Annotated in this window: 45 protein-coding genes and 1 pseudogene (2 of these 46 cut by a window edge); 23 read left to right on the top strand and 23 right to left on the bottom strand. The window is 66.6% G+C overall.

Going from position 1 to position 57,671, the window contains the following annotated elements; translation table 11 throughout:
• Nucleotides 1-318, top strand: the 3' end of a protein-coding gene (locus tag CKY51_RS10820; RefSeq protein ID WP_022972192.1) for a class I SAM-dependent methyltransferase. Its footprint begins 354 nt before the window's first position; 318 of the gene's 672 nt are visible here — the last part of the coding sequence; its start codon lies beyond the left edge, outside the window; it ends in the stop codon at nt 316-318.
• A 152-nt stretch (nt 319-470) separates the two neighbouring features.
• On the opposite strand, the gene CKY51_RS10815 is transcribed toward CKY51_RS10820, so the two are convergent.
• Nucleotides 471-1,262: a polysaccharide deacetylase family protein gene (locus CKY51_RS10815; RefSeq protein WP_031339664.1), complete on the bottom strand. Its 792-nt coding sequence runs from the start codon at nt 1,260-1,262 to the stop codon at nt 471-473.
• Nucleotides 1,263-1,305: 43 nt separating this feature from the next.
• Between CKY51_RS10815 and grxD the strand changes: the two genes are divergently transcribed.
• Nucleotides 1,306-2,232: a Grx4 family monothiol glutaredoxin gene (gene grxD / locus CKY51_RS10810; protein ID WP_031339666.1), complete on the top strand. Its 927-nt coding sequence runs from the start codon at nt 1,306-1,308 to the stop codon at nt 2,230-2,232.
• Between the two features lie 192 nt (nt 2,233-2,424).
• Here grxD and CKY51_RS10805 read toward each other — a convergent pair whose 3' ends face one another.
• Entirely contained in the window at nt 2,425-2,985 is a 561-nt protein-coding gene (locus CKY51_RS10805; RefSeq protein ID WP_031339667.1) for a DUF924 family protein, read from the bottom strand.
• A 158-nt stretch (nt 2,986-3,143) separates the two neighbouring features.
• On the opposite strand from CKY51_RS10805, the gene CKY51_RS10800 reads away from it, so the two are divergent.
• The 3 genes and pseudogenes from CKY51_RS10800 to CKY51_RS10790 all read left to right on the top strand — a co-directional run.
• Complete coding sequence (locus tag CKY51_RS10800; RefSeq protein ID WP_022972195.1) at nt 3,144-4,547, top strand: amidohydrolase; 1,404 nt, start codon at nt 3,144-3,146, stop codon at nt 4,545-4,547.
• Entirely contained in the window at nt 4,544-5,836 is a 1,293-nt protein-coding gene (locus tag CKY51_RS10795; protein WP_022972196.1) for an amidohydrolase family protein, read from the top strand. The genes CKY51_RS10800 and CKY51_RS10795 overlap by 4 nt, the downstream gene beginning before the upstream one ends.
• Before the next feature lie 171 nt (nt 5,837-6,007).
• A pseudogene (locus CKY51_RS10790) lies at nt 6,008-7,606 on the top strand (rhamnogalacturonan lyase B N-terminal domain-containing protein); the annotation flags it as partial.
• Between the two features lie 166 nt (nt 7,607-7,772).
• Here the strand turns inward: CKY51_RS10790 and CKY51_RS10785 are convergent.
• Nucleotides 7,773-8,567, bottom strand: a complete 795-nt coding sequence (locus CKY51_RS10785; protein WP_425479867.1) for a GH12 family glycosyl hydrolase domain-containing protein — start codon at nt 8,565-8,567, stop codon at nt 7,773-7,775.
• A 405-nt stretch (nt 8,568-8,972) separates the two neighbouring features.
• Between CKY51_RS10785 and CKY51_RS10780 the strand changes: the two genes are divergently transcribed.
• Together CKY51_RS10780 and CKY51_RS10775 are read left to right on the top strand one after the other, a co-directional pair.
• Nucleotides 8,973-9,917, top strand: a complete 945-nt coding sequence (locus tag CKY51_RS10780) for a DegV family protein (RefSeq protein ID WP_022972199.1) — start codon at nt 8,973-8,975, stop codon at nt 9,915-9,917.
• Between the two features lie 68 nt (nt 9,918-9,985).
• The gene (locus CKY51_RS10775) at nt 9,986-10,324 is read left to right on the top strand and encodes a hypothetical protein (RefSeq protein WP_022972200.1); all 339 of its coding nucleotides are present in this window, start codon (nt 9,986-9,988) and stop codon (nt 10,322-10,324) included.
• A 45-nt stretch (nt 10,325-10,369) separates the two neighbouring features.
• Here CKY51_RS10775 and fghA read toward each other — a convergent pair whose 3' ends face one another.
• From fghA to CKY51_RS10750, 5 genes are all read right to left on the bottom strand, one after another.
• Nucleotides 10,370-11,200 (bottom strand): S-formylglutathione hydrolase, encoded by an 831-nt coding sequence (gene fghA / locus CKY51_RS10770; RefSeq protein ID WP_022972201.1) that lies wholly within the window; start codon nt 11,198-11,200, stop codon nt 10,370-10,372.
• 50 nt (nt 11,201-11,250) lie between these two features.
• A complete protein-coding gene (gene gfa / locus CKY51_RS10765; protein WP_031339671.1) occupies nt 11,251-11,826 on the bottom strand; it encodes an S-(hydroxymethyl)glutathione synthase in 576 nt (191 codons plus the stop codon).
• A 64-nt stretch (nt 11,827-11,890) separates the two neighbouring features.
• The gene (locus CKY51_RS10760; RefSeq protein WP_152249207.1) at nt 11,891-13,000 is read right to left on the bottom strand and encodes an S-(hydroxymethyl)glutathione dehydrogenase/class III alcohol dehydrogenase; all 1,110 of its coding nucleotides are present in this window, start codon (nt 12,998-13,000) and stop codon (nt 11,891-11,893) included.
• Between the two features lie 61 nt (nt 13,001-13,061).
• Nucleotides 13,062-13,337, bottom strand: coding sequence for a formaldehyde-responsive transcriptional repressor FrmR (frmR, locus tag CKY51_RS10755; protein ID WP_022972204.1), 276 nt, complete (start codon nt 13,335-13,337; stop codon nt 13,062-13,064).
• A 207-nt stretch (nt 13,338-13,544) separates the two neighbouring features.
• Nucleotides 13,545-14,627, bottom strand: coding sequence for a glycosyltransferase (locus tag CKY51_RS10750; protein ID WP_425479868.1), 1,083 nt, complete (start codon nt 14,625-14,627; stop codon nt 13,545-13,547).
• 151 nt (nt 14,628-14,778) lie between these two features.
• On the opposite strand from CKY51_RS10750, the gene CKY51_RS10745 reads away from it, so the two are divergent.
• Both CKY51_RS10745 and CKY51_RS10740 read left to right on the top strand, forming a co-directional pair.
• Nucleotides 14,779-15,498, top strand: a complete 720-nt coding sequence (locus CKY51_RS10745; protein WP_152249206.1) for a response regulator — start codon at nt 14,779-14,781, stop codon at nt 15,496-15,498.
• Nucleotides 15,495-16,907 carry an ATP-binding protein gene (locus tag CKY51_RS10740; RefSeq protein ID WP_022972207.1) on the top strand — a complete coding sequence of 471 codons (1,413 nt, stop codon included), beginning with the start codon at nt 15,495-15,497 and terminating at the stop codon, nt 16,905-16,907. Before CKY51_RS10745 ends, CKY51_RS10740 begins: the two co-directional genes overlap by 4 nt.
• A 55-nt stretch (nt 16,908-16,962) precedes the next feature.
• On the opposite strand, the gene CKY51_RS10735 is transcribed toward CKY51_RS10740, so the two are convergent.
• The gene (locus tag CKY51_RS10735; RefSeq protein ID WP_031339676.1) at nt 16,963-18,327 is read right to left on the bottom strand and encodes a glutamate--cysteine ligase; all 1,365 of its coding nucleotides are present in this window, start codon (nt 18,325-18,327) and stop codon (nt 16,963-16,965) included.
• 203 nt (nt 18,328-18,530) lie between these two features.
• Between CKY51_RS10735 and CKY51_RS10730 the strand changes: the two genes are divergently transcribed.
• Entirely contained in the window at nt 18,531-19,226 is a 696-nt protein-coding gene (locus CKY51_RS10730; RefSeq protein ID WP_022972209.1) for a VIT1/CCC1 transporter family protein, read from the top strand.
• 221 nt (nt 19,227-19,447) lie between these two features.
• On the opposite strand, the gene yihA is transcribed toward CKY51_RS10730, so the two are convergent.
• The gene (yihA, locus tag CKY51_RS10725) at nt 19,448-20,071 is read right to left on the bottom strand and encodes a ribosome biogenesis GTP-binding protein YihA/YsxC (RefSeq protein ID WP_022972210.1); all 624 of its coding nucleotides are present in this window, start codon (nt 20,069-20,071) and stop codon (nt 19,448-19,450) included.
• Nucleotides 20,072-20,213: 142 nt separating this feature from the next.
• Here yihA and CKY51_RS10720 point away from each other — a divergent pair, with 142 nt between their 5' ends.
• The 7 genes from CKY51_RS10720 (at nt 20,214) to betA (ending at nt 28,782) form a co-directional block, all read left to right on the top strand.
• Entirely contained in the window at nt 20,214-21,011 is a 798-nt protein-coding gene (locus tag CKY51_RS10720) for a c-type cytochrome (protein ID WP_031339678.1), read from the top strand.
• A gap of 97 nt (nt 21,012-21,108) precedes the next feature.
• Nucleotides 21,109-21,753 (top strand): thiol:disulfide interchange protein DsbA/DsbL, encoded by a 645-nt coding sequence (locus tag CKY51_RS10715; RefSeq protein WP_022972212.1) that lies wholly within the window; start codon nt 21,109-21,111, stop codon nt 21,751-21,753.
• Nucleotides 21,754-21,843: 90 nt separating this feature from the next.
• The gene (locus CKY51_RS10710) at nt 21,844-22,674 is read left to right on the top strand and encodes a thiol:disulfide interchange protein DsbA/DsbL (RefSeq protein ID WP_152249205.1); all 831 of its coding nucleotides are present in this window, start codon (nt 21,844-21,846) and stop codon (nt 22,672-22,674) included.
• A gap of 50 nt (nt 22,675-22,724) precedes the next feature.
• Nucleotides 22,725-23,462 carry an endonuclease/exonuclease/phosphatase family protein gene (locus tag CKY51_RS10705; RefSeq protein ID WP_031339175.1) on the top strand — a complete coding sequence of 246 codons (738 nt, stop codon included), beginning with the start codon at nt 22,725-22,727 and terminating at the stop codon, nt 23,460-23,462.
• A gap of 132 nt (nt 23,463-23,594) precedes the next feature.
• Nucleotides 23,595-25,577 carry a choline BCCT transporter BetT gene (gene betT, locus CKY51_RS10700; protein WP_152249204.1) on the top strand — a complete coding sequence of 661 codons (1,983 nt, stop codon included), beginning with the start codon at nt 23,595-23,597 and terminating at the stop codon, nt 25,575-25,577.
• A gap of 36 nt (nt 25,578-25,613) precedes the next feature.
• Nucleotides 25,614-27,086, top strand: a complete 1,473-nt coding sequence (gene betB, locus CKY51_RS10695) for a betaine-aldehyde dehydrogenase (protein ID WP_022971625.1) — start codon at nt 25,614-25,616, stop codon at nt 27,084-27,086.
• Between the two features lie 25 nt (nt 27,087-27,111).
• The gene (gene betA, locus CKY51_RS10690) at nt 27,112-28,782 is read left to right on the top strand and encodes a choline dehydrogenase (RefSeq protein WP_022971626.1); all 1,671 of its coding nucleotides are present in this window, start codon (nt 27,112-27,114) and stop codon (nt 28,780-28,782) included.
• Between the two features lie 218 nt (nt 28,783-29,000).
• Here betA and CKY51_RS10685 read toward each other — a convergent pair whose 3' ends face one another.
• A complete protein-coding gene (locus CKY51_RS10685) occupies nt 29,001-31,874 on the bottom strand; it encodes a TonB-dependent receptor (protein WP_244952530.1) in 2,874 nt (957 codons plus the stop codon).
• Nucleotides 31,875-32,100: 226 nt separating this feature from the next.
• Between CKY51_RS10685 and CKY51_RS10680 the strand changes: the two genes are divergently transcribed.
• Nucleotides 32,101-34,080 (top strand): transglycosylase SLT domain-containing protein, encoded by a 1,980-nt coding sequence (locus tag CKY51_RS10680; protein WP_152249202.1) that lies wholly within the window; start codon nt 32,101-32,103, stop codon nt 34,078-34,080.
• 49 nt (nt 34,081-34,129) lie between these two features.
• The gene (locus tag CKY51_RS10675) at nt 34,130-35,386 is read left to right on the top strand and encodes a multifunctional CCA addition/repair protein (RefSeq protein ID WP_022971631.1); all 1,257 of its coding nucleotides are present in this window, start codon (nt 34,130-34,132) and stop codon (nt 35,384-35,386) included.
• Between the two features lie 71 nt (nt 35,387-35,457).
• On the opposite strand, the gene CKY51_RS10670 is transcribed toward CKY51_RS10675, so the two are convergent.
• The 3 genes from CKY51_RS10670 to CKY51_RS22455 form a co-directional block, all read right to left on the bottom strand.
• Nucleotides 35,458-38,010 (bottom strand): TonB-dependent receptor, encoded by a 2,553-nt coding sequence (locus CKY51_RS10670; protein ID WP_152249214.1) that lies wholly within the window; start codon nt 38,008-38,010, stop codon nt 35,458-35,460.
• 527 nt (nt 38,011-38,537) lie between these two features.
• Nucleotides 38,538-38,747, bottom strand: a complete 210-nt coding sequence (locus CKY51_RS10665) for a hypothetical protein (protein WP_152249201.1) — start codon at nt 38,745-38,747, stop codon at nt 38,538-38,540.
• A gap of 504 nt (nt 38,748-39,251) precedes the next feature.
• Nucleotides 39,252-39,428, bottom strand: coding sequence for a hypothetical protein (locus CKY51_RS22455; protein ID WP_170292313.1), 177 nt, complete (start codon nt 39,426-39,428; stop codon nt 39,252-39,254).
• On the opposite strand from CKY51_RS22455, the gene pgaA reads away from it, so the two are divergent.
• The 4 genes from pgaA to pgaD are packed head-to-tail and all read left to right on the top strand — an operon-like array spanning nt 39,427 to nt 45,151.
• Nucleotides 39,427-41,469: a poly-beta-1,6 N-acetyl-D-glucosamine export porin PgaA gene (gene pgaA, locus CKY51_RS10660; RefSeq protein WP_152249200.1), complete on the top strand. Its 2,043-nt coding sequence runs from the start codon at nt 39,427-39,429 to the stop codon at nt 41,467-41,469. The genes CKY51_RS22455 and pgaA overlap by 2 nt on opposite strands.
• A gap of 10 nt (nt 41,470-41,479) precedes the next feature.
• Nucleotides 41,480-43,369: a poly-beta-1,6-N-acetyl-D-glucosamine N-deacetylase PgaB gene (gene pgaB / locus CKY51_RS10655; RefSeq protein WP_152249199.1), complete on the top strand. Its 1,890-nt coding sequence runs from the start codon at nt 41,480-41,482 to the stop codon at nt 43,367-43,369.
• A gap of 1 nt (nt 43,370) precedes the next feature.
• Complete coding sequence (pgaC, locus tag CKY51_RS10650) at nt 43,371-44,624, top strand: poly-beta-1,6-N-acetyl-D-glucosamine synthase (RefSeq protein WP_152249198.1); 1,254 nt, start codon at nt 43,371-43,373, stop codon at nt 44,622-44,624.
• The gene (gene pgaD / locus CKY51_RS10645) at nt 44,621-45,151 is read left to right on the top strand and encodes a poly-beta-1,6-N-acetyl-D-glucosamine biosynthesis protein PgaD (protein ID WP_052172234.1); all 531 of its coding nucleotides are present in this window, start codon (nt 44,621-44,623) and stop codon (nt 45,149-45,151) included. Before pgaC ends, pgaD begins: the two co-directional genes overlap by 4 nt.
• 208 nt (nt 45,152-45,359) lie before the next feature.
• On the opposite strand, the gene nagA is transcribed toward pgaD, so the two are convergent.
• From nagA to CKY51_RS10600, 9 genes are all read right to left on the bottom strand, one after another.
• A complete protein-coding gene (gene nagA, locus CKY51_RS10640; protein WP_022971637.1) occupies nt 45,360-46,538 on the bottom strand; it encodes an N-acetylglucosamine-6-phosphate deacetylase in 1,179 nt (392 codons plus the stop codon).
• A gap of 2 nt (nt 46,539-46,540) precedes the next feature.
• Nucleotides 46,541-47,569: an SIS domain-containing protein gene (locus CKY51_RS10635; RefSeq protein ID WP_022971638.1), complete on the bottom strand. Its 1,029-nt coding sequence runs from the start codon at nt 47,567-47,569 to the stop codon at nt 46,541-46,543.
• Nucleotides 47,570-47,575: 6 nt separating this feature from the next.
• Nucleotides 47,576-48,643 carry a LacI family DNA-binding transcriptional regulator gene (locus CKY51_RS10630; RefSeq protein ID WP_022971639.1) on the bottom strand — a complete coding sequence of 356 codons (1,068 nt, stop codon included), beginning with the start codon at nt 48,641-48,643 and terminating at the stop codon, nt 47,576-47,578.
• A 40-nt stretch (nt 48,644-48,683) separates the two neighbouring features.
• Nucleotides 48,684-49,961: a sugar MFS transporter gene (locus tag CKY51_RS10625; RefSeq protein WP_022971640.1), complete on the bottom strand. Its 1,278-nt coding sequence runs from the start codon at nt 49,959-49,961 to the stop codon at nt 48,684-48,686.
• Between the two features lie 30 nt (nt 49,962-49,991).
• Complete coding sequence (locus CKY51_RS10620; RefSeq protein WP_022971641.1) at nt 49,992-50,747, bottom strand: GntR family transcriptional regulator; 756 nt, start codon at nt 50,745-50,747, stop codon at nt 49,992-49,994.
• 94 nt (nt 50,748-50,841) lie between these two features.
• Nucleotides 50,842-51,978 (bottom strand): acyltransferase family protein, encoded by a 1,137-nt coding sequence (locus CKY51_RS10615; protein WP_022971642.1) that lies wholly within the window; start codon nt 51,976-51,978, stop codon nt 50,842-50,844.
• Nucleotides 51,975-54,236, bottom strand: coding sequence for an alpha-N-acetylglucosaminidase (locus CKY51_RS10610; RefSeq protein WP_022971643.1), 2,262 nt, complete (start codon nt 54,234-54,236; stop codon nt 51,975-51,977). Before CKY51_RS10610 ends, CKY51_RS10615 begins: the two co-directional genes overlap by 4 nt.
• 56 nt (nt 54,237-54,292) lie before the next feature.
• Nucleotides 54,293-57,193, bottom strand: coding sequence for a beta-galactosidase GalA (gene galA, locus CKY51_RS10605; protein ID WP_022971644.1), 2,901 nt, complete (start codon nt 57,191-57,193; stop codon nt 54,293-54,295).
• A 36-nt stretch (nt 57,194-57,229) separates the two neighbouring features.
• Nucleotides 57,230-57,671 carry the final stretch of a TonB-dependent receptor gene (locus CKY51_RS10600; protein ID WP_152249196.1) on the bottom strand. 2,252 nt of this gene lie beyond the right edge of the window, so only the last 442 of its 2,694 coding nucleotides appear in the window; the start codon falls outside the window, past its right edge; its stop codon occupies nt 57,230-57,232.

Here is a 57,671-nt window from a genome sequence, read left to right as displayed (position 1 = left end):
ACCATCCTGGACGTGTTGCAATATCTGCAGACCGATATGCAGGCCAGCCTGCTGCGCAGCGTGGCGCAGATGCTCACCCCCGGCGCCAAACTGGTGATCCGCAGCGCCCTGGGCGACGCCAGCGGCCGTGGCCGTACCAGCCGCGTCACCGACGTGCTGGCGCACCTGAGCGGCTGGATGCAGCGCATGCCGTGCAGCTACCCCACCCGCGACAGCCTGCAGGCGCAGTTGGACGCAGCCGGCCTGCGCGCCCACTTTTCGCCGCTGTATGGCAACACGCCCTTCAACAACTGGCTGATCGTCGCCGAGCCGCGCTGAGCGATCGCGCCCGCTAGGTCGCGGTGCCAGTGGGCACGCGCTGTCGCGGCGATGTCGTCTGCATCGGCGCCACTGCGGCCGGATGCGCGGCGCGCGGAGCACGCTCGCGTTCGCGAGCAGCCCTGCGTGGCCGCAACGCACCCCCCGGCGCCTCACTCCGGCTGGCGCGCCACCAGCCCACGCGCACGCAGCGCATCCAGCACGCCGCGCAGGATGGTCAGGTTGTGGCCGTGCGCCGCCCCTTCGTGCAACAGCACGATCGCGCCGGGCGCCAGGTCGCGGACGATGCGCTCCACGGTGGCGTGCGGATCGCAGCGCACACCATCGAATCCACGCGCGCTCCAGGCGACCCGGGTCAGGCCATGCGCCCGCAGCGGCGAAGCGACGAAGGGGTTGGTCATGCCCACGACCGAGCGATACAGCCGCGGCGCCTGCCCGGTGATGCTGGCCAGCGTCCGCTGGGCCAGGCCGATCTCGCGCGCCATGCGGCGGGGTCCCAAGGCCCAGAACCAGGCCTGCGGATGGGTGTGGCTATGGTTGCCGATGCCATGGCCGCGCCGCACGATCTCGCGCACCAGCTGCGGGTGTTGTGCCGCACGCGCACCGACCAGGAAAAAAGTCGCCTTGGCATCGTAGGCATCGAGCAACTCCAGCACCGCCGGGGTTTGCTCGGAGGGGCCGTCGTCGATGGTCAGCCAGACCTGAGGCGCGTGGCCCGGCAACCGGGCCAACACCGGCGCATAGAAGCGTGCCCGCGGCAGGAAGACCGGCAACACGAACAACGCATGCGACAGCAGCAGGGCAGGCACGCCCCAGGCCCAGCCCAGTCGCCACCACAGCGCGGCGACACCGAGTTGCGAGGCCGCCAGCCAGCCCATCCAGCGGTGGGGATGGGTCGGGATGCGATAGAGCGTTTCCGGGGCGGTCATGCCCCATGATGCCATGCGGCGTAGAATGGTCGTCCTCCACGTTCTCAAGCATGCCGCCATGTCCCTCGATCCCGCCCTGCGCTCCCGCATCGATTCGCTGCTGCAGTCCAACCGCGTCGTGCTGTTCATGAAAGGCCAGCCCGGCATGCCGCAATGCGGGTTCTCGGCCAAGGCGGTGGGCGTGCTGGACGGCCTGGGCGTGGACTACGCCCACGTCAACGTGCTGGCCGACCAGGAGATCCGCGAAGGCATCAAGGCCTACGGCGACTGGCCGACCATTCCGCAGCTCTACGTCGACGGCGAGCTGATCGGCGGCAGCGACATCATCGTGCAGATGGCCGACAGCGGCGAGCTGAGCAATATGCTTGGCCTGCAGGCGCCGGACCGCACGCCGCCGGCGATCACCATCACCCCGGCAGCGGTGGAGATGCTCAAGAGCGCGCTGGCCGACGCCCCGGACGCCTCGCTGGCGCTGTCCATCGACGCCAACTTCCAGCCCAACTTCCAGCTGGCGCCGACCGATCCCAAGGCCATTGCCGCCGAGTCCAACGGCCTGCGCGTGCAGTTCGACCTGGCCAGCGCACGCCGCGCCGATGGCATCACCATCGACTGGGTGGACGACATCCGTGGCCGCGGCCTGGCCATCGACAACCCCAATGCGCCCAAGCCGGTGCAGGAACTGTCGGTGCGCGAGGCCGACGATCGCCTCAAGGCCGGCCAGCTGACCCTGGTGGACGTGCGGCCGGCCGACGAGCGCGCGCTGGCGGCGGTGGCTGCGCCGTTCCGTACGCTGGATGCGCACGAGCGCGCGGCGATCGAACAGCTGCCCAAGGACACGCCACTGGCGTTCCTGTGCCACCGCGGCGGCCGCAGCCTGCAGGCCGCCGAGCATTTCCGTGGGCTGGGCTTCCGCAACGTCTACAACGTCACCGGCGGGATCGATGCCTGGTCCGAGCAGGTGGACAACGGCGTGCCGAAATACTGAGCGCGTCGATCGCACAGTGGTAACGCAGAACGGACGCTCCAGGGCGTCCGTTCTGCGTTGTGACGTGTTTGCGACTTGGCGCGCCGCATCGCTCGCGATGACGCCATCTCGCGCTGGCGCCGGCAATCGTCGCGCCTGTCGCACTACCGTTGCCGAACGCGCTGGCAGACCGTGCGCACAGGCGTGCAGCGCTCAGCCAGCGAATCCGCCGGCGTCGAGAAACTGTTGCTCGTCCGGTGTCATCGCGCGCCCCAGGCTGGCATTGCGGTGCGGGAACCGCCCGAAGCGCTGGATGACCTGTTGATGCTCGATCGCCGAAGCGGTCGCCTCCGCATCGCCCACGGCGCCGATCAATTCCACCGCGCGCGCCTGCGTCTGCGGGTCCTCGGCATGTCCGAACGGCAGGTAGAAGAACAGCCGCAATTGTGACGAGATTTGCTGATCGAATCCGTCGTGCACCGCCTGCTGTGCCACCTGCAGCGCCAGCCCGTCGGTAGCGTAGGCGTGCGCGCTGCCGCGGAAGGCGTTGCGCGGAAATTGATCCAGCAGGATCACCAGTGCCAGGGCGTCCTCGGCGCGCTCCATCCAATGGGTGTATTCGCCGCGTGCGGCAGCGAAATGCTGCTCGCTGAAATGCTGGCGGACGTTGGCGTCGAAGGCATCGTTCTGGGTAAACCAACGCGCCGGCCCGGCCAGTTCCCAGAATGCCAATACCACGTCGGCCTGCTTGTTACGGTCGGATCTGGCGATCATCGGCGCTCTCCTGGTCATGTGCTCAAGCATGCACGCCTGGGCGTGATGAGGCCGCTGCTGCGACGCGCCTAGCGACCGCGACCACATATCGCTGCTTGGCAATCAGCGCTGTGGCCGTTAGTTTTCCAAGGACATCTGCAGTTTCACCGGGGACATTCATGCGTTTGATTGCGTTCGCCATCCTGGGCGCGGCGTTGCTGTGCGGGCCAGCCATCGCGGCCTCGCGTTTCGTCGACGATCCGTATCCGAGCACCTACCGTGCCCTCGCCTCCAGCCCAGTCCTGATCGAACACGCCACCGTGCTCACCGGTACCGGCGAACGCCTGGACGATGCCGACGTGCTGCTGCGCGACGGCAAGGTCGCTGCGGTCGGACGCGGGCTGGACGCGCCGGCCGATGTCCGCCGGGTGGATGGACGCGGCAAATGGATCACGCCGGGCATCATCGACGTGCACTCGCACTTGGGCGTCTATCCCAGCCCCGGCGTGAGCGCGCATAGCGATGGCAACGAAATGACGGCAGCGGTGACCCCGAACGTTTGGGCCGAGCATTCGATCTGGCCGCAGGACCCGGGCTTTTCCACCGCGCTGGCCGGCGGCGTCACTGCACTGCAGGTGCTGCCCGGTTCGGCGAATCTGGTCGGCGGGCGCGGCGTCACCTTGAAGAACGTGCCGGCCACGACCTACCAGGCAATGAAGTTTCCCGGCGCACCGTGGGGCCTGAAAATGGCCTGCGGCGAGAATCCCAAACGCGTCTACGGCGAAAAAGGTGGCCCGGCAACACGCATGGGCAACGTCGCCGGCTACCGCGCGGCCTTTATCGACGCCAGCGAATACCTGCGCAAGAACACTCCGAAAAAGAAGACCCCGCCCAAGCGCCACTGGTGGAGCCGCGGCAAGGGCGACAACGACAGCGCCGGCGACAGCGGCGGCAAGCGCGATCTCAAGCTGGACACCCTGGCCGGCGCGATCAACGGCGACATCCGCGTGCATATCCACTGCTACCGCGCCGACGAAATGAGCACGATGCTCGACCTGGCCAAGGAATTCGGCTTCAAGATCGCCGCCTTCCACCATGGCGTGGAGGCCTACAAGATCGCCGACCGCCTGGCCGAACAGAACGTCTGCGGCGCGCTCTGGGCCGACTGGTGGGGCTTCAAGATGGAGGCGTTCGACGGCATCCAGGAAAACATCGCCTTGGTCGATCGCCCAGCCAATGGCTGCGCGATCGTGCACTCCGATTCGGAGGAGGGCATCCAGCGGCTCAACCAGGAAGCGGCCAAAGCGATGGCGGCCGGCCACCGCGCCGGTATCGACATTCCTCCCGAGCGCGCGATCCGCTGGCTGACCAGCAATGCCGCCAAGGCCTTGGGCATCGAACGCCAGACCGGCTCGCTGGAGCCGGGCAAGATGGCCGATGTGGTGCTGTGGAACGGCAATCCCTTCAGCTCCTACGCGCTGGCCGAGCAGGTGTATATCGATGGTGCGCAGGTCTATGACCGTACCGACCGACGCCTGCAACCCATCTCCGATTTCATGCTTGGCCAGGAGGCTGCCCGATGAGCCGCCCTCTGCCCTCACCCCGCTGCCTGGCGCAGCGCCTGGCCTTGGTCTGCAGCGTGCTGCTGCTCGGCACAGCGCCAGCGATTGCCCAGGACGTGCTGATTCGCGGTGCCACCGTGCATACCGTCAGCGCCCGCGGCACTCTGTCCAACGCCGATGTGCTGGTGCAGGGCGGCATGATCCGCGCGGTCGGCCCCGGCCTGGCCGCTCCGGCCGGCGTCGCCGTGGTCGAAGCCAAGGGCCGGCCCCTGACCCCGGCGCTGTTCGGCGGCATCACCGAGATCGGCATCGAAGAGGTCTCGGGCGAATCCTCCACCGTGGACAGCGCGCTGAATCTGCCGCACGACCAGCCGATGCGGCCCGAGTTCGACGTCACCCTGGCCTACAACCCGGAGTCGGTGCTGATCCCGGTGGCGCGGGTGGAAGGCATCGGCTTCACCGCGCTGGGCGCCAGCAGCGGCGGCGCCTTCATCGCTGGCCAGGGCGGGGTGATGCGGCTGGACGGCAGCCCCGATCCGATCGGCCCGCACGCGCTGTATCTGCGCCTGGGCAACGACGCACTGGAATTGAGCGGCAAGTCGCGTGCGGCGCAGTGGATGTTGCTGGATCAGTTGCTCACCGAGGCGCGCGGCCGCCTGCCGGCCGATTCGCCGCATGCGTTGCTGACGCCGGCAGGACGCGCAGTGCTGGCGCGCTATCTCGCCGGCCAGGGCCGCATCGTGGTCGCGGTGAACCGCGCCGCCGATATCCGCCAGCTGCTGCGCTGGGCGCAGCGCGAGAAGGTCCGCATCGCCATCGCCGGCGGCGATGAAGCCTGGAAACTGGCGCCGCAACTGGCCGCCGCGCAGGTGCCGGTGTTCGTCAACGCACTCGACGATCTGCCGTCTAGCTTCGATCAGATCGGCGCCACGCTGGAGAACGCCGCGCGCCTGCATGCGGCCGGGGTGGCGGTCAGCTTCACCCAGGGCGGCGATGGCTCGCACAACGCGCGCAAACAGCGCCAGCTGGCCGGCAACGCAGTGGCGCATGGACTGCCCTGGGACGCCGGCCTGGCCGGTCTCACCCGGGTGCCGGCCGAGGCACTGGGTGTGGCCGACCGGCTGGGCAGCATCGCGCCGGGCAAGCTCGCCGACCTGGTGTTGTGGGAAGGTGACCCGCTGGACGTGGCCCATTACGCCGAGCAACTGTGGCTTGGGGGTCGTGCGATCCCGATGCGCTCGCGCCAGACCGAGCTGCGCGATCGTTACCTGCAGCAGGCGGGCACGCTCCCACCGGCCTATTCGCGCTAGCGACAACGGTGATGCCGGCACCGCGGGTGCCGGCAGTGCAGCGTCCTGGCTTGCGCCGCGCACGCGCGGAACGCGGCCGCAGCTGAGTAGCGCCCGACCGACACGCAGCCATGGCATGTCACCGCGCCGACGCGCGCAGTAGGCTGTCCGCCCCGCTCGCCGGTCGCCGCCATGACTCGTTCGCTCTGCGTTTTGCTTTGCTGGCTCGCGCTGTGGGTCGCCGCACCTGGATTGGCCAGCGACGGCCACTTCGGTGTGACCCGGGTCGGCGACCGCTTCGTCGTCGACAACGGCGGCGCATTGGTGTTCAGCGTCGACGCACGCAGCGGCGACATCGTGTCGATGCGCTATCGCGGCAGCGAATTGCAAAGCCCAGAAGCAAAGCACTCGCAGATCGCCTCCGGACTCGGTCGCGCCACCGTCGCCGCACGCACGGTCGGCGACACCATCGTGGTCTCGGCCACCGCCGGCGATCTGATCCAGTACTACATGGCGCGCAAGGGCCACGATGCGATCTACCTGGCCACCTATGCACCAAGCCTGTTGCCGATCGGCGAGCTGCGCTTCATCGCCCGGCTCGATGCCGCCAAGCTGCCCGATGCCGAGCATGAGCCCGATTCCAATGTGGGCACCGCCATCGAAGGCAAGGATGTGTTCCTGCTGCCCAATGGCCGCACCAGTTCCAAGTTCTACTCGGCACGGCGCGCGATCGACGACACGGTACATGGCGTCAGCGGCGGGGGCGTGGCCGTACGGATGTGGATGGGCAATCGCGAACACAGCGCCGGCGGGCCGTTCTTCAAGGACATCGCCACGCAGAAAACGGCACTCACCCATGAGCTGTACAACTACATGTTCTCCAACCACACCCAGACCGAGCCGTATCGCGGCGGCCTGCATGGCGTGTATGTGCTGCAGTTCAGCACCGGCAGCGCGGCGGCGCAGGTGCCGCCGGATCTTGGCTTCGTCGATGCATCGCTTGGACTGCAAGGGTTGCTCGAGGACGCACAACGCGGCGCGGTGAGCGGCCAGGCATCCGGGGTCGTACCGGGACAACCGGCGGCGATCGGCTTGCGCAATGCCCAGGCCCAGTATTGGGCCAGGGCCGATCGTGCCGGCCGCTTCCGCATCGCCAGCGTGCGCCCTGGCGACTACCGCATAACGCTCTATCAGAACGAACTGGAAGTAGCGCACGACAGCGTGCGGATCACCGCGGGCGCCACGGCGCAGGCCGACCTGCGGGCACGTCCGCTGCCCGGCCAGGTGCTCTGGCAGATCGGCGCCCCGGACGGCACGCCTGCCGGTTTTCGCAATGCCGATCTGCTGGCGACCGCGCATCCCTCCGATCGGCGCATGGCGCCCTGGGGACCGGTGACCTATCGGTTGGGCCGCGATACGGTAGGCGATTTCCCGGCAGCGCAATGGCGTGGCGTCAACACGCCGACCCGCATCGTCTTCGATCTCGATCGCGACCAGGTCCACGCCTATCGTCTGCGCCTGCTGGTCACGCTCACCCAGGCAGGTGCCCGCCCCCAGCTGCAGGTGAACGACCACTGGACCGGTCCGCTGCCGCCGCGGCCCGATCAGCCGACCAGCCGTGGCATCACCCGCGGCACCTATCGTGGCAACAACACGGTCTATCTCGTCGACATTCCCGCCAGTGCGCTGCACGCCGGCAGCAACACACTCGCGATCGACCTGGCCTCCGGCACGCCGGACAATGGCTTCCTGGGCCCGGCCATCGTCTTCGACAGTGTCCAGTTGCTCGCACCGTCACCGGTGCTGGAGCAGCCCGGCGACAGCGTCGAGGAGGTGCGCAATGGCCTGCCGCCCAGCGATGCCGACCGTTTCACGCCGATCGCGCATGCGGCCTGGCACAACGCGGCGCTCTACGGTGGGACACCGCGCTGAAGCCGCGGCGCCCACGTTCGCCGGCTCAGTGCGCGTCGATCGTCGCGCTGAGATCGACGTAGCCATTGCCGCGCACCACTTCAAATCCTGTCTCGACGACATGCAGGTAGAGTGCGTTGCTGTAACGGCCATCCTTGCTGCGATTGGCCTGCAGCCAGTTGAGGAACGGCTTGATGTCGACGTTGAGGCTGCCGCTGGTCGGCAGGTTGGCCTGGCCGGCGCTGCCGTGCGGGATGAAGGTGTACACGTAGTAGCCGGCGGCGCTGTTGTCGCCCTCCCACAGATCGAACGTATAGCCACCGGCACTGAGGACGTTGCTGGCGGAGAGCGTGCCGACCGGGTAGGAGTTGTTGCCGCCCCAGATCATCACCTCCAGCTGCGGCGTGGTCTTGGTGGTGTCCTTCCGGAAGAACAGGTCGTAGGCGAAATCACCGGCAAGATTGCTGCCGCTGGCGCTGTAGTTGAACTTGACCGGGATGCTGCTCAGCGAGGACACCTGGCGCGGAAACAAGGTATCGCTGGTCGGATTGAAGGTGTAGTGCCAGCCACGCAGGATCGCGGGGTAGCCATACAGGCTATTGCTGGAGAAATTGAAGCTCGCCCGCAACGACGGCGTGCTGCCGGTGCCGAAGGTGCCCTGGATGTCGCTGTTGTTGAAGTTGTTGACCCACGCATATTGATTGCCATAGACCTTGTACGGCCCGGCGATCGCGGCGGGCGCCAGCGCTGCCAGCGCGATCGCAACGACGGCGCTCCAACTGCGATGCACCGAACGCGGCGCACCGCGTTGCATGGGAAGCAGGGATTGCATGACGGACATGGCGTTCTCCATTGAGTGTCGCTGGCTGGCGATGGCGTGCGTACCCGACCAGGCGGGCCGACGGACGCTAGCAGTGGAGTGGCAACAGAGCTATGCAGATTCAGCTGTCCCGACACATCGGTGTGGGATAGCGGGCTCTACCCGACAATCCGGGTGTGCGTATGGGCCCACTTCCCCCACCCCATGCGGCGTGGCGATACCTAGGCGGGGGCGGCCGAGGACGCCGATTGCTGCGTAGCGACATTCACTGCCGCGCATGGACAGGTACCGCAGCAGTGCGGTCCCATTGGCCGGCAAGCGACCGTCGGCCGCAGCCAGGTCTCGCCATCGATGCCTGGTCTACGCGTGCAGCGCGTTTTGCGCTAGGGTTTGCGGCGGACAACGCAGCAGCGGAGGGGGGAACCAATGCGGATCGGAATCGTGGTGGACAGTGCGTGCGATCTGCCGCAAGCGTTCATCCAGGCCAACAACATCGTGCTGCTGCCGATCAGTGTGCGGATCGGCGAGGCGGTACTGGCCGATCATCGCGACGAGGAAGCCACCTTGAGCTTCCTGCAGGCCCACGTGGCCGAACGCGGCCATGAAGCCGAGACCACGCCGTTTTCGGTCAACCAGGTCCGCGACCTGTTCCTGCAGCGCCTGGTCATCGACTACGACCATGTGTTCTGCCTGACCATCTCCAAGCTGCGCAGCCAGGTGTTCGAAAACGCCACCCAGGCCAGCTTCGCCATCCTCAACGACTACAAACCGATCCGTCAGGCTGCCGGGCACAGCTCGCCGTTCGCGCTGCGCGTGATCGACACCTTGAATCTATTCGCCGGCCAGGGCGTGACGGCGGTGGAGGCAGCCAGGCTACGCGACCAGGGCCAGAGCGTGGCAGCGATCCGCACCCGGCTGGAGCAGTTGGCCGAGCACACCTATGGCTACATGATCCCGCGCGATCTCTACTACCTGCGTGCGCGTGCGCGCGCCAAGGGCGATCGCAGCGTGGGCCTGATCGGTGCGGCGCTGGGCAGTGCGCTGGACATCAAGCCAGTGCTGCGCGCGTACCGTGGCGTCACCGAGCCGGTGGCCAAGCTCAAGGGCTTCGAGCCGTCGGTGGAAAAACTCTGCGCCTTCACCGTCCGCAAGATCCGCGAGGGTTTGATGACCCCGACCGTCTGCGTGGGCTACGGCGGCGAACTGGCGGAGGTGCATGCGCTGCCTGGCTACGCCGCGCTGCAGTCGGCCTGCCAGACCCATGGTGTGGAACTGTTCGAAAGCGTGATGAGCCTGACCGGCATGGTCAACGTCGGCAAGGGTGCCTTGGCGATCGGCTTTGCCGCCGAGCCGCACAGCTTCTCGGCCTGACCGCCACCTCGACGGCGTTGTCACCGGCGCTGTCCTAGGGTGCGGCCATCGTCCACACGAGTCCCATCATGGCCGTCAGCTATTCGATCAGCCTTCCCGATCCCGCCCAGGCCCGCGGCAGCGCGCCGTCGGTCAGCTTCAGCGCGCATGGTGCCGAGGCCTTCGCCGAACAACTGCAGGCCGCCCTGCGCGATCCCGCCTGGTTCGAGCGCTGGCGCCAGCTGCAGCCAGACCCGGACGAGGTCGACCCCCGGCTCGGTGTCACCGATCCCAGCGCCACGGTGACAGGCAAACAACGCGAGGTCCGCGTCGACCTGGTCGCCACCACCAGCATTCCCGGCGATCTGCTCAAGCAACGGCTGCATGCGCTCGCCGGCTCGCATTGGGAACTGCGCGACGTGCGCTGAGCGATGGTCCAGGCCATCGCTGCGCACGCCAGGGATCAGTCACGATCAGCCGCGCAGTGCGGCCGCGTGGTGGGCGATGTGCTCGCCGATGAAACTGGCGATGAAGTAATAGCTGTGGTCGTACCCCGGCTGCAGGCGGACCTTCACCGGATAGCCGGCCGCATCGGCCGCCTGGGTGAACAACGACGTCTTCAGCTGGCTGTCCAGGAATTCGTCGGCATCGCCTTGATCGATCAACAAGGGCAGCCGTTCGGAAGCGCGCGCGATCAGCGCGGTGGCGTCGTAGGCCGCCCAGGCGTCGCGATCCTGGCCCAGGTACTGCCCGAACGCCTTTTCGCCCCAGGGCACCTGGCTCGGTGCCACGATCGGCGAAAACGCCGATACGCTGCGATAGCGGCCAGGATTGCGCAAGGCGATCGTCAGGGCACCGTGCCCCCCCATCGAGTGGCCACTGATGGCGCGCGCCACGGTGGTGGAGAACTGCGACTCGATCAGCGCCGGCAGCTCGTTGAGCACGTAGTCGTACATGCGGTAATGCGCCGCCCACGGCTGCTCGGTGGCATCCACATAGAACCCGGCGCCCTTGCCGATATCGTAACCCTCGGCATCGGCGACGGCCTCCCCGCGCGGGCTGGTATCCGGTGCCACCAGGATGATGCCGTGGTCGGCCGCATAGCGCTGCGCCCCGGCCTTGGTGATGAAGTTCTGCTCGGTGCAGGTCAGCCCGCTGAGCCAGTACAGCACCGGCAACGGGCCGGCGGCGGCCTGCGGCGGAAGATACACGCCGACCTGCATGTCGCAGTCCAGCGTCTCGGAGCGATGCCGGTAAACGTCCTGCCAGCCGCCGAAGCAGGCGCGGTGTTCGATGCGTTCCATGGACTTCCTCGTAAGCAGCGGCCGGCGCGAGGGCACCGGCCGCGGTTGAATCAATGCAGCACGCCCTTCTTGCGCGCGACATGGGTGGAGATGGCATCCATCAATGCCGGCGACAGGCAATCATAGGGCGGCAGGCCCAGCGCCGTCAGCCGTGCGCGGATCTGCTCCATCTGATCCGGCGGCGTGCCGGTTTCGATGATGGAAGACACGAAGGCGGCGAACCCGGGCGCTGACCAACCCGATTGCGGCGACAGCTCGGTGTGCACGAAATCCAATCCGTAGAACGGATGCTCCGCGTTCTCGATGCGACCGTACATGTGCACACCGCAATGACGGCAGGCATGCCGCTGGATCGCCGCGCTCTCGTCGACGACACCCAGCTTCTCCGCATGCGCCGTCACGCTGACCTTGTCGCGCGGCACCACCGCTACCAATGAAAACGTCGCGCCATCGGGCTTCCAACACTTGCTGCAGCCACAAGCGTGGTTATGCGCGGTTTGCGCTGCCACCGCCACGGTCACCTTGTCGCTGCTGCAATGGCATTGCAGGACCCCTCCCGTGAAGCTTTCCGTGGCGTTCCGTGCCACTCCCTGGTCCACCGAAGGATGAATCGATACAGGCGTCATCGTAAATCTCCCGGCTTACTGGCTTGTGCGCGGAAGCGGCCGCGCGCCGCTCCTGGCCCTCCGGTCAGAAATGGATCACTGTGCGGATCGACTTGCCCTCATGCATCAGATGGAAGGCTTCGTTGATCTCTTCCAGCGGCAAGGTGTGGGTGATGAAGGGATCCAGGTCGATCTCGCCCTTCATCGACTGCTCCACCATGCCGGGCAACTGGGTGCGTCCCTTGACGCCACCGAACGCCGAGCCGCGCCAGACGCGCCCGGTGACCAGCTGGAACGGGCGGGTGCTGATCTCCTGGCCGGCGCCGGCCACACCGATGATGACGCTCTCGCCCCAACCCTTGTGGCAACACTCCAGCGCCGAACGCATCACGTGCACATTGCCGATGCACTCGAAGCTGAAATCCACGCCGCCATCGGTCAACTCGACGATGACGTCCTGGATCGGCTTGTCGTAGTCCTTCGGGTTGATGCAATCGGTGGCGCCCATGCTGCGCGCCAGTTCGAACTTGCCCGGATTGGTATCGATGGCCAGGATGCGCCCAGCCTTGGCCTGCACTGCGCCCTGGATCACCGCCAGGCCGATGCCGCCCAGGCCGAACACCGCCACCGTGTCGCCAGGCTTGACCTTGGCGGTGTTGTGCACTGCACCGATACCGGTGGTGACGCCGCAACCGAGCAGGCAGACCTTCTCCAGCGGCGCGTCAGGGTTGACCACGGCCAGCGAGATCTCCGGCACCACCGTGTACTCGCTGAAGGTGCTGCAGCCCATGTAGTGGTAGATCGGCTCGCCGTTGTAGGAGAACCGGGTGGTGCCATCCGGCATCAGTCCCTTGCCCTGGGTGGCGCGAACGGCCTGGCACAGGTTGGTCTTGCCGGACAGGCAGAACTTGCACTTGCGGCATTCGGCCGTGTAAAGCGGGATCACGTGATCGCCGACCTTGACGCTGGTGACGCCCTCGCCCACCGCTTCGACGATGCCGCCGCCTTCATGCCCGAGCACCGCCGGGAAGATCCCTTCCGGGTCGTCGCCGGACAGGGTGAAAGCATCGGTATGGCAGACGCCGGTATGGGTGATGCGCACCAGGACTTCGCCGGCCTGCGGCGGCGCGACATCGATTTCGACCACTTCCAGCGGCTTGCCGGGACCGAATGCGACTGCTGCACGGGATTTCATCGAGTGTGCTCCTGAAAGAAAGTGCGTGAACGGAGACGGCGAGGACCGCTCCGGTGGGAGTTCATTTGAGATAGGACCGGACCAGCCCGAGCAATTCCTGCACGCGTGCCGCGCGTTGCGCGTCGGAGGCGGCCGCATGGCCGAAATCCTCACGAATATGCGCCTCCAGCACCTGCGACATCAGGCCATTGACGGCGCCACGCAGCGCGGCGATCTGCTGCAGGACCGAACCGCAATCCGCCCCCGCTTCCAGTGCGCGCTCGAGCGCGTCGCACTGCCCACGGACCCGGCGCACGCGTGTCAGCGCCCGCTTTTTCTCTTGAGGGGAATGCGGCATGCGTGGCCCGGTTCGATACTGGGGGGCAGTATAGACCTCCTGCAACGGAATGCCAGAGCCGATCCCAGGTGGCCAGCAGCGCGAAACGATCGATGCTGGGAATGCGTCAAGAGCGCGACGACGCGATCCCGCCGCGCAGACAGCGGCCACCGCGCGACGCAGCAGCGCGCAGGGAGTCGGGTGCCATGCGCACCGGCACCCGCCGGGTCAGCGGTCGATACTGGCCTGGGCGATATCCAGAGGCTCGTGCAACCCGAGGTCGGGCAGGCAGCTCAGCACCGCGCCACGGAAACGCGCGGCAAATGCGGAGTCGTTGCCCAGGTAGTGCGCACGCGCATTGGCCGCTAGCGTCTCGATCTGCGCCGACGACAGCGCTAGCGCCGCTTCCACCGCCTGCGCGATGCCATCGGCGTCGACGTGGTAGTACGAGGCCAACCGGCGCTGATGGATCTGCGCCGGCGGAATCAGGATCCCGTGCTCTGGCCGCACCAACTCGTTCATCGGCTCGCCATCGGTGGCCAGGGTGATCGCCCCGACGCTGAGCGCTTCCATCAGATAATGGCCGAAGCCTTCCGCCTCTGACGGGCACAGATGGAACAGGTTGGCGTTCTGCAGGCGCTGCAGTGCAGCCTCGTCCAGATAGCCGATCCGGTGGTCGATATTGGCGGCCACCACCTGCTTGCCGGCGGTGCGCGGGTTCTGCACCACCGTCAGCAACGGCCAATGCGGGTGGCGCAGCCAGGTCTCCAGCAACAGCCCCGTGCCCTTGGCGGTGCTGCGCCCGGCAAGGTGAAAGAAGGTCCGCTGGCGCGGGACCTGCGGATCGTAGCGATCGGGGCTGGTGAAGCCGATGAAGCGCGTATGGCATCCCAGACTGCGGAAGATGCGCTCGGCGTGACGGGTCTTGCACAACACCGCCGCGAACCGCGGCAGCAACGGCAGCCACTTGGGCAGTAGCCATTCCGGGTTGGGCACCAGCAGGTTGGTCTGCGCCAACGGCAGGCAGCGCGCGTAGACGCGCTCGGAAAAGATCTGCAGCGGCACCCGGCCAAACAGCGCACGACTGCCCCACAACCGCATTTCACGCGCGCTGTCCTGCAGCCGCTGGCTGGTGAATCCGACTTCCTGCACCGGCACCCCGGCCCCGCGCAGGGTTTGCGCCATCAGGCGCAAATCGCGGGTCAGGCCAACCCCGTTGTCGCGGCTGATCACCCGCATCATCGGGAAGCCTGCCTGAGGAATCGCATGCTCAGCGCCCGCCAGCGACGAGGTGAGGGGATTCAGCGCCATGTCCATGTCTTTCATGTTGCGTTATACGTGTGCCAAAAGTTGACAAATTCGCGCATTATGATGCGGGCTTAGCCCCGCCGCAGCGAGCCTCATGTTTCCAGACGCCACCACCTGGCGCGGCCCCAACGCCGCGCCCCACTCGACGAGCATTATGGATACACCCCATCCCCGCATTCTCGTGGTCGACGACGATCCAGACCTACGCAAGCTGATCGGGGAATTCCTCGGCGCCCACGGCTACCAGGTCGACGATGCCGAGAACGTCGCAGAGATGCGTGCGAGCATCGCCCGCCACCGCCCCGACCTCATCGTACTCGACGTGATGATGCCTGGAGAAGATGGCCTGAGCGCGGCCCGTTCGCTGGCCAGCGAACGCGGTTCGCCGGCGGTCATCATGCTCAGCGCCCTGGGCAACGACACCGACCGCATCATCGGCCTGGAAGTGGGCGCCGACGACTACCTGGCCAAACCCTGCAACCCGCGCGAGCTGCTGGCGCGCGTGCGTGCGCTGCTGCGCCGCAGCCAGGCCAGCCAAGAGCAGGCCGAGCCGACCGGCACGATCTACGAGTTCGCCGGCTGGCGCCTGGACGTGCTGCGCCGCGACCTGCGCGACCCCACCGGCATCTTCATCAACCTGTCCGATGGCGAATTCGCCCTGCTGCGCACCTTCGTCGAGCATCCGCAGCGGGTCTTGAGCCGCGATCAGTTGCTGGACCATGCGCGCGGGCGCGATACCAATGTCTACGACCGGGCGATCGATAGCCAGATCAGCCGGCTGCGCCGCAAGATCAATGAGCGCGTCCATACCGAATTGATTCGCACCGTACGCAACGAAGGCTACATGCTGCTGCCGTCCGTCTCACGCCTGTGAGCCGGACGCCCCAGCGCGGGCTGTCGATCTTTGCCCGCACCTTTGTGCTGTTGGCGGTCGCCTTGTTCACCGCCCAGGCGATCGGTATCGCCTTGCTGGTCATGCGCACACCGGTGTACGAGCCGCCGGTGCACCCGCCGGAAGTGGTGGCGCTGCTCTCCACCCGCATGCCGGCCGGCAGTCGCAGCTTGAGTGTGCAAACGCTGGCGCAGGAACCAGTGCCGCCGCCGGGCCGGGTGCGTGACGCCTTCGCCGAAACGCTGCTGGCCCATTGGCTGGACGTGCCCGTGCAACGCGTGCGGTTCTATCGCAGCGCCGATCCAGCGCAGGGAGACTGGCTCGGCGCGCCCCCGGATGCGGCCGACACCGATGAGGCCGCCGTGCCCGGTGGCCGTCCGACCTTGCCGCCGGCCGACCGGCCCGAAGCCTGGGAAAACGAGCGACTGACCCCAGGCATCCCCTTGCTGGATGGATTCACTGCGGCGCTGCAGCAGGACGATGGCCACTGGCGCAGTGTGGCGTCCCCGCGCCGCCAGCTCTCGGCCCAGTTCAAGACCCACATCCTGCTGCTGTTCCTGGCCGGACTATTGGCCAACGTTCCGCTGGCCTGGTGGTTCTCGCGCGCATTGTCGGCACCGATCCAACGCTTCGCCGAGGCGGCCGACCGCCTGGGCCGCAATCCGGACGCACCGGCCCTGCAGCGCAGCGGCCCGCCGGAAATCGTGCGCGCAGCCGACTCCTTCAATGCCATGCAGGCGCGCCTGAATCGATTGGTCAACGAGCGCACCCATATGGTGGCGGCGATCGCCCACGACCTGCGGACCCCGTTGGCACGGCTGTCCTTCCGACTGGAGGGCCTGCAGCCGCCGCTGCGCGACAAAGCACTGGCCGATCTGTCGGAAATGAAGGCGATGATCACCGCCGCGCTGGACTTCATCCAGAACGATCGTCATCGCGGCGAACGCGCCCGGCTGGATTTGCGCCTGCTGGTCGAAAGCGTGGTCGACAACGCGGCCGACATCGGGGCGGACGTGGTGTTGGCGGCAGGGGCGCCGATCACCGTGGAGGGCGACCCGCTGGCATTGCGGCGCGCGGTGATGAATCTGGTGGACAACGCGCTCAAATACGGCAAGCGCGCGCAGTTGTACCTGCACCGCGACGGCGATGAAGGCGTGCTGTGGATCGACGATGCAGGCCCGGGCATCGATCCACGTCAACGCGACCAGTTGCTGCTGCCGTTCGTGCGCGGGGAGTCCTCGCGCAATCGCGATACCGGCGGCATCGGGCTGGGCCTGGCGGTGGCGCACAGCATCGTGCTCGCCCACGGCGGCGATCTGCAGCTGGACAACCGGCCAAGCAGCGGACTACGCGTCACCGTGCGCCTGCCTTGCATCGCCGAACGGCGCTGAGCAACGCCAGAGACTGTTCTGCGAAGCGCCGCCAACCGAGCCGGCGGCGCGTCCCTCAGTAAGCGAATTCGCTGAAAACCCGGTCGATATCGCCGTTCCAGGCGCCGCGGTAGAGCGCCAGCTTGCGGTCGGCCGCCGTGACGCCGCTGTCGGCGATCTCGGCGATCACATCCAGGAACCCGGTTTCGTCCTGGCCGTCGCGATTGTGGCGTGCACGACGGCGCAGGCCTTCGCGGGCGATTGCCACTGCCTGCACCGCCAGGTCGCGCACCGTGCCCTGACGGAACGGCAGGCCCAGCGCCTGCCGCGGCACTCCGTCGCGCAGCGCATGCCGCTCGACCAGAGTGAAGTCCTTGACCAGGTCCCAGGCCGCGTCCAGCGCGGTCTGGTCGTACAGCAGGCCGACCCAGAACGCCGACAACGCGCACAGCCGATTCCACGGACCGGCGTCGGCGCCGCGCATCTCCAGGTATTTTTTCAGCCGCACTTCCGGGAACGCAGTGGTCATGTGATCGGACCAGTCGCGCAGCGTCGGCAATGCGCCCGGCAACGCCGGCAGCCGGCCTTGCATGAAGTCGCGGAAGCTCTGCCCGCTGGCATCGTGGTAGACGCCATCGCGGTAAGAGAAGTACATCGGCACGTCGAGCAGGTAATCCACATAGCGCTCGTAGCCGAACCCATCCTCGAAGACGAAATCCAGCATGCCGGTGCGATCGGCATCGGTATCGGTCCAGATGTGCGAGCGATAGCTGAGGTAGCCGTTGGGAGCGCCCTCGGTGAACGGCGAGTCGGCGAACAGGGCGGTGGCGATCGGCTGCAGCGCCAGCGACACCCGGAACTTCTTCACCATGTCCGCTTCGTCGGCATAGTCCAGGTTGACCTGGACGGTGCAGGTGCGCGTCATCATGTCCAGGCCGAGTCCACCGACCTTGGGCATGTAGTCGCGCATGATGCGGTAACGCCCCTTCGGCATCCACGGCATGTCCTCGCGCCGCCATTTCGGCTGGAAGCCCATCCCCAGGAAGCCCAGCTGCAATTCGCCAGCGACCTCGCTGACCTCGCGCAGGTGGGTGCCGGTCTCCACGCAGGTCTGGTGCAGGGTCTCTACCGCCGCGCCGGACAACTCCAGCTGCCCGGCCGGCTCCAGCGTCACCGAGGCGCCGTCGCGCAGCAGGGCGATGGTGCGGCCGCCCTCCTGCACCGGGGTCCAGCCGAAGCGGGTCAGGCCGGTGAGCAGCGCCTCGATGCCGCGCGCGCCATCGAAGGTCGGCGGGCGCAGGTCGTCCAGCCGAAAGCCGAACTTCTCGTGCTCGGTGCCGATGCGCCACTGCGCTTCGGGCTTTTCTCCGGAGGCCAGCACCTGGACCAGTTCGGCGCGGTCGGTGATCGGCGTCTCGGCAACGTGGCTGGGGCTCGACAAGGGCAGCACTCGTGCAGAAGGTGAAGCGATGTGGGGACGTTCCGCCGCCATCGCAAGGCCCGCACTATAGCTCGCCGCGCCCCGCCCCACAGTGCTATCGGCGGTGTTGCAGCATTCCAGGCGCAGCGCCCGTCAGACACGATCGGGACGGGACCCGCCGCGCTGGGCTAGGCTGCGAGCCACCCCTCCCATGCAGGCGTCCGATGCACACCTCCCATCCCGAACGGCATCGCGGCGAGCGCGCGGGCTGGCTGCGCGCCGGGGTGCTCGGCGCCAACGACGGCATCCTCTCGGTCGCCGGCCTGGTGGTCGGCGTGGCCAGCAGCGGCGCGAGCGGGGCCGCCGTACTGGCGACCGGTGTCGCCGGACTGGTGGCCGGTGCGATGTCGATGGCCGCTGGCGAATACGTGTCGGTGCAATCGCAGGTGGACACCGAGCAGGCCGATCTGGCGGTGGAGCGTCGCGAACTGCACGAGGATCCGCAGAGCGAACTCGACGAACTGACCACCCTCTACCGCCAGCGTGGGCTGGATGCGACGCTTGCGCGCGAGGTCGCCGAACAGCTGACCGCATACGATGCGCTGGGCGCGCATGCGCGCGAGGAACTGGGCATCACTGAGACCCTGCGCGCGCGGCCACTGCAGGCCGCGCTGGCATCGGCCTGCGCCTTCTGCTGCGGTGGGGCACTGCCGCTACTGGCCGTGCTGCTGGCGCCTGCGGGCCGCCAGGTGTGGGTGACCGTGGCCGCCACACTGCTTGGGCTGTGGTTGACCGGCTCCCTGGCAGCACGCGCGGGCGGCGCGCCCGGCCTGCGTGGCGCGTTGCGCGTGGTGTGCTGGGGCGCGGCGGCGATGCTCGCCACCAGCGCGGTCGGCCGCCTATTCGGCGTCAATCTCTAGCGCGACGCCACCCAGGCGGTGCACGGCATCGCTGGCAATGCATGATCGGAGGAGATGCTCGCGCCCGATGCTCGAACGCTAGCCGCGATCACCGGCCAGTGGCACGCACGGCCGTCGCACCGCGGTCCACGCCGTGGGACTGGACGACGTGAAGCGTGCAGCGCGGCGATCGCCGCCCGCACGCGCGTGCCACCGACACGGGCCGACTTGCCACGCCGGACTCACTCGCTGGCGGGTGGCTCGGTCTGCAGGCCCAGCCAGCCACCGACGATGTCGCGCAACACATCCACGCCCTGGCGCGACTCGCCGGAGAACGTCTGTACGCTGACGCTGTCGCCGAAGCGATTGCTCAGCTCCTTGCGCACCTTCTGCAACGTCTGCGCCTGCTGGCCGCGGCCGAGCTTGTCGGCCTTGGTCAGCAAGGCATGCGCCGGCAGCCCGCGCTCGGCGGCATAGCCAAGCATCTGCAGGTCGTAGTCCTTGAGCGGATGGCGGATATCCATCACCACCACCAGACCGCGCAGGGCCTGGCGGGTGCGGAAATAGCGGTCGATAAAGGCCTGCCAGTGCGCCTGCAGCTCCTGTGGCACCTTGGCGTAGCCATAGCCGGGCAGGTCGACCAGATAGCGCTCGGGCTGGATCTGGAAATAGACCAGTTGCTGGGTCCGACCGGGGGTCTTGGAAACGCGCGCCAGCGCGTTCTGGCGGGTCAGCGCGTTGAGCGCGCTGGACTTGCCGGCGTTGGAGCGGCCGGCGAAGGCTACCTCCCAGCCACCGTCGTCGGGCAATTGCCGGGCGTTGTGGGCGGAGAGGTGGTAGCGGGCTTGTTCGATGAGCAGTGACATCCCCCTAGGATCGCACGTTCGGTGACCCGGGCGGTTTTGCTGCACTGTTCGTTGACCCTGGCCCGAAGCCATGTCGATAATCCGGCACGCCTGCCACAACAGCCTTACGCGCGCGGGCCAGGTCCATACGGAGCTCTAGCTGATGCGCCATGCTCGTGTGCTTGCCCTTGCCGCCATCGCCGTCCCGGTCGTCGCCGCGGTCGCGTTCGCTCAATCGGCCGTGACGCCGATTCCCGACCCACCACCGGTCCGTGTTGCGCCGCTGGAGGTGGATCTGGCCAAGACCACCTGGGGCGATCCCAAGGCCGGGCAAGCCAAGGCGGCCGCCTGCGCGGCCTGCCATGGGCCGGATGGCAACCCGTCGGTCCCGCTCTACCCACGCATCGCCGGCCAGACCGAGCGCTACGTGGCGCACCAGATCGCCTTGATCGCCAGCGGCGAGCGCACCAGCGGCGCGGTGGCGGCGATGGTGCCGTTCGTCAAGGACCTGACCGCGCAAGACATGCGCGACCTCGGTGCCTACTTCGCCACCCAGAAGTCCGCCGCCGGCGTGGCTGACGACGCCGTGGTCAACGAGGGCCCCTACCAGGGCATGAAGTTCTACGAGGTCGGCGAGAAGCTCTACCGCGGCGGCGATGCCGCCCGCGGCGTGCCGGCCTGCATGGCCTGCCATGGCCCGGCGGGCGCCGGCAATCCGGGGCCTGCGTATCCGCGCCTGGGCGGCCAGCACGCCGAGTACGTGGCCCGGCGACTGCAGGAGTACCAGGCCGGCACCCATCAGCAACGCGATCCGGCGCTGTTCAACATCATGGCCCAGGTCGCCAAGCCGCTGACCGAGCAGGAGATCCAGGCCCTGGCCAGCTACCTGCAGGGGCTGCACGACCGTGCCGACGATGCCGCCGCTGCACAGCAAACGGCGGCCTCGCCGGCGCGCTCATGAGTTGACCCGACCAGGGCCATCGCCCATTGTCGCCCGACGCCGGTCCTGCGACCGGCGTCGTCGTTTCCCTTTCCCTGCCATCCCCCATGGAGCCTGCATGAAACTGTTGTCCCGCCTGTCCCTGCTCTTCCTGCTGTTGCCGCTGCTGGCCTGCGCGGCGGACAAGGATCCGCCGGTCGAGGGCGAAGACTATCTGCTGATCGAAGACGGCCAGCCGTATGCGCCGCTGGCAGGCAAGGTCGAGGTGGTGGAAGTGTTCGGCTACAGCTGCCCGCATTGCGCGCACTTCGAGCCGGTGCTGGAGGAATGGGCGGCCAAGCAACCGGCCTATGTGCGCGTCACTCCGGTCCCCGCCGTGTTCGGTAGCTTCTGGGATACCTTCGCGCGTAGCTACTTCGCTGCCGAGCAGTTGGGCGTGGCCAAGCGCAGTCATCGGGCGATGTTCGAAGCAATCCACGACAAGCACACAGTGCCCACCCAGAACGTGGCCCCGGAAGAACTGGCGGCGTTCTACGCCGACTACGGCATCCCGCAACAGCGCTTCATCGAGGCCTTCAAGAGCGACGCGGTGGACGCCAAGATGGAGGCCGCGCGCGCCTTTGCGGTGCGTAGCAAGATCAGCGGCACGCCCGCCCTGCTGGTCAACGGCCGCTACCTGATCACCGCGCGCAGCTATCCGGACATGCTGCGCGTGGCCGACGTTCTGATCGCGCGCGAACACGCCGGCAAGCCGCGGCGCTGAATCCGCTAACGGTCCTCGAAGGCGGCCCGTGGCATCATGCGCCCCGCGGCCGTCCGGCCTGTCCTCGCCCCACGCTGGAGATCCAATCCAATGAAGACCCGCTTTGCCCTGACGCTGATGGCGCTGCTGCCGATCCTGGTGGCCTGCAAGGCCCAGGACGGCAGCTCCGATACCGCCCCGGCTGCGCCGGCCCCTGCCGCACAGACCGCGCCGACGGCGACGAACACGGGCGAGCAGTCAGCCGCACCGGCTGCACCGGCCGCGACCGGCAGCGACGCCGCCGCGACGCCGCCGGCACCCGCACCGGCGGCGCCGACCGCCGCCCCGCGCGCACCCAATGGCCCCGAGCCGGTTGCCGGCACCGATTACCTGGACATCGAAGGTGGCCAGCCGTACCAGCAGGCCGCTGGCAAGATCGAGGTCGCCGAGGTGTTCGGCTACGTCTGCCCGGCCTGCAACGCGTTCCAGCCGCTGGTCGGGCCGTGGAAGGCCGGCCTGCCGTCGGACGTGCATTTCGTCTATGTGCCGGCGATGTTCGGCGGCACCTGGGACGACTACGGCCGCGCGTTCTATGCCGCCGAGACCCTGGGCGTGCAGGAAAAGACCCATGAGGCGCTGTACAAGGCCATCCATGTCGACCAGACCCTGAAGGGCGAGCGCGGCCACGACACCCCGCAGGACATCGCCGCGTTCTATGCCAAGTACGGCGTGGATCCCAAGCAGTTCGTCGACACCATGAGCAGTTTCGGCGTCTCGGCCAAGACCAACCGCGCCAAGCAGTTCGCGCTGCGCAGCAAGGTCACCGGCACCCCGTCGCTGATCATCAACGGCAAGTACCTGGTCAAGGGCAACAGCTTTCCCGACGTGTTGCGCATCGCCGATCACCTGATCGCGCGCGAACGCGCCACGCTCGCCAAGTAAGGCCGGACCTGCAGATCGACGTGAACGTTTCGGACTCCCGCCTGCTGCGGGTGCTGACCGCCAATATCCAGGCTGGCTCCAGCACCCGCCGCTACAGCGACTACGTCACCCGCAGCTGGTCGCATGCCCTGCCACTGGGCGACAAGCGCAACAGCCTGGACAGCATCGCCAAGCTGGTCGGCGAACGCGACATTGTCGGCCTGCAGGAAAGCGACCCCGGCAGCCTGCGCTCGGGCTTCACCAACCAGACCCACTACCTGGCCGAGCGCGCCGGTTTCCATTACTGGAGCCATCAGCCCAACCGCCGCATGGGCGGGGTGGCCTCCAGTGCCAATGGCCTGCTCAGCAAGCTGGAGCCGGTGGAGGTGCAGGACCATCCCCTGCCTGGCCGCATCGGCGGACGCGGCATGCTGTTGGCCAAGTTCGGCGACGGACGCGAGGGCTTGGCGGTGGCGGTGGCGCACTTGTCGCTGGGCGCCAATTCGCGCATGGCGCAGCTGGCCTTCATCGCCGAACTGCTGTCCGATCATCCCAACGTGGTGTTGATGGGCGACTTCAACTGCGTGGCCGATCGACCGGAAATGCAGGCGCTGTATCGACACACCCGCCTGCAACCACCCGGTTGTGTGGTGCATACGTTCCCGAGTTGGCGGCCGGAGCGAGCGATCGATCACATCCTGGTCAGCGACAGCCTGCGGATCGAACACACAGAAGCGATTCCGGCAGCGTTTTCCGATCACCTCGCAGTGGGAATGGATCTGCGCGTGCCCGCGCAAATGCTGCGCTGAGCGCGCCAGTGCAGCGTCGCGATGGTAGCGCCATCGCTGCCTGACGACCTCGACCGATGACACCCCCTCGACACCGCCCGTGCCATAACACGGGCGTTTTCGTTGTGGAGCACGCTACGTGAAACGCCCCTTATGAGTGCGTTGGAACCGGCACCGCCGTCGTCGGTCCGCACGTTGCGGCCCGTGTTCGTGATGGCCGCGACGGTGGTGTGCAGCTTCGCGCTATTGGTGGCGCTGTTTCCGCTCGACGCCGGCCATGTACTGCTGAAAGCGCAGACCTGGGCATCGCGTAACGTGGGCTGGTACTACCTGCTGGCGATGACGCTGTATCTGCTGTTCGTGGTGGGCGTGGCGCTGTCCAGCTACGGCAACGTCAAACTCGGCGCCGATCACGACGAGCCCGAATTCAGCTATCTCTCCTGGGCTGGCATGCTGTTCGCCGCCGGCATCAGCATCACCCTCTTCTTCTTCTGCGTTTCCGAACCGCTCACCCATTACCTGCAGCCGCCACAAGGCGACGGCGGCGCAAGCGCCGCATCCGCGCGCCAGGCGATGCAGCTGCTGTTCCTGCACTGGGGCCTGCACGGCTGGGGCGTGTTCGCACTGGCGGCGATGGCACTGGCGTACTTCGCTTTTCGCCACAATCTGCCGCTGGCGCTGCGCTCGGCGCTCTACCCGCTGATCGGCAAGCGCATCGACGGACCGATCGGCTATACCGTCGATGCGCTGGGCATCGTGGCCACCGTGTTCGGTATCGGCGCAGACATGGGCTTTGGCGTGCTGCATCTCAACGCCGGCCTGACCACGTTGTTCGACGTCCCGCATACGCACTGGGTCCAGGTCGCGCTGATCGTGGCGATGATGGGCGCGGCGATCGTGGTCGCCGTCTCCGGCGTGGAGAAGGGCGTGCGCTGGATGTCGGACATCAACATGCTGTTGGCGATCGCGCTGTTGCTGTTCATGCTGTTCGCAGGCCCCACCCAATCCTTGCTCAACACCTTGATGCAGAACCTGGGCGACTACCTGGGCAGCGTGGTGGGCAAGAGCTTCGACGTGTACGCCTATGGCAGTCGCCCCGACTGGCTCGGCAACTGGACAGTGTTCTACTGGGCCTGGTGGATCGGCTGGGCGCCCTTCGTGGGCTTGTTCATCGCGCGCATCTCGCGTGGCCGCACCCTGCGCGAATTCGTGCTGGGCGTGCTGCTGATCCCGCTCGGTTTCACCCTCGCCTGGCTGTCGATCTTCGGCAACAGCGCGCTGGAGCAGGTACTGCAGTACGGTCACCAGGACTGGGCGCAGCAGGCGGTCGATGCTCCCGAGACGGTGTTGTATGCCTTGCTGCAGACCTACCCGTGGAGCCGCGCCGTCATCACCGTGACGGTGTTGATCAGTTTCATCTTCTTCGTGACCTCGGCCGATTCCGGCACGGTGGTGCTGTCCACCCTGTCCTCGCACGGCGGCGAACCCCACGATGACGGACCGCGCTGGCTGCGGGTGTTCTGGGGCGTGCTCACCGCCATGGTCACGGCCGGCCTGCTGCTGGCCGGCAGCATGGACGCACTGAAGTCGGCGGTGGTGCTGGCCTCGCTGCCGTTCTCGGCGGTACTGCTGTTGATGGCCTGGGGCCTGTCGCGCGCCTTGAGCGAGGAGGCGCAGCGACGCCGCGCGCAATCCTACAGCCCCAGCCCATCGGTCGGGCAATCGCGCCACCATCGCGGCTGGCGCCAGCGCCTGGCCCAGACCGTGCACTTCCCGGTGCGCGACGAGGTCTATCGCTTCATGCACGACCAGGTGCGCCCTGCCATCGAGGCAGTGGTCACCCAGTTGCAGGGCAAAGGCTGGCAGGTCGATAGCCGCTTCGACGACGCCGACATGGAACTGAGCGTGGACCATGGGGAGCAACAGGGCTTCCGCTACCAGGTCGTGATGCGGGGCTATCGCACTCCCACCTTCGCCGCGCAGCGCCTGCGCAGCCAGCGCTATTACCGCGCCGAGGTGCATCTGTACGACGGCAGCCAGGACTACGACCTGGTGGGCTACAGCCGCGAACAGATCATCAACGACATCATCGATCAGTACGAGCGTCACCTGCAGTTCCTGCACCTCACCCGCTGAGTGCCCCTGCAGCGACTATCCCCCAGGAGGTTTGTCATGCCCCGTTTTCCCGACCAGTTGCTGTACATCGGCGGCCGCGCTGTCCCCGCCCGTGGCGGCCACACCTTCGAAGTGGTCAATCCCGCTACCGGTGAAGTGCTTGCCAATGTGCACAACGCCGGTGCCGACGATCTGGATGCAGCGGTCGACAGCGCCAGCAATGGGCAGCGCATCTGGGCGGCGATGACCAGCGTGGAACGCGCCCGCATCCTGCTACGGGCGGTGGCCTTGCTGCGCGAACGCAACGACGCCTTGGCCGAGCTGGAAACCCTCAACACCGGCAAGCCACTGAGCGAGACACGTAGCGTGGATGTGGTGACCGGGGCCGACGTGCTCGAGTACTACGCCGGCGTCGCGCAAGGCTTGCAGGGCATCCAGCAGCCATTGCGCGAAGGCAGCTTCTTCTACACCCGACATGAGCCCTTGGGCGTGGTCGGTGCGATCGGCGCCTGGAACTACCCGATCCAGATCGCACTGTGGAAGGCGGCGCCTGCGCTGGCGGCAGGCAATGCGATGATCTTCAAACCCAGCGAAGTGACGCCACTGACCGCGCTCAAGCTGGCCGAGCTGTTCACCGAGGCCGGGCTGCCCGATGGCGTATTCAACGTCCTGCCTGGCGACGGCGCCAGCATCGGTGGTGCGCTGACCGAACATCCGCAGATCGCCAAGATCAGCTTTACCGGCGGCACCGCCACCGGCCGCAAGGTCATGGCCAGCGCGTCCAGCTCTACGCTCAAGGACGTCACCATGGAACTGGGCGGCAAGTCGCCACTGATCGTCTGTGCCGATGCCGATCTCGACCTGGCTGCCGACATCGCGATGATGGCCAACTTCTACAGCAGCGGCCAGGTCTGCACCAATGGCACCCGGGTGTTCATTCCCCGCGCGCTGCGCACCGCCTTCGAGGCCCGACTGCTGGCGCGGGTGCAGCGCATCCATATCGGCGACCCGCTCGACGAGCGCACCAATTTCGGCCCGCTGGTCAGCGCCGCGCACATGCAGCGCGTGCTGGACTACATCGAACAAGGCAAGGCCGAGGGTGCACGGCTACTGTGCGGCGGCGAACGCCTGCGCGACGGTGCACTGGCGCAGGGCTGCTACGTGGCGCCGACGATTTTCAGCGATTGCACCGACGTGATGACCATCGTGCGCGAAGAGATCTTTGGTCCGGTGCTGAGCCTGCTGACCTACGACGACGAAGACGAAGCGGTGACCCGTGCCAATGCCACCACCTATGGGCTAGCCGCTGGCGTGGTCACCCCGGATCTGGCGCGCGCGCATCGGCTGATCCATCGGCTCGAAGCGGGCATCTGCTGGGTCAATACCTGGGGCGAATCGCCGGCTGCCATGCCGGTGGGCGGCTATAAGCAATCGGGTGTAGGCCGCGAGAACGGCCTGGCGACGCTGCTGGCCTATACGCAGACCAAGTCGGTGCAGATCGAACTGGAACGCTACGCCTCGGTGTTCTGAACCGGCATCGCATCAGGAGAATGGCATGCAACGCGAATACGACTACATCATCATCGGCGCCGGATCGGCCGGCAACACCCTGGCCGCACGGCTGACCGAGGATCCCGGCGTCACCGTGCTGTTGCTGGAGGCCGGCGGTCCCGACTACCGACTGGATTTCCGCACCCAGATGCCGGCCGCGCTGGCCTATCCGCTGCAGGGCCGGCGCTACAACTGGGCCTACGAGACCGAGCCGGAACCGCATATGGACAATCGCCGAATGGAATGCGGGCGCGGCAAGGGCCTGGGCGGTTCGTCGCTGATCAATGGCATGTGCTACATCCGCGGCAATGCGCTGGACTTCGACGGCTGGGCCAAGCGCCCGGGCCTGGAGGACTGGAGCTACCACGACGTGTTGCCGTATTTCCGCAAGGCCGAAACCCGCGACATCGGCGCCAACGATTATCACGGTGGCGATGGTCCAGTCAGCGTGGCGACACCGCGCAACGACAACAACGTGCTGTTCCATGCGATGGTGGAAGCTGGCGTGCAGGCCGGCTATCCGCGCACCGACGATCTCAATGGCTATCAGCAGGAAGGCTTCGGGCCGATGGATCGTACGGTGACGCCAAACGGCCGACGCGCTAGCACGGCACGCGGCTATCTCGACATGGCGCGCCCGCGCGACGGCCTGCACATCGTCACCCACGCCACGACCGATCGCATCCTGTTCGCCGGCAAGCGCGCGATCGGCGTGCATTATCTGGTGGGCAACAGCAGCCAGGGGATCGATGCGCATGCGCGGCGTGAGGTGCTGGTCTGTGCTGGCGCGATCGCCTCGCCGCAGCTGCTGCAGCGCTCCGGGGTCGGTGCGCCGGCACTGTTGCGCGCGCTCGACGTGTCCTTGGTGCACGACCTGCCGGGCGTCGGCCAGAACCTGCAGGATCACCTGGAGGTCTATATCCAGTACGCCTGCACCAAGCCGGTCTCGCTGTATCCGGCCCTGCAATGGTGGAACCAACCGGCGATCGGCGCGCAATGGCTGTTCGCCGGCAGCGGCATCGGCGCCAGCAACCAGTTCGAAGCCGGCGGCTTCATCCGTACCCGCGACGACTTCGAGTGGCCCAATATCCAGTACCACTTCCTCCCGGTCGCGATCAATTACAACGGCAGCAACGCGGTCAAGGAACACGGCTTCCAGGCGCACGTAGGTTCGATGCGCACCCCCAGCCGCGGTCGCGTCCATGCCAAGTCGAAGGATCCGCGCCAGCATCCGTCGATCCTGTTCAACTACCAGTCCACCGATCAGGATTGGCAGGAGTTCCGCGATGCGATCCGTATCACCCGCGACATCATCGCCCAACCCGCGCTGGACGCCTATCGCGGCCGCGAGATCAGTCCCAGCGCGGACTGCAAGACCGACGCGGAGCTGGACGCCTTCGTGCGTGCGCGCGCGGAAACGGCCTACCACCCGTCCTGCTCGTGCGCGATGGGCAACGACGACATGTCCGTCGTCGACGGCCAGGGCCGCGTACACGGCATGGAGGGCCTGCGGGTCATTGACGCATCGATCATGCCGCGCATCATCACCGGCAACCTCAATGCCACCACCATCATGATCGCCGAGAAGATCGCCGACAGGATCCGCGGGCGCACGCCACTGCCACGCAGCACTGCCGCCTATTACGTGGCCGGAGACGCCCCCGTCCGCCGCTGATGCCAGGCGCAGGCGCGGATCACGTCGCGTGCTTGCCGGGCAAGCACGCGACGTGCTGAGTGAGGACAGCCAGGCCGCCTTGCACGCGCGGTAGCGGCAGCGCGATGACAAGACCGCCGCAGCCCCCGGAAGCAACTGAGGGCCACGTCGCCCTCAACGACCACAGCCGGCCGCTGCCGCCGAGGGCGCGCAGCGACCGCTGCCTGCCGCGATCGACACTAGAACTTCAGATCGGCGCGGACATACCAGAAGCGACCACCCGGAATGTCGTAGGTGGATGCGTCGTAGCCGTTCAACGAACACGACAGACAGATCGGCGGATTCTTGTCGAAGACGTTGTTCACGCCGGCGGTGAGCTGCAAGCCCTTCATCCAGTCGAGGCGATAGCCCAGCTGGGCATCGTGATAAGTGATCGCATCCAGCCGATTGGTGCCCGCCACCGAATCGGAGCAGACCGCGAATTCGACCGCATCGCCGCACTGCTCGGTGAGCTTGGAGATGTGGCGCGCCGTCCACGAGGCCGTCCAATTGCCCAGCGACCAGCTCAACACTGCATTGCTGGTCCATTCCGGGATCGCGCTATCCACGACCTCCACGCCCGGCGCCTGTGGCTGCAGCTGTCCTGCGGCGCCCAAGGCCTGGTAACGGCCGACGAAGGTGTTCTGCCAGGCCAGTTTGAAACGCCCAAGCGCGGTTTCCGGCAGCGTCCAGAACAGATCCACGTCCCAGCCATCGGTCTTGATCGACCCCAGGTTGGTCAGGCGATTGTTGAAGGCATTGATGCCACCGGTCGAGGCGCGACCGATGCCTTGGCAATACAGCGAGTCGAGCGTGTCCACGCACAGATCGAGCTGGGTCTGTGCGTTGATCGCCTGGATCGCACCGTCGACATGGTGGCGATAGAACGTCACTTCCAGATCGAGGCGGTCCGACCAGCTGACGTTACTGCCGAAGCCAGGACTGAACACGAAGCCGGCACTGAAACTGCGCGAACGCTCCGGTTCCAGCCGCTCGTTGCCGCCAGTGGTCACCGAGATCTGCTGATTGGCCTGCTGGTAGCCGGCCGGTACGCCGAGCGCGGCACAGTTGGCCGCGCTGCCGCGTGGCGCAGTGCCCCCCAGTCCGATCGAGCACGGGTCGGACAGCTGCAGATCCGCACGCGCTGCCGAGCCGAACAGCTCGCCGATGGTCGGGGCGCGGAAGCCTTCCGCATAGCTGGTCCGCAGTACCAACTCATCGGTGACCTGCCAGCGCAGACCGTACTTGGGCGTGAACTCGCCACCGAACGTGGAATAGTCCGAATACCGGCCGGCGATGTTGAGGTCGAGTTTGTCGCCCAGCGCAGAGTTGGCGAAGATCGGGATATTGAGCTCCAGATACGCTTCGTTGACGTCGTAGCTGCCGGAGGTCGGCAGCGACGGGACACCGTTGTAGCGACCGGCCACCGTCAGCGGATCGGGCTGATAGGACCCTTCGTACTTGCGATACTCGTAGCCGGTGGCAAAGGACACTGCGCCGGCCGGTAGCTGGAACAGCTCGCTGCTGAGGTTGGCAGTGAACAGGCTCAGTTCGTTCTGGCTGCGGTCGTGCACCACGGGCTGGATCCAGCGCAGCATGTCCGGCGTGATGCTGCCGGCGCCACTGAAGATATCCAGCGGCACGCAACCGGCCACCGCCGCGCAGGCTGCCGGATCGCCCAGCGCCAGGTTGATGTTGTACAGGTTGTAGCTGCCGTAATTGGTCTGCTCGGCCTTGTTCTTGCTGTACATGCCGTTGACGTCCCAGAACCAGGTGCGCGACGCGCCCTGGAAGGTTCCGACCAATCCAGTGCCGAAGTACTGCGTATCCACGCGCTGCTCGTAGCGGCGTGGCCCGCCCTCCACCGGGCGGCGGCCGATCTGGATCAGATTGCTGGCCGAATCCAGGTCGAAGCCGAACGGGTTGTATGGATTACGGCCGGAGATGACGATGTTGTCGGCGAGCGGATTGCCGGTGCCGGCATCGGGGCCGAGAAAGATCGGCTCGGGCGCGGCCTGATTGGTCGACTCGCGGCGATTGCCCAGTGCCTTGACGTACCACTGCACGTCGTCGTTGAAGTAGTAACGGAACTGGCCGAATACCCCCTTGCGCTCGGACGGCGTCAGCAGCAGATTCTGCTCGGCGAAGTTGTAGCGGTCGGCGGTACCGAAGCAATGGTAGTCGTCGCTGCGCGTGCAACCGCCGCTGCCGTCGTAGCGCGGCGTTCCCACGCCGGCGTTGGGTGTGAGGTTCTGGCGGACGCCGGTGTTGGGATCGACGAACTGGAAACGCCCGTCGGGTGTTGCCGAGCTGCCGAAAGTCAGCCCCGTGCCCGGAATCGGAAAGCGCGCCTGCGCGCGATCGCGCGCATAGATCGGATCCTGCTTCACGTAGCTGGCGCCGACGAACAGGCTATAGCGATCGCTACTGGTGCCCCAGGCCAGATCGACGCCCTGATTGGTGCCATCGCCCTTGCCGTATTGCCCGTAGTTCAGCGTGACCTGCGCGCCATCGAAGCTGCGCCGGGTGATGATGTTGACCACACCGGCGATGGCGTCCGATCCGTACAGCGAGGACGCCCCGTCCTCGAGCACCTCGATGCGCTCGACGATCGCCAGCGGAATGGTGTTGAGATCGGTGGCCGATCCCACACCCGAGGCCGAGGATTCGTTGACCCAGCGGATGCCGTCCACCAGCACCAGCACGCGCTTGGCACCGAGATGCCGCAGGTCCACCTGCGCCGAACCGGCGCCGACGCCACTGCCATCGGGCGGGAAGCCGAAGTTGCCGGAGGAATTGAACTTGGCGTTGAGGGCCGAGCCGGAGGCGGTCAGTTCCTGCAGCACTTCGCCGATCGAGGTCAGGCCAGTGCGCTCGATGTCGGCGCGATTGAGGGTCTGGATCGGCACCTGACCTTGCAGCTCGGCGGTCTTGATGCGGGTTCCGGTGACCTGTACGCCATCGAGCGTGCGCGTCGGGGCGGTGGCGTCGGACGCCTGTGCCCACGCCAGAGTGGGACACAGGCACAGCGATAACTGCACGGCCAGGCGGGCCGGGCGAAGGGGGTTCAGCATCATCCGTTCTCTCTCCAGAAGGACTGCGAAGTGTCCGCACGCCCCCGTGCCCTGCGGTCCGCCCTGACTTTTAAACGAACCATTAACGTGTAGCAAGCGGCGCCGACGATAGTCGCTCCTCCTGCACGTGCGGCGACGTGAGGCACGCGCGCGCAATTGCGCCAACCCCCACACGTCGCACTGGCATTCACCCAGTCGCTCAGGGCGGCTTGGGTATCATCGCGGCATGACCGACTTACGCCGCCTTGCCGTTGTTTTCGCCGCCGTGCTGTCCCTGAGCTGCACCGCTGTGCAGGCCCAGAGCCTGGACCCGCAACTGAGCGCGATGCGCGATGCCATCGCTGCCGCCGAGCGCGGTCAGAGCGATCCCACCCAGCTGGCGGCCCTCAGCCGGCACCCGCTCTATGGCTGGCTCGAATACGCCACCCTCAAGCGCAACATCGACACGGTCTCCAACGCACAGGCGCAATCCTTTCTGCAGCGCTATGCCAACCAGCCGGTCGCCGAGACGTTCCGCGCCACCTGGCTCCCCGCCGTCGCTCGCCGCCAGGATTGGCCAACGCTGCTGGCCAACTGGAAAGCCACCGACAACCTGGGCCTGCGCTGCGCGCAACTGACCGCGCGCCAGAGCACCGGCCAGACGGATGCACAATGGAGCCGCGATGCGCTGACGTTGTGGCGCAGCGGCAAGGCGCTGCCGGATGCTTGCGATCCGGTGGTCGCCACGCTGGAATCGCGCGGCGAACTCACGCCTGCGCTGCGCTGGGAGCGGGTGGAGGCCGCAGCCGATGCCCAGCAGCCGACCGTGATGCGCACTGCAGCACGCGGACTGCCGGCCAACGACTTGGCCTTGGCCAGCGACTACGCGGCGTTTCTCGACAAGGTGCACCCGCGGGCGTTGAGCTGGCCGAAGACCGAGCGCAGCCGCAGGATCGCCGTCGATGGCCTGGCCAAGCTGGCCAAGAGCGACCCGGACGCGGCCGAACAGCAGCTGCCGGCGCTGGCCAGCGCGCTGGGCTTCAGCGATGCCCAACGCGGCCAGGTGCTCTACCAGATCGCCTTGTGGACGGTGGCCTCGTATCTGCCGGATTCGGCGCGCCGGCTCAATGCGGTGCCCGAAGCGTCCTATGACGAACGCCTGCACGAATGGCGCGCGCGCGAGGCGATGGCGCGCGGCGATTGGCCGGCGGCGTTGGCAGCGATCCGCAAGATGCCAGCCAGCCAACGCAACGATTCGCGGTGGCAATACTTCGAAGCGCGTCTGAGCGAGAAGACCGGCGCGACCGCCGCCGCGCAACCGCTGTACCGCGCCGCTGCGCAGTCGCCGACCTTCCACGGCTTCCTCGCCGCCGATCGGCTGCAGCAGCCGTATCGCCTCTGTCCCTGGGAGCCGAAGGACAGTCCGCAGGCCAAGGCGACGGTGGCGCGCGATCCGGCGCTGGTGCGGGCCATCGCCTTGTTCCAGATCGATCGCCCGGGCTGGGCGGTGGCCGAATGGAACGATGCCGCCAGCCGCTTCGACGACACCCAGCGCCGCCTGGCGGTGGAAGTGGCCGGCGACAACGGCTGGTTCGACCGTGCCGTGTTCGCACTCGGCAAGCAGCCCGACGAGCAGCGCCTGTATGCGCTGCGCTTCCCGCTGCACCACGATGCCAGCATTCGCCGTGAAGCGGCCAAGAACGCCATCGATCCGGCCTGGGTGGCGGCGGAGATCCGTGCCGAGAGCATCTTCAATCCGCGCGCGCGCTCGCCCGCCAATGCCATGGGATTGATGCAGGTATTACCGGGTACCGGGTCCTCGGTGGCCAAGGGCATCGCCCTGCCCGGCTACGCTGGCGCGGCCAGCCTCTACGACCCGGACACCAATATCGCCATCGGCACGGCCTACCTGCGGCAGTTGCTCAACACCTATGGCCTGCCCTATCTGACCATCGCCGCCTACAACGCCGGCCCCGGCCCGACTGGACGCTGGCAGAGCCAACGCCCGGGTTTCGATCCGGACTTCTGGATCGAGACGATCAGCTACAAGGAAACCCGCGACTACGTCGCGCGCGTGTTGGCTTTCAGCGTGATCTACGACTGGAGGCTCAACGGCGACATGCTGCCGCTGAGCGATCGCCTGATGGGCAAGCTGGTGGACAAGCGCACGCGGCCGGTCTGCACGCCGGGCCCGAGCACGGCTGCATCCTCCAGCGACCCGCAATGAAGCGCGGCGGCGATCACGCCGCCGCCCGCGATTACGGCATCATGTCGGCATGAAGATCTATCTTGTCGGCGGCGCCGTCCGCGATGCGTTGCTGGGCGTGCCCGCCGGAGACCGCGACTGGGTGGTGGTGGGTGCCGACCAGGCGCAAATGGAAGCGCAAGGATTCAAACCGGTCGGGAAGGATTTCCCAGTGTTCCTGCATCCGCAGACCGGTGAGGAATACGCTCTGGCGCGGACCGAGCGCAAGTCCGGGCGTGGCTACCGCGGCTTCGTGGTGGACGCCGATCCCTCGGTCACGCTGGAACAGGACCTGCAACGTCGCGACTTCACCATCAACGCCATCGCCCGCGACGAAGAAAGCGGCGACGTGATCGATCCGTATGGCGGTGCGCGTGATCTGCAGCAGCGCGTGCTGCGGCACGTTGGCCCGGCCTTCGTCGAAGATCCCCTGCGGGTCCTGCGTGCGGCGCGTTTCATGGCGCGGCTGGCACCGCTGGGCTTCCAACTCGCGCCGGAGACCGCGGCATTGATGCGCGAGATCAGCGCCAGCGGCGAACTGGATGCGCTGGTGCCGGAGCGGGTCTGGCAGGAGCTGCGGCGGGCGCTCGCCAGCGCGCAGCCTTCGGCCTTCCTGCGCACCTTGCATACCACCGATGCGCTGCGCGTCGTCCTGCCCGAACTCGATGCGCTCTACGGCGTGCCGCAGCGCGCCGAGTTCCATCCGGAAGTGGATACCGGCATTCACCAGGAGCTGGTCAGCGACATGGCCGCGCGCCTGGCGCCGGGCGATGCGCTGGTGGGCTTCGCCGCGCTCACCCACGACCTGGGCAAGGCACTGACGCCACCGGAGGAATGGCCGCGCCACATCATGCACGAGCAACGCGGGGTGGCACCGCTACAGGCACTGTGCGAGCGGCTCAAATTACCCCAGGACTATCGTCAGTTGGCCATCACCGCCTGCCGCGAGCATTTGAATGTGCACCGCCTGAGCGAACTGCGCGACCGCACCGTGCACGAACTGCTGCTGCGCTGCGACGCCTTCCGGCGCCCCGAGCGCATCGCCCAACTGGCCCTGGTCTGCGAAGCGGACAAGCGCGGCCGACTCGGCAGCGAAGAAGCACCGTATCCACAGGCCGCCCTGCTCAAGCGCCTGCACGCCGCAGCCCTGTCCATCAATGCGCGCGACCTGGCGGCCGAAGGCCTGCAAGGCCCGCAGATCGGCGAGGCCTTGGCCAAGGCACGCATCGCGGCCATTGCCGCAGCGCGCTGCGATGACGGCCGGCAGGCCGCCGACAACACCGCCTAGCCGGACGACCGGGCCGGACACGACGGGCGCAAACCGACACGTTGCGCCCGTCCGCCGTGGGATCGTGCCGGCTACAACTTGAAGTTGAGGCTGAGCATCACGGCGCGTCCGTTCTTGTACAGGTAGTACGGCTGGTTCTTGTTGCCGATATAGCTGTAGTAGGTCTCGTCCAGCAAGTTGCTGGCCTCCAATGCCACCCGCAAGCGCTCGGTCGCCTGGTAGCCCACCGAGGCATCCACCTGGGTGAAGGCATCGGTCATCTGCTGGCCGTTGAGCCGGCCGATCTGGGTGAAGTACTCCGAGCGCCAGCCCACGCTCATGCGCGCACTCCATTTGCCGCGCTCGTAATACGGGCTGATGTTGTAGGCGTTGCGCGAGTTGTACGGCAGGCTGTAGTCGCCGTCGGTATTGGCATCGGAATAGGTGTAATTGGCCACCACGCCGAAGCCGTTGCCGAAGTTGTGCTGCAGGTTGACCGCCACGCCTCGTACCTTCGCAGTGCCGGCGTTGGTCGGCACTGAGGTCTGATAGGTACTGGAGCCGCCGGTGGCGTTGTTGAAGAACACGCGGTCCTGCACGGTGGTGAGGATGTAGTTGGAAATGTCGCGCGAGAAGAATTCGCCGCTCAACAGGCTGCTGTCGTTGAAATACCACTCCAGCGAGGCGCCCAGGTTGGTGGACTCGTAGGGACGCAGGCCCGGATTGCCGGTGGATGCGGTCAGCGTGGTGTCGTCGGTGGCCACGTACGGGGTCATGTTGGTATAGCGCGGACGGGCAATCACCTTGGAGGCGGCCAGGCGCAGCAGCAGGTCCTCACGCAGGTCGTAGGTGACGTTGAACGCTGGCAGCCACTTGCCATAGCTGCTGAGGAAATTCACCGGCGTATAGCCGCCACCGGGCGCGTAGCTATAGCCATCGGTAGAGTCGCGGCTGTGTACATACCGCACGCCGACATTGCCCCGATAGCGCTCACCGGAGAAGTTGGCCTGCAGGTACCAGGCGCGGTTCTGCTCTTGGATGCTGTAATTGCCCGCATAGCTGATCGGCAGGCCATCATCGCCCTCCAGGCCATCGATATAGCGACCGATCGCGCCACGACCGATGGTGGCCCAGCGCTGCATGTCGGCGCTGGTCGACAGTCCGTCCAGATAGCCGGACGGCGTCAGCCCGGGCGAGAACGCCGCCAGGGTGATGGGGGCGTTCGGCGCCCAGGTGCGGCTGTACGACGATTGCCCGGTGGCGTGATTGGTCAGCTTGATGCCGGTCAGCAATTGGGTGAACGGCCCCCACTCCACGGCATGGTCGAAGTCCAACTGCAGATAGCGCTCCTTGTCGTATTGCGGACTATGGCTGGCCGACGCGTTGTTGAGCTGCATCGCGGAGGCATCGGTCGGGTCGGTGCTGTAATCCATCGCGGTATGGCGGCCGTCGATGCCGTAGCTGTAGCCGGCCAGATTGCGGAACTGGATGCCGTAGATGCGCTCGGCGCCCCCTTGCGAGCTGGTGTAACCCACCTGGCTGGACGCATTCCAGCCATCGCCGTGCCAATCGGCACGCAGCTGGATACTGCCGGTATTGACTTCGCTATTGCGCAGATAGCCGTCGAGGAAGGTGCTGGACTGATCGCCGAAGGTGCCGGATGTCGCTACGCCATTCTCGAAGCCCAATGCCCGCGCATCGCCGGGATTGGAGCCCCAGTAGCCATAACGACTCTGGTTGTAGTTGTCGAAGCTCTCGGTGACGTACAGGCCGGTCAGGTTGAGCTCGAAGTCGGCATCGGGCTTCCATTGCAGCGCGGCGCTGATGCCATCGCGCTTTCGGGTCTGCTGGAACAGCGCGGTGTTGATCGAGGTCGGGAACACGCCGGTGTTGCTGCCGACGACCTCGGGCGGGAAAGCGGCGTCAGCAACCTTGTCGTAGCCGAAGATCTCCACGCCGTCGCGGCGCAGCACGCGCTGGGACCGCATCACCGACGTCAGGACGCCCAGGGTTTCGTCCTGGTTCTTCCAGCTGTACAGCAGCGAAGCGTTCGGCTTGCCCTCTTCGGAACGATCGTTGTAACCGTAGCTCACCGTACCGGTCAGGGCATTGCGCTCCAGGTCCAGCGGCTTGCGGGTATGCACGATGACGGTGCCGCCGATCGAGCCTTCGTCGATGCGCGCTTCCGGCGTCTTGTACACCTCCATCAAGCCGACCACTTCCGGTGCCAGCGTGCTGTAGTTGAAGGAGCGACTGTCCGGATCGTTGGGGTCGCCGCCCCAACTGGTGGACGCGATGGTCTGGCCATTGAGCAGCACGCGATTGAGTGCCGGATCGGTACCGAGAATGCTGACCTTCTCGCCTTCGCCGAACTGCCGATCCACCGTGATCCCGGAGACGCGCGACAGCGATTCGGCGACGTTGGTATCGGGAAACTTGCCGATATCCTCGGCGCTGATCGCATCGACGATGGCATCTGCATTGCGCTTGACGTTGAGCGCCTTGCCCAGGCTGGCCTGGTAACCCACCACCTTGACTTCGTCCAGGGTGGACACCGAAGGATCGGCTGGCGCCGAGGCGGGTGCAGATTGCGCCTGTGCCGACGCGGGCGCTGCCTGTTGCTGCGCAGATGCCGGCAGCGCCATCGTGCCGGTCGCCGCTGCGCTGGCGATCAGCAAGGCGCGAACGGCCACGCTCAATGCCGCAGGTTGGACGGCTTGCCCACGCGCCGCATCGCGTGAAAGGCGCCACCCTTGCCTCCGGCCAAACGAACCGGGGCCGGAGGCGCGCGGCCCCTGGGCGATAGACGACGCAGCGTAGGGAGAAGCATGCGCCTCGTCCGGCTGCATGCGGCGCGTATGGGAAAGCTCGGAAGACAACGGAAAAACGCAGGGAAACATCATTGCATTGACCTCGTGGCTGGTACGTCAGGTCGCAACCTTCGGGTTGCACTGGAGCGCGCAATGCGCGCGAAGCCACGATCCGTCCCCTGTGCCGGATCGCCGCCAGCGATCGGTGCGCCTTCGCAGCGCAAGGATCGAAACGCCAGTCGATGCGAATCGGCCAGCGGTGAAGCAATGAGACGGGAGACACTCCCATTCGCTGATAACGTTATCAGCGAAGATGCCTTCCGCCATTGGCACTGTCAACCTGCCGCCGCCCGCGGCCACAGTCATTCGAGATGCGCTGCCCGCTTGGCCACGACGAGGGCAGACCATGCAGCGACCACGTCGAGACGCCCACCACCACGCCGATCCGCCCATCTCCCCGCCAGTTCAGTCGCCTGACCGCGCCCGTGATGCCGGACATGGCCTGCGCATGCAGGATTGCTCGAAAAAAGAAAGCAGGCGACCAGGTCCAGCGCATCCATCAACGGCGTCATGCGCCCGGTGACGGCAGCTGGCGAACCGTCAGCAATGGTCCTGGGATCGTGCCGATGCCGGTAGTGGTGACGTGGCAGGTGGATCTCCCAGCGGCTCGCGTGCACAGGGTGTCGATCGAGCCGATGCAGCTGGATGTCCGATCGAGACCCGCGCCATCGACGCAAGCGACAGACCATCCGGCGTGCAGATGATGTCGGGGGTCAGCAAGAGCGCCTGGACCGGCATCGTGGAATGAAGATCACCCGCGTTGCAGCCAAGCAACCGCACGGCTTGACCATCCACGCAACGTGCGCCCAAGCGCGATCGAGGCCCCGGCAATGCCAGCCGGGGCGACCAGTGCACGCGCCCGCCCACGCGCGATCAGCACAAGCCTGCTGCGTTGCCTGACTTTCTACAATGCGGCAGCAACGAATGACACAGCAGGTCACAAGCTGACGCAGCGCATGCCCGGCGGCGTCGCACCGACTGCCCCCGCTGCGACAAAAAACAGTCGCAGCCGCCTGTCACCACCATCGCGTACGCGAATCGAAGGCGATGGACGACAAAAATTTGGCGCGCAGAACCATTGAACGCTCGGCGGCGGGCGCAACGCGCACTGAAAATTGGCAGACCTCTGCTGGCATATATTTTGCTTTTTTCGATCGTTCAATCCACACGATAACCGCGCCCGGGATCTTCATGACCGTCAGGAAATTCCCGCTCGCGGTCTGTGTGTACCTGACATGCGCTACGGTGTTGCCGAAGGGACATGCCGCCACATCAAGCCCCGGTGCGTCGTCTGCCGATCGGCTTGCAGAGATCGGTCGTTACCGCGACCAAGCGCACTGGGTCGATGCACTCGCCGCAATCGAGCGAGCCCAGTCAGAGCATCCCGACGACGCCCTGCTGTACAAGCTGCAGACGCTGACGCTCAGCGACATCGGCAATGCCTGGCTAGCCTGGCAGTTGTGCAAGGCGCGTCCTGAGCTGTTTGACCAGGACCAGAAGGCGCACCTGGAATCCAACTATCTGGCCAAGCTGGTGAACTGGAGTCTGGCCTATGGCGAAAGCGAAGACACCCGTCTGACCGAGGCCGAAGACGCACTTGCGCAGATGGAGCAGTACGTGCAACGCGAGGTGCGCCCACCGGCGCAGGTACCACTGCGCATCCGCTTTGATCGCCTGATTCTACTCAACCGTCTGGGCCGACATTCGCAGGTGCGCGACGAAGCCAACGCTCTGCAACGGGAAGGCCATCCGCTCCCCGACTATGTGCTGCCAGCGGTGAGCGATTCGACGATGGGGACCCGGCACCCGGCCGAAGCGATCCCACTGCTGGAACGCATTCTAAAAAGCGACCCGGGACGTTCCCAGTCGCGTTCGCAGCTTGTCTATGCCTACCTGGAGACCGAACAGGCGGAAAAAGCCATCGACTACCTGCAATCCTGGAAAAAAGACGAGCCTGCGTGGCGCTGGGGCGGTGGCAAGAGCCCGTATGCCAACTGGGGCCGTTACGAAGCCGATCTGAACATGGCAATGATCCACGCCTATAGCGGCGATCTGCCCACCGCGCAGCGGACGCTGGAAGGCTTGCTGGCGGTTGGCCCCGGCAACGGCGGTCTGCAGACCGCACTGGGCAGTGTCTATCAGATGCGTGGTTGGCCACGCCGGGCACTGGAACGCCATCAGATGGCCTACACGCTGGACCCACGCGATGTATCGCCGCGCGTCGGCATGTACGAGTCCTACATGCGGTTGCAACGCGACGACCTGGCACGCCCCCTGCACGACAGCCTGCTTGCCCGGTATCCCAACCAGCCTTCCGTGCTGCACATGGATCGCGACTGGCGTGCCCACGGCGGCTGGCAATTCCAGGCCACCGCCGAAGGCAGTCAGAGTTCGAGCAGTGGCGGCAACTCGCCACTGGGCAATCACGATGAGCACTACAGCATGGAAGCGGACTCGCCGATCCTGGACGATCGCTGGCGTCTATTCGCGTCCACCGATCGGCGCTCGGTTACGTTCCAGAACCGCTACATCGATCCCTTATGGCTGAGTGGCGGCGTGCGCTATCGCTTCGGTCGTAGCGATGCGGAAGCCGCCATCGCGCATCCCAGCGACAACATCGGGCAGACCGGCCTGCGCGCCAATCTGGGCTGGCAATTCAGCGATCAATGGCATGCACGCGTGGCCGCCGCACGCAACGACCCAGACGCGTCGATGCAGGCGCGCAGCTCCGGCATCACTGCCGACAGTATGGCGGTGGCCCTGGACTACACCCGAGACGAACGCATGCACTGGCGACTGGCCGGTAGCCAGTTCCGCTACGACGACGGCAACCGCCGCGACACGATCAGCAGCGCCATCGAGCAGCGGCTCTTGAGCCAACCGCGCCTGCTCATCGATGGCCTGGGCAGCGTCTACGCCAGCCGTGGCAGTCGCGACGATGCGCCCTATTTCAATCCGCCGCATGATCGCTCGATCGAGCTCGGCCTGCGCCTCAATCAGCAGCTATGGCGTCACTACGAACGCAGCTTCCGCCATCGCCTGACCGTCTCGATGGGAAACTACTGGCAGCAGCGCTACGGCAGCTCCCTGATCCCCAGCGTGGCCTACCGCCACGAATGGCAGCTCGGTCAGGGGCGGACATTTGAATACGGTGCCAGTTGGGCGCGCCCGGTCTATGACGGTCGGCGCGAGCGCCGTCTGGGCATCGATGCGGCAATGCATTGGGGAGAGTGAGGTGGACGGAATGTTTCGCAGGCTGATGCGTCTGCTCGTACTGGGCCTGCTGATAGCGGCCCTGCCCGCGCAGGCCAAGTCGCCGGTCGACCCGGATGCCGTCGACAACGGCCTGCTGGTCTTGAGTTACCACGACATCCGCGACGATGTGCGCGAAAAATCCGATGCCGATGCGTATGCGGTGAGCACGCAGAACTTCGCCGCGCACCTGGACTGGCTATCGGCGCACGACTACCACCCGATCTCGCTCTCGCAACTGATCAAGGCCTCGCGGGGCGAGGCCGCGCTACCGCCGCGAGCGGTGCTGCTCACCTTTGACGACGGCCTGCGCAGCATGTACACCCGCGTCTACCCACTCCTGCGCGCATATCACTATCCGGCGCTGGTGGCGGTGATTACCGACTATGTGGACATGGCGCCTGATCGCACCATCGACTACGGCTACCGGCCGTTTGGCCACGACGATTTCCTCACCTGGGACCAGTTACGCGAGATGCAGGCCAGCGGCCTGATCGAAGTGGCCAGCCATACCGACAACCTGCATCACGGCGTGCAGTCCAATCCCTATGGCAACCAGGCCCCGGCGGTCAATACCCGCATCTACGACCCCAAGACACAGCGATACGAGGATGTCGGGCAGTACGCCGAGCGCCTGCGCAAGGACCTCGGCCGCAGCGTGCAACGCATCGAGCATGAGCTGGGCGTGCGCCCACGGGCGATCGTCTGGCCATATGCCGCCTACAACCAGATGAGCAACGACATCGCCGAACAACTGGGCATGCCGGTCTCTTTCGATCTGGAGGGCCGCAGCACGCCGGTCACTGGCGACCTGCACGGTCTGGCGCGCCTGCTGGTCACCAACAATCCGACCGTGACAGGGCTGGCGTTCGAACTGCGTCGCAACCCTGCACTGGATGGAACACGTGCACTGCAGATCGACCTCGATGCGCTCTACGACAGCGATCCGGCGCAGCAGGCCCGCAACCTGGACACGCTGATCGACCGGGTCAAACGCATCGGCCCGACCCACGTCTATCTGCAGGCCTTCGCCGATCCGGATGGCCGGAATACCGCCAGCGCGCTGTACTTCCCCAACCGGCACATGCCGATGCGCGAAGATCTATTCAATCGCGTCGCCTGGCAGTTGAAGACCCGTGCCGGGGTGAAGGTCTACGCCTGGCTGCCGGTGCTGGGCTATGAACTGCCCGACCCGACGCAGCGTGAGGCGCTGCGCATCCACAGTCCCGAACGCGACGGCATGTATCGCCTGGATTTCACCAATCCGCAGGCACGGCAGATCATCAAGGACATCTACGAAGACCTGGCCATCAACTCGTACATGGAGGGCATTCTGTTCCATGACGATGGCTATCTGCGCGATACCGAATTGCCGCAGTTGCCGCCGGAAGGCCGCGACGGTCTCCGCACCCAGGCACTGATCGACTTCACCATGGAGCTGCGCGCCAGCGCGCAGCGCTGGCGCCCGAAGCTGGGCACGGTACGCAATCTCTACGCGCAACCGGTCCTGCAACCGCAGAGCGCGGCCTGGTTCGCGCAACGCTTGGATCTGTTCAACCGGGCCTATGACCGTACCGCCCTGATGGCCATGCCATGGATGGAAGGCAGCAAAGATCCGGAGCACTGGCTGGACACGCTGGTCGCGGCGGTCCGCACGCAAGACCCCGAACTGAAGCACACCCTGTTCGAATTGCAGACGGTAGATTGGCGCACCCATACGCCGATCAGCGGCGCCCAGCTGATCGCACAGATCCATCGCCTGCAGTCGCAGGGCGTGCGCCATTTTGCCTGGTATCCGGATGACTTCATCGCTGGCAGGCCATCGACGGAGGATGCACGCGCGGCGATGTCCGCCCGCAACTTCCCATACCCGGACAAGTGACATGGACACGTCGCCCTGGGTCTATTGGCTGTTCCAGTTTGCCTTCTTCTATCCGATCATGATGGCGTTCTTCTGGATCTCCGGGGGCTTGTACTACTTCTTCCGACGCGAGCGGAACGCGCGACCACGCAACAACCCACCCGCGCTCGGCCAGTACCCGTTCGCCAGTTTGCTGATTCCCTGCCATAACGAATCGGACAATCTGGACGAGACCATCGGTAGCGCTCTGTCCCAGCGCTATCCGGACTTCGAGGTGATCGCCATCAACGATGGCAGCCGCGACGACACTGGCGCGCGCCTGGATGTACTGGCGGCGCAGCATCCGCGTCTGCGCGTGATCCATCTGGACCGCAATCTCGGCAAGGCCAACGCCTTGCGCATGGGTGCGCTGGCCGCGCGCTCGGAGTACCTGATCTGCATCGATGGCGATGCGATGCTGGAAGAGTTCGCCATGCACTGGATGATCTGGCATCTGTCCAGCGGCCCACGGGTGGGCGCGGTCACCGGCAATCCACGCATCCGCAACCGCTCGACCCTGCTGGGCCGGCTGCAGGTGGCCGAGTTCTCGTCCATCATCGGCATGATCAAGCGCGCCCAACGCGTCTATGGCCGTATTTTCACCGTGTCTGGCGTGATCGCCGGTTTCCGCCGCACCGCGCTGCACCGCATCGGCTATTGGGCCGACGATATGATGACCGAAGACATCGACATCAGTTGGCGGCTGCAACTGGACCACTGGGACATCCGTTACGAGCCCAATGCGCTGTGTTTCATCCTGATGCCGGAAACCCTCAAGGGACTGTGGCGGCAGCGGCTGCGCTGGGCACAGGGCGGCGTGGAGGTGCTACTACGCCATGGCCCTTCTCTGTTCAGTTGGCGCAAGAGACGCATGTGGGGCGTGCTGCTGGAGTACATCACGAGCGTGCTGTGGGCTTACAGCATCGTGTTGATCGCGGTCTTGTGGGCGCCCAGGCAGTTCATTGCGCTGCTGACAACGGGGCACATCCAGGCACTGCTCCCAGAATGGCATGCGGCCGCCATGGTGCTGGTCTGCCTGTTGCAGTTCGCCAGCAGCCTGGTCATCGATCGCCGCTACGAAAAGGGGATTGGCCGCAACTACTTCTGGGTGATCTGGTACCCGATCGCCTACTGGTTGCTCAGCCTCTGCACGACCGTGGTCGCCTTGCCCAAAACCTTGCTCAAGCGCCGTGGCAAGCGCGCCATCTGGGTCAGCCCGGACCGGGGAATCCGATGAAGGCCCACCCTACCGATGCGACGGCATCGTCAGCGGAGCGCTTCAATTCGCGCCTGATCCGGAGCCCGCATCAGCAGCCGCTTCTGCACCGTATCGCCTGGAGCATGCTGACACTGGCCGGTTGGGGCATCTATCTTTCTTTGTGGGCACCGCTGGTGTCCATGCTGCGGGAACTGTCGAGCGGGCGGCAGAGCTGGGCATACGTCCACGGACACGACCTCTCTCTGGACCCGTTCATGGTCGTCGCGCTACCGGCCTTGCTGATCTGCTGTCCGGCGCTGCTGATCGGATGGGCCGAATACAACCGTCACCGCTTCAGCGGCGAGGAGCGCCGTAGCGCGCTGAAGAATGTAGAGCGCAGCGAGATCGCCCATTCGCTCGGCGCGAGTCAGGCGCTGGCCGAGCAACTGGCCGCAGCCAAGGCGGTGACTCTGCATATGGACGAACATGCACGACCGGTAGGCATGACCCTACAGGCGCTGCAGCTGCCACACGACACCGACACCCCGCCCGTCATGCCGACTTAGGAGCGAACGAACCGAGGTTCCCCGCGACGCCCGCCATCAGGACGTCTGCCGTGACCGACCGTGGTGGCTGCTGACACCACGCGACACCAGCTGGCGCGCTGATGGATCGGCGCCGCATTCGCCGCATGCCACGCGCCGGTCAAGCGTTCCAGATCGCCGCAGGTGTCGTGATCCAACCCCCGCAGCATCCGGACGCGGCGGCCATCGGTCAGCCCACGCGCTCGCCCGCGCCCGCGTCACGCTGTCCAGCGATCCAGGTGCCCAACACGTTGACCCCGGCATCCACCAGCACCAGGTCGGCCTGATATCCCGGTGCGATCCGTCCCAAGCGCTCGCCCAGGCCGATGCATTGCGCCGGATACGTGGACGCCATCCGCGCGGCCTCGGCCAAGTCCACCCCCAACCAGCGCACGCTGTTGCGCACCGCACTGGCCATGTCCAGCGCTGAGCCCGCCAACGCACCGTCGGCGTTGCGGACCACGCCGTCGACGGCGGTGATGGTCTCGCCGTACAGATCGAAGCTGGGGCTGTCGGCGCCCACCATCGGCATCGCATCGGTCACCAGCAGCAGCTTGCCGCGTGGCTTGGCCGCCAGCGCCACGCGCAGACTGGCCGGATGCACGTGCACGCCATCGACGATGACGCCGCACCACACCTGCGGATCCTCCAGCGCGGCGCCCACCACGTTGGGGTCGCGCCCGGCCAGTTGCGACATCGCGTTGTACAGATGGGTGAACCCGCGGATGCCAGCATCGATGCCGGCACGCGCCTGCCCGTAACTGGCCGCGGTATGCCCGGCGAACACGATGGCGCCGCCGGCGACGAAGGCGCGGATGCTCTCGACAGGCACGCATTCGGGCGCCAGGGTGATCAAGGTAACGCCGGTATCCAGTGACGTATCGACTGCGATCTCCTGCGCATCCGGCACGCGGAACTTCTGCGCGTCGTGAGTGCCCTTGCGGGCCGCGCTCAGATACGGGCCTTCCAGATGGATGCCGAGCACGCCAGGCACACCCTGGGCGATCGCCGCGCGAGTGGCAGCGATGGCGTCGGCCATCACCTCGGCGGTGTCGCTGATCAGCGTCGGCAACAGACCGGTGGTGCCGTAGCGACGATGCGCGGCGGCGATGGTCGCCAGTGCCTGCGGATCGCGTGCGTTGTTGAACAACACGCCGCCACCGCCATTGACCTGGATATCGATGAAACCGGGCAGCAGGATGTCGCCGCCCAGGTCCACCTGCGTGGCCGCCTGCGCGACGCGCGCGTCGGCGGCGGCGACAATGGCCTGGATGCGCGCACCCTCCAGCAGCACCACCAGCCCCTCTTGCAGGCCGTCATCGGTGAGAACGCGCGCATTGCACAACGCTTGGGTCGCGGACACCTGCATACTCACACGGTTTCCGTGACTTTGTTCAAATGCGGCGGCAGATCCGGATTGTGGCCGCGCTGCAGCGCCAGCGCGTTGATTGCGCGGTAGAAGCTCTGCACGGTCAGCAAGGGGGCGCACGCTGGATGGCTGGCCTGGACCAGAGGCAGATCGCCATCGGGTGCCGCCAACCATACCTGCGCGCCGCGGCCACGGAATTCGTCGACCAACGCGCGGATACCGGTTCCGGTTTCGTCGGGCTGGGCGAATGCCAGCACCGGGAAGCCTGGCCCCACCAGCGCCATCGGACCGTGCTTGACCTCGGCCGAGCTATACGCCTCGGCGTGCAGGCCGCAGGTTTCCTTGAACTTGAGCGCCGCTTCCTGCGCGCCGGCCAGGCCCAGACCACGCCCCAGCACGAACAGGTTGTGCGCAGGCACCAGACCGGCCGTCAGCGACGACCAGTCGGCCTGCCAGGCCGCGCGTAACTGCTGCGGCAGCTGCGCGACCGCCGCCAGCAGCTCAGGATCGTTCTTCCATACCGCCACCAGCTGCAGGATCGCCGACAGCGAGGCCAGGTAGCTCTTGGTCGCCGCCACGCTGGTTTCCGGGCCGGCTCCCAGCGGCAGCACCACCTCGGCCAACTGCGCCAGCGGCGAGTCCTCCACATTGACCAGCGCGACCACGCGCGCGCCAGCCGCCTTGGCCGCTTCGGCATTGCGCAGCAGGTCCGGACTCTTGCCCGATTGCGAGATCACCAGGTACAGCGCACCACGCAACTGCAACGGCGCTGCATACACCGAGCCCACGGAAGGCGATGCCGAGGCGGTGACGAGGCCGAGCTGGGTTTCGAACAGGTATTTGGCATACGTCGCCGCGTGGTCGGAGCTACCGCGCGCGCAGGTCACCGCGAAGGGCGGTGGTGCCTGCCGCAGCGACTGCGCCAGGGCGGCGATGGTGTCGGCGTTGCGGGCCATTTGCGCAGCAACGACGTCGGCAGTCTGGGCTGCCTCGCGGAACATCAGGGTTTCGGTTTCCTGGGGGAGGCTCATCGGAACTCAGGCGGGATCGGAGGGAAGAGAGGCAGTTGCCGGCGTCTGCGCCGGCGCGGTGGAGCCACGCACGACCAGTTGCGGCACGAAGCCGCGGTTCTGCAGTTGTGCGGGCTGGTCGTCGTAGGCATCGCTGCGCAACTGCGCGATCAACAGCCGCGCAGCGTGGCGGGCGATGTCTTCGGTGGCTTGTTTGGCAGTGGTCAGCGGCGGCCAGGACTGGCGCGAGAACGGACTGTCCTCGAAGCCGGCAATGGACAACTGATACGGCACGTTCATGCCGGTGGATTTGGCGGCCGCCAGCACGCCGGCAGCGATCTCGTCGTTGCTGCCGAAGATCGCGGTAGGCGGCTCGCGCAGCGACAACAGCCGCCGCGCGCCGCGGAAGCCGTCGTCGAAGGTGTAGTCGCCCGGGATCACCAGATGCTTGTCCAGGGTGATGCCGTAGTCCTTCAGGGCTGCCTCGTACCCGGCATAGCGCTCGCCGCTGGAGCGATGCTGCGGGCCGCCCCACAGAAAGCCGATGCGCTGGTGACCGAGCTGGATCAGGTGTTCGGTGATTTCGTAGGCGGCGTCGCGGTCGTCGATGTAGACGCAGGGGCCATCGCCCGGATCGTCGGTGGCGGCGATGATGCGCACGCACTTGATGCCGCGTGCCGCCAGCCCGGCGAGCAATTGCGGACGCTCGGACATCGGCGCGGTCAGCACCACCCCGGCCAGGCGCGAGCGCTGCACCCATTCGGCCAGTTCCTCGGCCAGCAATGGCGAGGTGGAATCGCAGGGATGGATCTGCAGGCCGAAGCCGGTTTCGCGACAGGCGGCCAGCACGCCGTTCTGAATGCCGATGATGTGATACGGGTTGGGATTGTCGTACACCAACCCGATCACGAACGGCGTGCCGCTGCGCAGGTTGCGCGCGGACGGATCCGGCTCGTAATCCAATTCGGCAATCGCACGCAGCACGCGCGCGCGCGTGGCCTGCATCACCGACGGCTCGTTGTTGATGACGCGCGAGACGGTCTTCAACGACACCTTGGCACGTTCGGCAACGTCCTTGATGGTGGGTCTGCGCATGCTCTGGCCTGGCTGGTCGAGGGACGTCATCGTGCCCGGCTCATGCCGCGCGAGCCGACAGGCCCACCCGATGGCCATGCAGCGAGTAGAACAGGATGTACAGGTAGCAAGGCACCATCAGCCCGGCGAACACCAGCTGGAAATCGTGATGTTGCTTGAGGATGGCGAACAGCTGCGGAATCAGGGCGCCACCGGCGATGCCCATGATCAGCAAGGCCGAGCCGATTTCGGTGTAGCGGCCGAGGCCGCGGATGGCCAGCGGGAAGATCGCCGGCCACATCATCGCATTGGCGAAGCCGAGGGCGGCAACGAAGCCCACCGACACGTAGCCCTGGGTGAAGAACGCACCTAACGAGAACAGCACGCCCAGCACCGCCGACACGCTCAGATAGCGCGCCTGCGAAATGAAGCGCGGGATCAGCACCAGGCCGGCCAGGTAGCCGAGCAGCATCGCGCCCAAGGTGTAGGAAGTGAACAACTTGGCGCGATCCAGCGGCAGATTGAAACCATGGCCGTAGGTGCCGATGGCATCGCCGGCCATCACTTCCACGCCGACATAGACGAACAGGCACAACACGCCCAACCACAGATGCGGGAACTGGAAGATGCTGGCGCGTTCGCCAGCGCCGCTGCTGGACGGCGCGGCATTGACCTCGGAGGCCTTCAGTTCCGGCAGCGGCGAGAACAGCACCGCCACCGACAGCAGCAGCAGGATGCCGGACATGGTCAAGTACGGGCCGTGGATCTTGGCGGCGAACGCGGTGAGCAATTGCTCCTTGGTGGCCGGATCGGCAGCGGCGACCTGGGTGGACAGATCGCCGATGCCATGCAGCACCAGCGAGCCGATCACGATCGGCGCCAGGATCCCCGCCACCTTGTTGCAGATCCCCATCACCGCGATGCGCTGGGCTGCGCTCTCGATCGGCCCAAGAATGCTGATGTAGGGATTGACCGCGGTCTGCTGCAAGGCCAGGCCACTACCGATCACGAACAAGCCGGCCAGCGCGCCCGGATACCAGCGCTGGGTGGCGAACTGGCCGAACGCCGCGGCGCCCAGCGCCATCACCACCAGGCTCAAGGCCAGCCCCTTCTTCATGCCGGTACGACGCAGGATCCACGACGACGGCAAGGCCAGGAAGAAGTACGACAGGTAGAACACCATCAGCACCAGGAAGGCGTTGACCTCGTTGAGGTCGAAGGCCAGGCGGACGAAGGTGATCAACGGCCCGTTGACCCAGGTCAGAAAGCCGATGATGAAGAACAGCACGCCGACGATGGCAATCGAGACGATGGGACTTGCGGGCCTGGCGGTGGTCATGGATCGGCGGCTCTGGAAGGCGGAGGGGCGTCAGCGGCGCAGTTCGGCGACGAAGTCGTAGAAGTCGTTGTGGCAATAGGTATCGGTGAGCTCGATCGCATTGCCATCGCGGGCGTAGCCGACCCGCACCACGTGCAGAATCGCCTCGCCGGTTTTCATGCGCAGGTGCTCGGCCAGCCGCGCCGGCAGGTTGATGGCGCGGAAGTACTGCAGCGCGCGCACCACTGGGGTGCCTTGCGCATCGAGATAGCTATAGAGCGAATCGCCCACTTTTTGCGGATCGGGGACGATGCGCTGCGGCAGCACCGCACGTTCGTAGGCCATCACCCGGTCGTCGGCGCTGCGCAGGCGCGTCAGCGCGGCCACCGCCGCATCAGGCGACAAGCCCAGGCGCAGGATTTCCTCGCCATGGGCCGGGCGCAGCCGCTGCTCCAGCCAGCGCGTGCCGGGCGTATAGCCCTTGATGCGCAGCGTCTCGCTGAAACTGGTCAGGCCACTGAGCTGGTGCTGGATCTGGGTGGTGACGAAGGTGCCAGCGCCCTGGCGGCGCGACACCATGCCCTGTTCCACCAGCACGTCCACCGCCTGGCGCAGCGTCACCCGCGAGATCTGCAGGCGCTCGCACAGATGGCGCTCGGCGGGCAGTGCCTCGCCGGCCTTCCAGTGACCATGGCGAATCGCCTCGCTGAGCTTGCCGGCCAGCTGCAGGTACAGCGGCGTCGGCGCCGAGGCATCGAGCATCAGCGCCTCCAGCCTCGCATCGATGTCAGGCGCAGCGTCGGTCATGCCCGTCCGCACAGGGAGTGGATTCGTTATGTCCAATATATTACCAATTGTCTTGGTGTGCACCTGCTGCATCGGCAAGCGTTCCGGCCAAGCCTCAGAGCCGGATATACCAGCGCCGGCGGTCCATCCACCAGGCCAGCAGCCAGCACACCGCCGTATACGCCACCGCACACAGCAGGCTGCCAAAGGCGCCCGGCGCGAGGCGCTGGAACAGGTTCACGCCTATCCAGTCGTAGAGCCCCTGCCCGGGTGCGACCCGGACCAATTGCAGGGTGACGACCAGCAGCTCGGAGAACAGATAGATCGCCAACGGGTTCTTGCCGAGCACGGTGAACACGCCGGTCCCGGCGCGGTGACCGCGCACTTCCAGCCAGACCACCAGCGCGGCCAGCAACAGCAGATCCAGACCCACCGTGAGCAGCACGAACGGCCCGGTCCACAGCTTCTTGGCGATCGGGAACAGCGGCGCCCACAGCAGGGCGCACACCACCAGCAGTGCACCGCAGGCCAGCATCCAGCCCGCCGCACGCGCAGTCTTGCCGGCGTGGCGCAACCACACACCAGCCAGATAGCCGGCCAGCACATTGGCCGTGGCCGGCAAGGTGCCGAGCAGTCCTTCCGGATCGAACCCGCCGTCCTTGCGATACAGGTGCGCCGGTCCCAACAGCCACAGGTCCAGCCGCGTACCGGCATTGCCCAGTTTGTCCAAGGGTTGTCCGGGTGGACCGAAGATCCACAGGATGGCCCAGTACGCCAGCGGCAACGCCAGCGCCAACCACGGCAGCAGCCGCGTCGGCAGGTAGCGAACGGCCAGGGCCGCAAGCAGATAGCACAGCGCGATCCGCTGCAGCACGCCGAGCAGCCGGGTCTGCGCGAACGGCTTGAAGACCCAGTCGCCATCCACCTGCTGCACGAACGGATACCAGTACATCAGCACGCCACACAGGAAGATCAGCGCAGACCGTTTGCCGACCCGGCGCAGGAATACCGATTCCTCGGTGATGGGCGGCGCGAACGCCAGCGCATTGCCGGTGACGAACAGGAAGGTGGGGAAGACCAGATCGGCCAACGTCAACCCGAACCAATGCGCATGCGTCAGTTGCGCGTAGGACGGCGCGCCGGGGCCCGGCGTATTGACCAGGATCATCAGCAGGATGGTCGCACCACGCAGCACGTCCAGCGACAGGAAGCGCGTACGCGAAGCGGCGCTGGCAGCTGCCGGAATCGTCATGGCGCGGCCTTGTCGAGCAGACCAAGCAGCGCCCTGCTGGCGGCCGGCACATCCACCGGACCACCGGCGGGCGGAACCTCGGGCCGCTGCACCCAGGCCTGCTCCCATTGCCGCAGTGCGCGCATGGCCTGCGCCTCGTCGGTCTGGCGGCCGGCCGCCGCGTCGCTGCGCAGGCCCTGCAGGAACTGCTGCCAGCGCGGCAAGTAATAGCCGGCGATCATGCCGTTCCAGGCCTTGGACGCATAGTCGGACAGATTCCCCTCCCCGCCCCAGACCGTGACCTGCGCGCGCGCAGCGGCAAGATAGGCAGCGCCTGTCTCCGCATCGCCATCGGCATAGTCGCGCGCCTGCGCCAGCCAATCATGCAGGCTGTCGCCCCGCCCGGCCAGCAGGGCATCCACCGCCGTTGCGATCGTCTGCACCTGCGCCACTGCCGCATCGCCGTCGGCCAACTCGCCGCTGCGGTAGGCGCGCACGGCACGCTGCAGCAGCGCATCCAGCCGCACCAATGCGTAATGGCCGGCGTAGTCGGCCAGGTCGTGGTCGAACAACGGCGCAGCGCGGTACTGCGGTGCCAGCGTCAACAACTGCTCGATGGCACTGCGCAGCTGCGCCGCATCGCCCGGCTCGCTGCCGAAGTCCACGATCTGTGCCGTGGGCCGTTTGAACAGCAGATAGGCACCTGCCCGCTTGTTCCACCAGCGGCTTTCCCAATAGCGCACGCCATAGACGCCGCGCTGCAAGGCCGGCCAGGCCTGCGCCAACGCGGGGCTGCCGGCGCCGTAGCGGGCAGCGGCATAGCGCGCGAACCACTGCGCCGGATCGGTGCCAGCATTGTCCCAGGCCAGGTCGTACAGGTACTCGTAGACCAGCGAATTAGTGTCCAGGCCTTCGGGGAACACACCGAAGCCCTGCAGCTTCCCACGCGCAGGGTCGGCCAGCAGCGCGGCAAGATCGCGCTGATAGAAGGCCAGGTCGCCATACACCGGATTGCTGCCGCCATAGTTATGCACGTAGCCATAGATCCAGTGCTTGTTGTCGAACGCCGCAGCGGCCTTCCAGGTGCCCGGGTAGCGGTCGTTGCCGATATCCAGCACCAGCAGATGCGTGTCCGGCACCTTGCCGAGGAATGCGGCGATCGCCTGCGGTTGCCAGAACTCCCGATCGGCGCCGAACAGCCAGCCCTGCATCACCCAGGTCGCACGCGGATTGACCTGCGCGATGGAGTGATAGATCGCCTGGCCATAGGCAGCCAGCCGTGCATCGCGCTGCGCAGGCGGCACCGCCTTGGCGCGGGCGGCCTCGCTGTTGGCGGTGCTGTCGCCATAGCTTGCCGCGGCGATATCGCTGCCGTCGTCGGCCACCGGCGGCAGCATCTCGTTGAAGGCATCGGCCAGGTAGAACTCGCCGCTGCCGTAGGTCTGCGTATACAACTGCAGGAAGCGCCGCGCGATGGTGGCGAACAGCGGGTCGCGCGGATCCAGCCAATAGGTCTCGTGAAACCCTTCCCAGGCGCGCATGCGATAGATACGCGCCTGCGGATGCGCCTGCGCAAACGCCTTGGGCACGTAACCGGCGAACGCCGGCAGCACCGGATGCATGCCCAGTTCGCGCATGCGTGCCAGGATCTTGACCTGCAGCTCGCGCTTGCGATCGATCCACGGCTGCGGCAATGGCGCGCGATAGCCTTCGATATTGCCCATGCGCTGCCACGGCGCGAATGGCGGCGCGGAAAAGGTGTCGGCCAAGGCCTGCTCGGGGACACCGAACTCGCGCCACAATGCCTGCCACACCGCCTCCTGGCCTTCCATCGCCAATGGCATGTCGATACCGTGCAGCGCCATCCAGTCGATCTCGCGCTGCCAACGCGGCCAGTCCCAGAAGGGCGTGGTGTAGCCATAGGTGCAGGGATTGAGATAGGCACGATGCGCGAACGGCGTGCGAACCTGGCCGCTGCGATACGCCGGCCACTGCGCCGGCAGCGCCACGCGATCGCCTTCCCAACTCGACGCTGCGGCACCGATCTGCCCGAGATAGGCATAGGCACCGCGCGACAAGGCCACCGGCGAGGACCCGGCGATCCGCACCGTGTCGCCACCGGCGTCGACACGGTACCAGTCGCCGTCCTGCTCGGCCGGTGCCAGCTGCAGCTCGAACTGCGCCGCACGCGCACCGATGAACCGCTGCAACACTGCCTGCGCGGCGGGCGCGGACGGCGTGGCCGCCAATGCCAGCTGTGGCAGCAGCCACACGAGCATCCCCACCACACCGAGACGGCAGCGGAACAGCACGGACGAAACGGATGACGCAGCCATCATGAGCGATTTCCATAGTGCACGGTGACGATGTCGTGGAAGCCGAACGGCTGGTCGGCCGCCACCTGCAGCACCACCGCCACGGTCCGTGGCCCCGACCCTGGCGGCAGGGGAAGCTGTAGCGGCTCGCCGGCACGCGCGCGCGCGACCGCGTGGCCGTCGAGAAACACCTGCGCCGGTCCGCTCAAGCGGCCCAATGCCAGGACGCCGCCGCGCGCCTGCACGCCCTGCCACGGCGTGAACACGCTACGGAACAGCACATAGCCGGCGCGTTCCGGCGCCACTTCCAGCGTGCCGGGCCAGGTATTGCTCCAGCTGTTGTTGTCGTTGGGCTGGCGCGGAAGATCCGGCGATGGTGCCTGTGCAAAGGCCGCGGTATGACGCCAGCCACCGATCACCATGGCCGCATCCGCCACGTCCACGACCGGCGGCAATGCAACCGCAGTCCGCGCGACAACCAGCCGGCCTGCATGCAGGCCAGCAGACCGGGCCGCGACGCGCAGCGTACCCGCACCGCGCCCGGCCTGCACGATGGCCTGCGCCAGACCGTTGAACAGACGCACCTGGGTGGCCTGGTCGGGATCATGTCCGTTGGGATCGCCATTGCCGACCCCCAGCAATCGCCCGCCCTCCACGTCCAGCGTCAACAGCGCATTGCAATCGGGTACGTGGCGACCCTGTGCATCCACCGCCTCCAGCGTCACCGGCACGGCATCGCGGCCATCGCCACGCAGTTGGGGGCGATCGGCGCTCAGGCGCAGCGCTACCGCCGCCCCGGTGGTTTCGACGCGGGTGCGGGCCACCTCCTGGCCATCGCGCCATGCCACCGCCTCCAGCACGCCGGGCGCATAGGCCACCGACCAGGCGTTCATCTGCACCCGATCCACCGCTTGCCGGCCGAGCGAGCGGCCGTTGAGCCACAGTTCCACCTGCTCGGCGTTGCAGAACGCCATCACCTTGATCGATTGCCCGTCGCGTCCTGGCCAGTTCCAGTGCGGCAACACGTGCAGGACCGGCTCGGCCTCGATCCACAGCGCACGCCGCAGCCAGTACGCCCCCTTGGGGAATCCGCATTGATCGAGGATGCCGAAGAACGAGGCCACCGATGGCCATTCGAACGGCGTGGGCTCGCCGCGGTAATCGAAACCGGTCCATACGAAGCTGCCAGCGACAAAAGGGCGCTCGGCAATCAACTGCCAGGCGCGCCGATGGGTGTTGCCCCACTCCGCGGCAAGGCTGTCGTCCTCAGCCACCACATGCGCCGGCAGATCGGTGAACCAGGCGCCACGGGTCTGGAAGGCGCTGGTGTCCTCGCTGGACAACAACGGCGTGTGCGGCCGTGCGGCATGCACGCGGTCGTAGTTGAACTGGCGGTAGTTGAAACCCAACACGTCCACCACATCGGCCGCGCCCTGGGCAGACAACATGCCGTCGTTCATGCCGGCGGTGAGCGGCCGGGTGGGATCGAGGGCGCGCACGGCGGCTGCGGCACGTGCAGCGATCGCCTTGCCGGTGGTGGTCCCCTGCAATGGCTCCTCGTTGAACAAGGACCACAGAAACACGCTGGGATGATTGCGCTGGCGTCGCACCATGTCGCGCAACAGCGCAAGGCCATCGGGCGAGGCATTGAACAGGCGATTCTCTGCCATCACCAGCATGCCGAGCCGATCGCAGGCCTGCAGCAGCTCCGGCGCCACTGCATGATGCAGGCGGATCGCATTGCAGCCCATCGACTGCAGCCGTTGCAAGCGGAACGTATGCAGACTGTCCGGCATGGCCACGCCCACGCCGGCATGGTCCTGATGCAGGCACACGCCCTTAATCTTCAGCGGACGACCGTTGAGGAAGAAGCCCTGCTCGGCATCGAAGCGCAGGCTGCGGAAGCCGATCTCGCACATGGTGCGATCGCTGCCGTGGCGACTGCTGACGCTGGTCAGCACGCGGTACAGCCGCGGTGCGGCCAGGTCCCAGCGCTGCGGCTGCGTCACCGACAGCGTCACTTGCGCCTGCGCACTCGCAAACGCGTCCACCGTGACCTGCGCCTGGCCGCGGGCAATCACGCGATCGTCAGGATCGCGGAGTTCCACCGCCAACTCGCCAACCGTGGAGGTTGCGTCGCTGTTGACCAGCTCCACCGCCACCGGCACCTGCCAGCGATCGTCCGGACCTTCGCGCGGCAGCACGGCCACGCCATCGCTGGCGATATGCAGTGGCGTGCGCACCACCAGCCAGGTGTGGCGATAGACGCCGCCGCCCTCGTACCACCATCCGTCCATTGCTTCGGCATCGACGCGAATGGCGATGGTGTTGATGTCCTGGCCGTAGCGCGCGATGGCGGTCAGATCGATCGCCAATCCGTTGTAGCCGCTCCAGCTCCGCGCCATCAGCATGCCGTTGACCCACACCGTGGCGTGGCTGGAGATGCCGTCCAGCCGCAACTCCACCGCGCGACCACGCCAGGCTTCGTGCAGCCGCAGACTGCGCCGGTACCAGGCGATCCCGCGTGGCCGGTAGCCCTGCGCGATATTGGCGTTGGGTCGTACCGGCTGCTCCACGACGAAATCGTGCGGCAGCTGCAGTTCGCGCCAGCCACTATCGTCGAAGTCCGGCGCGGCCGCTCCCCTGGCCCGGCCGGCCTTGGCGTTGTCGTAGGTTTCGTCCTGCCCCAGCAGTGGCGGTGTCGGCAGGTCGCCGAGATGAAACCGCCAGCCCGCATCCAGATCCAGCCAGAGTCCGTCACCGGCCGCCAGCGGCACCGATGCCGACCCCGCCGACGCCGGTATCGCACCGCTGTGCGCCGCCATCGGCCCGGGTAACGCAGCGCCGGCCAGCAGCGGCGTGGACGCCCCGAGCAAGGCACCGCTGCAGGCGCCGCCGATCAGGAACTCACGCCTGCGCATCGGCGTCCCCGGCGGCAGGCCGGCTGTGCTGCCGCATCAGAGGATGTCCCACTGCATCGACAGGTAGTAGCTGCGTCCGGTCACGCCCGTCATCTGCCAGCGGCTGGGAATGTCTTTATAGGCTTCTTCGCGGCGGTTGGTCAGGTTCAGTCCGCCCAGCTGGAAGCTCAAACGGTCGCTGGCCTGGTACCCCAGCACCGCGTCGAGCTGGGTGCGCGCACGCATGACATGGCCCTCGCGGGCGAAGAAACTGTCGCTGCTGTCCTGCTCGTACTCACTGCGATGGTTCAGGGACACGCGCGCCGAGAAGTGCGCATTCTCCCAGTAGCCGGTGGCGTTCCAGGTCTGTTCGGAGAGATTGCGGATCTTGAAGGCGGTATCGCGCTGCGGAATCACCCGGGTGAAGTTGGCATTGACGCCGAAGCCGTCGATCGGCAGCCAGGCATCGAACGACTGCGTCCATCCCAGCTCGTAGCCA

It is taken from the genome of Xanthomonas maliensis (assembly GCF_009192945.1).
Classification (GTDB): domain Bacteria; phylum Pseudomonadota; class Gammaproteobacteria; order Xanthomonadales; family Xanthomonadaceae; genus Xanthomonas; species Xanthomonas maliensis.
This window is presented reverse-complemented; position numbering and strand designations above follow the sequence as displayed.

Excerpts from the sequence above, each read along its gene's own strand:
- CKY51_RS10815 (WP_031339664.1), bottom strand. The coding sequence starts at position 1,262 with ATGGCATCATGGGGCATGACCGCCCCGGAAACGCTCTATCGCATCCCG.
- grxD (WP_031339666.1), top strand. The coding sequence starts at position 1,306 with ATGTCCCTCGATCCCGCCCTGCGCTCCCGCATCGATTCGCTGCTGCAG.
- CKY51_RS10805 (WP_031339667.1), bottom strand. The coding sequence starts at position 2,985 with ATGATCGCCAGATCCGACCGTAACAAGCAGGCCGACGTGGTATTGGCA.
- CKY51_RS10800 (WP_022972195.1), top strand. The coding sequence starts at position 3,144 with ATGCGTTTGATTGCGTTCGCCATCCTGGGCGCGGCGTTGCTGTGCGGG.
- CKY51_RS10795 (WP_022972196.1), top strand. The coding sequence starts at position 4,544 with ATGAGCCGCCCTCTGCCCTCACCCCGCTGCCTGGCGCAGCGCCTGGCC.
- CKY51_RS10785 (WP_425479867.1), bottom strand. The coding sequence starts at position 8,567 with ATGTCCGTCATGCAATCCCTGCTTCCCATGCAACGCGGTGCGCCGCGT.
- CKY51_RS10780 (WP_022972199.1), top strand. The coding sequence starts at position 8,973 with ATGCGGATCGGAATCGTGGTGGACAGTGCGTGCGATCTGCCGCAAGCG.
- CKY51_RS10775 (WP_022972200.1), top strand. The coding sequence starts at position 9,986 with ATGGCCGTCAGCTATTCGATCAGCCTTCCCGATCCCGCCCAGGCCCGC.
- fghA (WP_022972201.1), bottom strand. The coding sequence starts at position 11,200 with ATGGAACGCATCGAACACCGCGCCTGCTTCGGCGGCTGGCAGGACGTT.
- gfa (WP_031339671.1), bottom strand. The coding sequence starts at position 11,826 with ATGACGCCTGTATCGATTCATCCTTCGGTGGACCAGGGAGTGGCACGG.
- CKY51_RS10760 (WP_152249207.1), bottom strand. The coding sequence starts at position 13,000 with ATGAAATCCCGTGCAGCAGTCGCATTCGGTCCCGGCAAGCCGCTGGAA.
- frmR (WP_022972204.1), bottom strand. The coding sequence starts at position 13,337 with ATGCCGCATTCCCCTCAAGAGAAAAAGCGGGCGCTGACACGCGTGCGC.
- CKY51_RS10750 (WP_425479868.1), bottom strand. The coding sequence starts at position 14,627 with ATGGCGCTGAATCCCCTCACCTCGTCGCTGGCGGGCGCTGAGCATGCG.
- CKY51_RS10745 (WP_152249206.1), top strand. The coding sequence starts at position 14,779 with ATGGATACACCCCATCCCCGCATTCTCGTGGTCGACGACGATCCAGAC.
- CKY51_RS10730 (WP_022972209.1), top strand. The coding sequence starts at position 18,531 with ATGCACACCTCCCATCCCGAACGGCATCGCGGCGAGCGCGCGGGCTGG.
- yihA (WP_022972210.1), bottom strand. The coding sequence starts at position 20,071 with ATGTCACTGCTCATCGAACAAGCCCGCTACCACCTCTCCGCCCACAAC.
- CKY51_RS10720 (WP_031339678.1), top strand. The coding sequence starts at position 20,214 with ATGCGCCATGCTCGTGTGCTTGCCCTTGCCGCCATCGCCGTCCCGGTC.
- CKY51_RS10715 (WP_022972212.1), top strand. The coding sequence starts at position 21,109 with ATGAAACTGTTGTCCCGCCTGTCCCTGCTCTTCCTGCTGTTGCCGCTG.
- CKY51_RS10710 (WP_152249205.1), top strand. The coding sequence starts at position 21,844 with ATGAAGACCCGCTTTGCCCTGACGCTGATGGCGCTGCTGCCGATCCTG.
- betT (WP_152249204.1), top strand. The coding sequence starts at position 23,595 with ATGAGTGCGTTGGAACCGGCACCGCCGTCGTCGGTCCGCACGTTGCGG.
- betB (WP_022971625.1), top strand. The coding sequence starts at position 25,614 with ATGCCCCGTTTTCCCGACCAGTTGCTGTACATCGGCGGCCGCGCTGTC.
- betA (WP_022971626.1), top strand. The coding sequence starts at position 27,112 with ATGCAACGCGAATACGACTACATCATCATCGGCGCCGGATCGGCCGGC.
- CKY51_RS10685 (WP_244952530.1), bottom strand. The coding sequence starts at position 31,874 with ATGCTGAACCCCCTTCGCCCGGCCCGCCTGGCCGTGCAGTTATCGCTG.
- CKY51_RS10680 (WP_152249202.1), top strand. The coding sequence starts at position 32,101 with ATGACCGACTTACGCCGCCTTGCCGTTGTTTTCGCCGCCGTGCTGTCC.
- CKY51_RS10675 (WP_022971631.1), top strand. The coding sequence starts at position 34,130 with ATGAAGATCTATCTTGTCGGCGGCGCCGTCCGCGATGCGTTGCTGGGC.
- CKY51_RS10670 (WP_152249214.1), bottom strand. The coding sequence starts at position 38,010 with ATGGCGCTGCCGGCATCTGCGCAGCAACAGGCAGCGCCCGCGTCGGCA.
- CKY51_RS10665 (WP_152249201.1), bottom strand. The coding sequence starts at position 38,747 with ATGACGCCGTTGATGGATGCGCTGGACCTGGTCGCCTGCTTTCTTTTT.
- pgaA (WP_152249200.1), top strand. The coding sequence starts at position 39,427 with ATGACCGTCAGGAAATTCCCGCTCGCGGTCTGTGTGTACCTGACATGC.
- CKY51_RS22455 (WP_170292313.1), bottom strand. The coding sequence starts at position 39,428 with ATGAAGATCCCGGGCGCGGTTATCGTGTGGATTGAACGATCGAAAAAA.
- pgaB (WP_152249199.1), top strand. The coding sequence starts at position 41,480 with ATGTTTCGCAGGCTGATGCGTCTGCTCGTACTGGGCCTGCTGATAGCG.
- pgaC (WP_152249198.1), top strand. The coding sequence starts at position 43,371 with ATGGACACGTCGCCCTGGGTCTATTGGCTGTTCCAGTTTGCCTTCTTC.
- pgaD (WP_052172234.1), top strand. The coding sequence starts at position 44,621 with ATGAAGGCCCACCCTACCGATGCGACGGCATCGTCAGCGGAGCGCTTC.
- nagA (WP_022971637.1), bottom strand. The coding sequence starts at position 46,538 with ATGCAGGTGTCCGCGACCCAAGCGTTGTGCAATGCGCGCGTTCTCACC.
- CKY51_RS10635 (WP_022971638.1), bottom strand. The coding sequence starts at position 47,569 with ATGAGCCTCCCCCAGGAAACCGAAACCCTGATGTTCCGCGAGGCAGCC.
- CKY51_RS10630 (WP_022971639.1), bottom strand. The coding sequence starts at position 48,643 with ATGCGCAGACCCACCATCAAGGACGTTGCCGAACGTGCCAAGGTGTCG.
- CKY51_RS10625 (WP_022971640.1), bottom strand. The coding sequence starts at position 49,961 with ATGACCACCGCCAGGCCCGCAAGTCCCATCGTCTCGATTGCCATCGTC.
- CKY51_RS10620 (WP_022971641.1), bottom strand. The coding sequence starts at position 50,747 with ATGACCGACGCTGCGCCTGACATCGATGCGAGGCTGGAGGCGCTGATG.
- CKY51_RS10615 (WP_022971642.1), bottom strand. The coding sequence starts at position 51,978 with ATGACGATTCCGGCAGCTGCCAGCGCCGCTTCGCGTACGCGCTTCCTG.
- CKY51_RS10610 (WP_022971643.1), bottom strand. The coding sequence starts at position 54,236 with ATGCTCGTGTGGCTGCTGCCACAGCTGGCATTGGCGGCCACGCCGTCC.
- galA (WP_022971644.1), bottom strand. The coding sequence starts at position 57,193 with ATGCGCAGGCGTGAGTTCCTGATCGGCGGCGCCTGCAGCGGTGCCTTG.